This is a genomic window from Vibrio caribbeanicus ATCC BAA-2122 (assembly GCF_000165125.1).
GTDB classification, from domain to species: Bacteria; Pseudomonadota; Gammaproteobacteria; order Enterobacterales; family Vibrionaceae; genus Vibrio; species Vibrio caribbeanicus.
On the sequence record NZ_AEIU01000059.1, the window covers coordinates 1 to 57671 of the forward strand.

Annotated in this window: 55 protein-coding genes and 1 other RNA gene (1 of these 56 running past the window's edge); 21 read left to right on the forward strand and 35 right to left on the reverse strand. The window is 38.6% G+C overall.

The window, feature by feature from the left end:
* Nucleotides 1-376 precede the first annotated feature (376 nt).
* The gene (locus RH40_RS05700) at nucleotides 377-1021 is read left to right on the forward strand and encodes a protease inhibitor BamI-like protein (protein WP_009600452.1); all 645 of its coding nucleotides are present in this window, start codon (nucleotides 377-379) and stop codon (nucleotides 1019-1021) included.
* A gap of 42 nt (nucleotides 1022-1063) precedes the next feature.
* Nucleotides 1064-2344, forward strand: coding sequence for a zinc-dependent metalloprotease family protein (locus RH40_RS05705; RefSeq protein WP_009600453.1), 1281 nt, complete (start codon nucleotides 1064-1066; stop codon nucleotides 2342-2344).
* 94 nt (nucleotides 2345-2438) lie between these two features.
* On the opposite strand, the gene RH40_RS05710 is transcribed toward RH40_RS05705, so the two are convergent.
* From RH40_RS05710 to RH40_RS05725, 4 genes are all read right to left on the reverse strand, one after another.
* Nucleotides 2439-3170 (reverse strand): siderophore ferric iron reductase, encoded by a 732-nt coding sequence (locus RH40_RS05710; RefSeq protein ID WP_009600454.1) that lies wholly within the window; start codon nucleotides 3168-3170, stop codon nucleotides 2439-2441.
* 175 nt (nucleotides 3171-3345) lie between these two features.
* A complete protein-coding gene (locus RH40_RS05715) occupies nucleotides 3346-4242 on the reverse strand; it encodes a VirK/YbjX family protein (protein WP_158091820.1) in 897 nt (298 codons plus the stop codon).
* A gap of 666 nt (nucleotides 4243-4908) precedes the next feature.
* Entirely contained in the window at nucleotides 4909-6237 is a 1329-nt protein-coding gene (locus tag RH40_RS05720) for a pyridoxal phosphate-dependent decarboxylase family protein (protein WP_009600456.1), read from the reverse strand.
* A complete protein-coding gene (locus tag RH40_RS05725) occupies nucleotides 6224-6916 on the reverse strand; it encodes a hypothetical protein (RefSeq protein WP_081454978.1) in 693 nt (230 codons plus the stop codon). The genes RH40_RS05720 and RH40_RS05725 overlap by 14 nt, the downstream gene beginning before the upstream one ends.
* 511 nt (nucleotides 6917-7427) lie before the next feature.
* Between RH40_RS05725 and RH40_RS05730 the strand changes: the two genes are divergently transcribed.
* On the forward strand, nucleotides 7428-8546 hold the full coding sequence (locus RH40_RS05730) for a DNA glycosylase AlkZ-like family protein (protein ID WP_009600458.1): 1119 nt from the start codon (nucleotides 7428-7430) through the stop codon (nucleotides 8544-8546).
* A 139-nt stretch (nucleotides 8547-8685) separates the two neighbouring features.
* On the opposite strand, the gene RH40_RS05735 is transcribed toward RH40_RS05730, so the two are convergent.
* The 5 genes from RH40_RS05735 to RH40_RS05755 all read right to left on the reverse strand — a co-directional run bounded on the left by RH40_RS05735 (nucleotide 8686) and on the right by RH40_RS05755 (nucleotide 13794).
* Nucleotides 8686-9096: a cytidine deaminase gene (locus tag RH40_RS05735; RefSeq protein WP_009600459.1), complete on the reverse strand. Its 411-nt coding sequence runs from the start codon at nucleotides 9094-9096 to the stop codon at nucleotides 8686-8688.
* A gap of 201 nt (nucleotides 9097-9297) precedes the next feature.
* Nucleotides 9298-9927 (reverse strand): PepSY-associated TM helix domain-containing protein, encoded by a 630-nt coding sequence (locus RH40_RS05740; RefSeq protein WP_039954320.1) that lies wholly within the window; start codon nucleotides 9925-9927, stop codon nucleotides 9298-9300.
* 36 nt (nucleotides 9928-9963) lie between these two features.
* Complete coding sequence (locus RH40_RS05745) at nucleotides 9964-12006, reverse strand: TonB-dependent receptor (protein ID WP_009600461.1); 2043 nt, start codon at nucleotides 12004-12006, stop codon at nucleotides 9964-9966.
* Nucleotides 12007-12515: 509 nt separating this feature from the next.
* On the reverse strand, nucleotides 12516-13205 hold the full coding sequence (locus tag RH40_RS05750) for a transporter substrate-binding domain-containing protein (RefSeq protein ID WP_009600462.1): 690 nt from the start codon (nucleotides 13203-13205) through the stop codon (nucleotides 12516-12518).
* Between the two features lie 154 nt (nucleotides 13206-13359).
* Nucleotides 13360-13794 (reverse strand): MarR family winged helix-turn-helix transcriptional regulator, encoded by a 435-nt coding sequence (locus tag RH40_RS05755; RefSeq protein WP_241209868.1) that lies wholly within the window; start codon nucleotides 13792-13794, stop codon nucleotides 13360-13362.
* Nucleotides 13795-13911: 117 nt separating this feature from the next.
* Between RH40_RS05755 and RH40_RS05760 the strand changes: the two genes are divergently transcribed.
* The 8 genes from RH40_RS05760 to RH40_RS05795 all read left to right on the forward strand — a co-directional run bounded on the left by RH40_RS05760 (nucleotide 13912) and on the right by RH40_RS05795 (nucleotide 24334).
* Entirely contained in the window at nucleotides 13912-14865 is a 954-nt protein-coding gene (locus RH40_RS05760; RefSeq protein WP_009600465.1) for a catalase family protein, read from the forward strand.
* Nucleotides 14866-15432: 567 nt separating this feature from the next.
* Entirely contained in the window at nucleotides 15433-17625 is a 2193-nt protein-coding gene (locus RH40_RS05765; RefSeq protein ID WP_009600467.1) for an RNase A-like domain-containing protein, read from the forward strand.
* Nucleotides 17622-17933: a contact-dependent growth inhibition system immunity protein gene (locus RH40_RS05770; RefSeq protein WP_009600469.1), complete on the forward strand. Its 312-nt coding sequence runs from the start codon at nucleotides 17622-17624 to the stop codon at nucleotides 17931-17933. Before RH40_RS05765 ends, RH40_RS05770 begins: the two co-directional genes overlap by 4 nt.
* 612 nt (nucleotides 17934-18545) lie before the next feature.
* Nucleotides 18546-19010, forward strand: a complete 465-nt coding sequence (locus RH40_RS05775) for a hypothetical protein (protein ID WP_009600470.1) — start codon at nucleotides 18546-18548, stop codon at nucleotides 19008-19010.
* A gap of 363 nt (nucleotides 19011-19373) precedes the next feature.
* Nucleotides 19374-20168 (forward strand): TauD/TfdA family dioxygenase, encoded by a 795-nt coding sequence (locus RH40_RS05780; RefSeq protein ID WP_009600471.1) that lies wholly within the window; start codon nucleotides 19374-19376, stop codon nucleotides 20166-20168.
* A 24-nt stretch (nucleotides 20169-20192) separates the two neighbouring features.
* Entirely contained in the window at nucleotides 20193-21416 is a 1224-nt protein-coding gene (locus RH40_RS05785; protein ID WP_009600472.1) for a hypothetical protein, read from the forward strand.
* Between the two features lie 121 nt (nucleotides 21417-21537).
* Complete coding sequence (locus tag RH40_RS05790) at nucleotides 21538-22731, forward strand: phenylacetate--CoA ligase family protein (RefSeq protein ID WP_009600473.1); 1194 nt, start codon at nucleotides 21538-21540, stop codon at nucleotides 22729-22731.
* A 139-nt stretch (nucleotides 22732-22870) separates the two neighbouring features.
* A complete protein-coding gene (locus tag RH40_RS05795) occupies nucleotides 22871-24334 on the forward strand; it encodes a phosphatase PAP2 family protein (RefSeq protein ID WP_009600474.1) in 1464 nt (487 codons plus the stop codon).
* Nucleotides 24335-24460: 126 nt separating this feature from the next.
* Here RH40_RS05795 and RH40_RS05800 read toward each other — a convergent pair whose 3' ends face one another.
* From RH40_RS05800 to RH40_RS05820, 5 genes are all read right to left on the reverse strand, one after another.
* Nucleotides 24461-25015 carry a sugar O-acetyltransferase gene (locus RH40_RS05800; RefSeq protein WP_009600475.1) on the reverse strand — a complete coding sequence of 185 codons (555 nt, stop codon included), beginning with the start codon at nucleotides 25013-25015 and terminating at the stop codon, nucleotides 24461-24463.
* Nucleotides 25016-25220: 205 nt separating this feature from the next.
* Complete coding sequence (locus tag RH40_RS05805; protein WP_009600476.1) at nucleotides 25221-25442, reverse strand: hypothetical protein; 222 nt, start codon at nucleotides 25440-25442, stop codon at nucleotides 25221-25223.
* A 207-nt stretch (nucleotides 25443-25649) separates the two neighbouring features.
* Nucleotides 25650-26555, reverse strand: coding sequence for a hypothetical protein (locus RH40_RS05810; RefSeq protein WP_009600478.1), 906 nt, complete (start codon nucleotides 26553-26555; stop codon nucleotides 25650-25652).
* 698 nt (nucleotides 26556-27253) lie between these two features.
* Nucleotides 27254-28282 (reverse strand): SEL1-like repeat protein, encoded by a 1029-nt coding sequence (locus RH40_RS05815; protein ID WP_009600479.1) that lies wholly within the window; start codon nucleotides 28280-28282, stop codon nucleotides 27254-27256.
* A 199-nt stretch (nucleotides 28283-28481) separates the two neighbouring features.
* Entirely contained in the window at nucleotides 28482-29885 is a 1404-nt protein-coding gene (locus RH40_RS05820) for an SPFH domain-containing protein (RefSeq protein ID WP_039954321.1), read from the reverse strand.
* 249 nt (nucleotides 29886-30134) lie between these two features.
* On the opposite strand from RH40_RS05820, the gene RH40_RS05825 reads away from it, so the two are divergent.
* Nucleotides 30135-30491, forward strand: a complete 357-nt coding sequence (locus RH40_RS05825) for a hypothetical protein (protein WP_009600483.1) — start codon at nucleotides 30135-30137, stop codon at nucleotides 30489-30491.
* A gap of 212 nt (nucleotides 30492-30703) precedes the next feature.
* Here RH40_RS05825 and RH40_RS05830 read toward each other — a convergent pair whose 3' ends face one another.
* The 8 genes from RH40_RS05830 to RH40_RS05865 all read right to left on the reverse strand — a co-directional run bounded on the left by RH40_RS05830 (nucleotide 30704) and on the right by RH40_RS05865 (nucleotide 37575).
* A complete protein-coding gene (locus RH40_RS05830) occupies nucleotides 30704-32263 on the reverse strand; it encodes a M85 family metallopeptidase (RefSeq protein ID WP_139056856.1) in 1560 nt (519 codons plus the stop codon).
* 275 nt (nucleotides 32264-32538) lie between these two features.
* Nucleotides 32539-33201, reverse strand: coding sequence for an HAD family hydrolase (locus RH40_RS05835; RefSeq protein WP_009600487.1), 663 nt, complete (start codon nucleotides 33199-33201; stop codon nucleotides 32539-32541).
* Nucleotides 33202-33399: 198 nt separating this feature from the next.
* Entirely contained in the window at nucleotides 33400-33615 is a 216-nt protein-coding gene (locus tag RH40_RS05840) for a DUF6434 domain-containing protein (protein WP_009600488.1), read from the reverse strand.
* Nucleotides 33616-33779: 164 nt separating this feature from the next.
* Nucleotides 33780-34238 (reverse strand): hypothetical protein, encoded by a 459-nt coding sequence (locus RH40_RS05845; RefSeq protein WP_009600490.1) that lies wholly within the window; start codon nucleotides 34236-34238, stop codon nucleotides 33780-33782.
* A gap of 360 nt (nucleotides 34239-34598) precedes the next feature.
* A complete protein-coding gene (locus RH40_RS05850; protein WP_009600491.1) occupies nucleotides 34599-35063 on the reverse strand; it encodes a GNAT family N-acetyltransferase in 465 nt (154 codons plus the stop codon).
* Nucleotides 35064-35203: 140 nt separating this feature from the next.
* Nucleotides 35204-35665, reverse strand: a complete 462-nt coding sequence (locus RH40_RS05855) for an SAM-dependent methyltransferase (RefSeq protein WP_009600492.1) — start codon at nucleotides 35663-35665, stop codon at nucleotides 35204-35206.
* A gap of 312 nt (nucleotides 35666-35977) precedes the next feature.
* Nucleotides 35978-37198 carry an MFS transporter gene (locus RH40_RS05860; RefSeq protein WP_009600493.1) on the reverse strand — a complete coding sequence of 407 codons (1221 nt, stop codon included), beginning with the start codon at nucleotides 37196-37198 and terminating at the stop codon, nucleotides 35978-35980.
* 182 nt (nucleotides 37199-37380) lie between these two features.
* Nucleotides 37381-37575 (reverse strand): hypothetical protein, encoded by a 195-nt coding sequence (locus RH40_RS05865; protein ID WP_009600494.1) that lies wholly within the window; start codon nucleotides 37573-37575, stop codon nucleotides 37381-37383.
* 613 nt (nucleotides 37576-38188) lie between these two features.
* On the opposite strand from RH40_RS05865, the gene RH40_RS05870 reads away from it, so the two are divergent.
* On the forward strand, nucleotides 38189-38524 hold the full coding sequence (locus RH40_RS05870) for a hypothetical protein (RefSeq protein WP_009600495.1): 336 nt from the start codon (nucleotides 38189-38191) through the stop codon (nucleotides 38522-38524).
* A gap of 639 nt (nucleotides 38525-39163) precedes the next feature.
* Here the strand turns inward: RH40_RS05870 and RH40_RS05875 are convergent.
* The 8 genes from RH40_RS05875 to RH40_RS05910 all read right to left on the reverse strand — a co-directional run bounded on the left by RH40_RS05875 (nucleotide 39164) and on the right by RH40_RS05910 (nucleotide 46039).
* On the reverse strand, nucleotides 39164-39526 hold the full coding sequence (locus RH40_RS05875; protein WP_009600496.1) for a hypothetical protein: 363 nt from the start codon (nucleotides 39524-39526) through the stop codon (nucleotides 39164-39166).
* Nucleotides 39527-39750: 224 nt separating this feature from the next.
* Nucleotides 39751-40344, reverse strand: a complete 594-nt coding sequence (locus RH40_RS05880; protein ID WP_009600497.1) for a hypothetical protein — start codon at nucleotides 40342-40344, stop codon at nucleotides 39751-39753.
* A gap of 13 nt (nucleotides 40345-40357) precedes the next feature.
* A complete protein-coding gene (locus RH40_RS05885) occupies nucleotides 40358-41638 on the reverse strand; it encodes an HlyD family secretion protein (RefSeq protein ID WP_009600498.1) in 1281 nt (426 codons plus the stop codon).
* Nucleotides 41631-43067 carry a 6TM ABC transporter family protein gene (locus tag RH40_RS05890; RefSeq protein WP_009600499.1) on the reverse strand — a complete coding sequence of 479 codons (1437 nt, stop codon included), beginning with the start codon at nucleotides 43065-43067 and terminating at the stop codon, nucleotides 41631-41633. The genes RH40_RS05885 and RH40_RS05890 overlap by 8 nt, the downstream gene beginning before the upstream one ends.
* A 118-nt stretch (nucleotides 43068-43185) precedes the next feature.
* The gene (locus RH40_RS05895; RefSeq protein WP_009600500.1) at nucleotides 43186-43557 is read right to left on the reverse strand and encodes a hypothetical protein; all 372 of its coding nucleotides are present in this window, start codon (nucleotides 43555-43557) and stop codon (nucleotides 43186-43188) included.
* A gap of 520 nt (nucleotides 43558-44077) precedes the next feature.
* Complete coding sequence (locus tag RH40_RS05900) at nucleotides 44078-44587, reverse strand: GNAT family N-acetyltransferase (RefSeq protein ID WP_039954357.1); 510 nt, start codon at nucleotides 44585-44587, stop codon at nucleotides 44078-44080.
* Nucleotides 44588-45068: 481 nt separating this feature from the next.
* Nucleotides 45069-45165, reverse strand: an RNA gene (gene ffs / locus RH40_RS20290) — signal recognition particle sRNA small type.
* 133 nt (nucleotides 45166-45298) lie between these two features.
* On the reverse strand, nucleotides 45299-46039 hold the full coding sequence (locus tag RH40_RS05910; protein WP_009600503.1) for a VP0952 family biofilm-associated protein: 741 nt from the start codon (nucleotides 46037-46039) through the stop codon (nucleotides 45299-45301).
* A 44-nt stretch (nucleotides 46040-46083) separates the two neighbouring features.
* On the opposite strand from RH40_RS05910, the gene RH40_RS05915 reads away from it, so the two are divergent.
* Entirely contained in the window at nucleotides 46084-46386 is a 303-nt protein-coding gene (locus RH40_RS05915; protein ID WP_009600504.1) for an MGMT family protein, read from the forward strand.
* A 155-nt stretch (nucleotides 46387-46541) separates the two neighbouring features.
* Nucleotides 46542-47399: an acyl-CoA thioesterase II gene (gene tesB, locus RH40_RS05920; RefSeq protein WP_009600505.1), complete on the forward strand. Its 858-nt coding sequence runs from the start codon at nucleotides 46542-46544 to the stop codon at nucleotides 47397-47399.
* Here the strand turns inward: tesB and RH40_RS05925 are convergent, their stop codons facing one another.
* On the reverse strand, nucleotides 47400-48404 hold the full coding sequence (locus RH40_RS05925; RefSeq protein ID WP_009600506.1) for a YHYH protein: 1005 nt from the start codon (nucleotides 48402-48404) through the stop codon (nucleotides 47400-47402).
* 61 nt (nucleotides 48405-48465) lie between these two features.
* Nucleotides 48466-48933, reverse strand: coding sequence for an Lrp/AsnC family transcriptional regulator (locus tag RH40_RS05930; protein ID WP_009600507.1), 468 nt, complete (start codon nucleotides 48931-48933; stop codon nucleotides 48466-48468).
* A gap of 123 nt (nucleotides 48934-49056) precedes the next feature.
* Between RH40_RS05930 and RH40_RS05935 the strand changes: the two genes are divergently transcribed.
* A complete protein-coding gene (locus tag RH40_RS05935) occupies nucleotides 49057-50124 on the forward strand; it encodes a PLP-dependent cysteine synthase family protein (protein ID WP_009600508.1) in 1068 nt (355 codons plus the stop codon).
* A 76-nt stretch (nucleotides 50125-50200) separates the two neighbouring features.
* Here RH40_RS05935 and RH40_RS05940 read toward each other — a convergent pair whose 3' ends face one another.
* Nucleotides 50201-50518 (reverse strand): DUF1244 domain-containing protein, encoded by a 318-nt coding sequence (locus tag RH40_RS05940; protein WP_009600509.1) that lies wholly within the window; start codon nucleotides 50516-50518, stop codon nucleotides 50201-50203.
* Between the two features lie 114 nt (nucleotides 50519-50632).
* Nucleotides 50633-51511: a Tim44 domain-containing protein gene (locus RH40_RS05945; RefSeq protein ID WP_039954327.1), complete on the reverse strand. Its 879-nt coding sequence runs from the start codon at nucleotides 51509-51511 to the stop codon at nucleotides 50633-50635.
* 196 nt (nucleotides 51512-51707) lie between these two features.
* Here RH40_RS05945 and RH40_RS05950 point away from each other — a divergent pair, with 196 nt between their 5' ends.
* Nucleotides 51708-52298 (forward strand): TetR/AcrR family transcriptional regulator, encoded by a 591-nt coding sequence (locus RH40_RS05950; RefSeq protein ID WP_009600511.1) that lies wholly within the window; start codon nucleotides 51708-51710, stop codon nucleotides 52296-52298.
* A gap of 31 nt (nucleotides 52299-52329) precedes the next feature.
* Nucleotides 52330-54201 (forward strand): MFS transporter, encoded by a 1872-nt coding sequence (locus tag RH40_RS05955; protein WP_009600512.1) that lies wholly within the window; start codon nucleotides 52330-52332, stop codon nucleotides 54199-54201.
* Nucleotides 54202-54273: 72 nt separating this feature from the next.
* Here RH40_RS05955 and RH40_RS05960 read toward each other — a convergent pair whose 3' ends face one another.
* Nucleotides 54274-55647 (reverse strand): YjiH family protein, encoded by a 1374-nt coding sequence (locus RH40_RS05960; RefSeq protein WP_009600513.1) that lies wholly within the window; start codon nucleotides 55645-55647, stop codon nucleotides 54274-54276.
* 257 nt (nucleotides 55648-55904) lie between these two features.
* Between RH40_RS05960 and RH40_RS05965 the strand changes: the two genes are divergently transcribed.
* The 3 genes from RH40_RS05965 to RH40_RS05975 all read left to right on the forward strand — a co-directional run.
* The gene (locus tag RH40_RS05965; RefSeq protein ID WP_039954329.1) at nucleotides 55905-56534 is read left to right on the forward strand and encodes a PepSY-associated TM helix domain-containing protein; all 630 of its coding nucleotides are present in this window, start codon (nucleotides 55905-55907) and stop codon (nucleotides 56532-56534) included.
* Nucleotides 56535-56598: 64 nt separating this feature from the next.
* Complete coding sequence (locus RH40_RS05970; RefSeq protein ID WP_139056863.1) at nucleotides 56599-57099, forward strand: DUF2271 domain-containing protein; 501 nt, start codon at nucleotides 56599-56601, stop codon at nucleotides 57097-57099.
* 19 nt (nucleotides 57100-57118) lie between these two features.
* A protein-coding gene (locus tag RH40_RS05975) for a DUF4198 domain-containing protein (RefSeq protein WP_009600516.1) crosses the window boundary here: on the forward strand, nucleotides 57119-57671 show its 5' portion. It continues 278 nt past the right edge of the window; the window shows 553 of its 831 coding nt (coding positions 1-553); the start codon lies at nucleotides 57119-57121; its stop codon lies beyond the right edge, outside the window.

A 57671-nucleotide genomic window follows, 5' to 3' on the forward strand; every position in this document is an offset into this window, starting at 1 on the left:
ATTAATTTTTATTAATAAATGTTTCGATAAAAAAATACTGGCTAACTTACTTCAATAAACATCGAATAGAATGCAAATCCCATCTAACTTCTTAATAAAGAGAACGACTAATATTATTTTTGATACATAATTTTAGTGTTTTTACAAGCCCAATAGAAAAGTCAGTATTAATACTATTGTTAGAAAAAAGCATCTTTTATAGACTTCGCTTTCTCAAGTTGGACCCAATATCATTCTTACTTTTAAGAACTTTAAATTTAATGTTCTTACTGTAAGTACCGTTCTTCTTGATCGAATTACTCTCTTTGTCAAAAGAAGCAAAGAAAAGTAAATATATTTAATCGACGTTTTATATTATTAGTTCAGGAGATGATCCATGAATTCTAAGCAGATATTAATCTCGCTAGGAGTAGGTGTACCTATTCTACTAGCCATATTCTTTTATCAGCCGAAAAATAAAGGAGAAAGTAAAGATGGTGTGAAAAAAAATATACACGGTGAGGTAAATCAACATAAAACTAATGACTCTTTACCAGAACAGTTGTCTCAAACAAGTCAATATCCTGACTTTTCCGATGTAATCGTGGAAGAAGAACGAGTCGTCACAAGTCCTAAAAACAAGGACCCAAGATACGTAGAAGATAACTGGATAGAAATTAATTCCACACCTGTCCTTGATGAAATAAGGCCAAAGAGTGAGGCAATAGAATCAATAAAGGCAATAGAATTTTCCAATATCAATGAATTTAGAGCACTAAATCAGGGAGATAAGGCATCATTAACTCTACCCGATAATTCAAATATCGAAATAGAAGTTGAGTCTAACGAATTCCAAAATGAAGGCAATCGTACATGGTCTGGCAGTTTTTTAATTGAAGACCATTCCTTCCCCGTTACTTTCACTTTTGGAAAAGAAGCTATATTCGGCTTTATCGGTCACCCCAACGGACAAATTAAAGTCGAAGGGACCGGGAAATCTGCATGGATATATGAAGTACCCCACTCGCACAGACCCCACTAAACCATTAAAAAATTCACAAAACTAAATAAATCAGGAATCAAAATGAAAAATCATACACTTGTCGCAGTCGCTATTGCCACTGCACTATCACCCTTTGCATTGGCAGAAACCTCTATTGATATATTAGGTGTTTATACTACTGAGACCGCCAACAAGATGGACCATACTGCGGCTATACAGCATCGCTTTAATGTTGGTAATCAGATTCTTAAAAGAAGTCAGGTCGACGTTAAGATTAATCTTATCGGTTTAAAAGAATATAACTATGATTCAAAACCTGGTCGAAAAAAAAGCCAAGATCAAGCCATAGATGCAATTACGCCCTCCAAAAAGCAGTCCCCTATATTCGCTGATATAGAGCGAGTAAGAGAAGAAAAAGGGGCGGATATGGTTGCACTATTTCGCTATCTTGATACCAATAATTCGCCCGATTATGACAGAGGCTCGATAAGCTGCGGTATTGCTTGGATAATACCTGCTCTCAATTGGCGATCAAGATGGCATGCTGGAGCGGCTAAGAGTGGCATGTACAGCCACAGCTATATTAACGAATGCGGTGACAATACGTTCATCCATGAGCTAGGCCATAACTTTGGGCTTAACCATGCTCGCGAACAATATAAACATCTACCTAAGCTGCCGCATGAAAAGGGAAGAACCGATAAGGATGCTTACGGATACGGAGTTCAAGGCAAATTTGCAACGACCATGGCCTATGGATACGTGTTTGGTATAAGAGGCAATTCATATACTTTTTCTAACCCAAACACACAATGTGGTGGTCAAGCTTGTGGTGTTGGAGGCGAAGCCAACGCTGCTCGCGTTATTCGGGTTAGTGCGCCGCACATTGCTAACATTTACCCTAGCAAATCTGACCCCGTAATACCAACCGTTACTGAGACGCCCAACAACCCCGCGACTCCTACTCATCCTGAGACACCTACTCAGCCTGAAACGCCCAATGATCCAAAAGAGTCAGGTAAAACATTCAGCTTTGGTACAAATATAAAAATACCGGATGAAGCCGAACTCGAACTGCCCGTGTCCGTCTCTCACGACAAACAATTTAAACAGGCGGTTGTTAAAATTAATATCGATCACGGACACGTCGGTGACCTTTCGATCAAATTAATCGATCCGGACGGAAATAACTTTACGATTAAGAAGACGAATCGTCATGATCGTAAAAAATACTATATTATGACTTACACACTCAAATTCGCTCGACCAATTAACGTTGATGGGCAATGGAAACTCGCGATCAATGACCGATATACTGAAGATGAGGGTGTATTAAATAGTGCAACAGTAACATTTGAATAATTGATATCTAAGCAACATATTTCAACCTAAATAACTTTTTCAAATAAGTGTTTAAAGTCATTTAGGGTCTCAGTTAACCACCTTTAAAGGGTGGTTAACGCTTGTTTTCCGGATGTCTCGGACAATCAAGGCAAAGCTCTCGACCATCACATTTATAAACTAAACAACAGCTCGTTCTAACTAATGTCAGATCTCCGCTCTCTTCATTGACACTTAAACCATTTAGATGCTTTTCTGATAGGTTACACGCTGACAGCCATAAACTCGCTTGTTCAATTAGATAAGCATTGGGCATCTGCGGAGCAAAATTACTCAGTTTAACTAAACAACCTAAAATACCATCAGCAAATAAATGATTGGTGAAACCGGGACGAATCCTCGTCCACTGGCTCATTTCCTCACGGAAGAATGCGAATAACTGTTGCAACTGTTTGCCTGCCTTTTCGATAAGCTCCGCTTCAGAAGCGTGGATATGATCAGTAGAATCGAAAGAGTACCCAGCGACAAATTGCGACTGGATCTCTTGCCGTATATGAGCAACGTTAGGTAAACCATGGAGCGCATAGATAGAAATAAAAGAGACATAGACAGGCTGCCAACAAAGCAAATCCCAAGTTCGAGTTAACCAGTAAGCTGATCCTGCCTCTGGATGAGCACGCTCTATGCTTTTATAGAGTTGCTGAATATTTTGACTGCATGGATAGTCAATATGCAGAAAATACTCATTTGAAAATTCTTCAGGCATCGGAGCAATTGAGCCCGATAGATAAGGGGTGACTTGCTTAGAATAGTCAAAAAGGTGCTCAAAAAACGGATCAGTACTCATAGCTCGTGATAGTTATCAATTGGATTCTCTGCCTAGAATAAAGACAGCCATTTATAAATGCAATTGATTCACATTCCCGTAATCACAAAAGTGCCAGAGAAGCTACGGCTATATGTTGTTTGCTCTAACCACTATTAATGCACCGATTAAACGAGGAATAAGTAGTCCCGAAGTATTAGGCCGCGAGAGAAGCCTTGATTTTTTCTTCGTACTTTTCTAGCAATTCATATCGCTTGTTATACATCTTTCTCTTAGTTCGATTAAGGCTACTAAGATCTCTGCGCTTACTCTCCAAAGGAAGTTTAAATTGGTATCTATTTTGTCGAATACCGCTCATCTCGGTACAAAAGGCATCATAGTCAAACATGACCTTTTTGCGTTGCTTACGACTTCTGAAGTCAGATGCGCTGTAGACGTGCCCTTTATTTGACACACAGTAGGCATTCGCTAAACCATAGTGACGAGCAAACATCATCAAAAGCTCGACGATAAGAGCTTTAGGACGTATTCCATGCTGCGCTTTTGTTAGAGATTTTATGACTTCCGAACGATTATCAACGGAGCTTTTCGCCCCTTGAATACAGCCAATAAATAAGTCATCGTTTTCGGTAATGCAAAATGTTGTCGAATACACACTCTGTAGGTTTTGATTTGTGATACTGATAGCCAAAGAACCTTCACGCCACTCACCAGAGCAAAGACGCACATCGTAATGCTCGCCGTGATTTCCCTCAATTGAAAATAGCTTATAACCTTCCTCTGAGTAGGCATACTTGCTCTTTTCACCTAGCTGCTTTGACATAAAATTTAGGTGATAAGAGAGGTTTTTAACACGAGCCGCTTTATCCCAATTCACGCATACATAATGATGGGTTGGCTGATCGTACATTTTTGGCCTTAGGTCAAAAAGAGCACGAATATCTTCATCTTCTTGAAGCGATTGCATCTCTTTGGCAATACTGGGAGCCATCATATAGCGAAAACAGAATCTGCAATGATCTCGGTAAACAGTGAACTTATTTTGGGTACCGTTTATCTGTTGTGAAATCTTATATAATGTCTTGAGTCTCACAGTATCCTCAAACTTCATGTGGAATTTGACGTAATTTTATTGACATAAATAAAATTATTCTGTCTTGATTTGTAAGCAAACCCGACAAAACTACACAAAGCACTATTGCTAAAATTGGCCACTTCTAGCAATCATTACCGGCAACGTCATGTTAAAGATCTAACTATATGAACTTTGTGGAATTTAGTTATATACCTTCGTAACCTTCTGCCACAATATCAAAACGTAGCGGGTGAATTCTAAACTTGAGTAGACAAAGAGTGACATAAATGAGTTATATCTGTATCACTCGAAATACAGAAACCATATCGCGGTTGCAGGTTAAAATTTAAGGCACAAAAAAATAGCTCACATCTCATGAACGTTTTAAGTTGCAGCAGGCAACGTTCTGAATCCAGCATGTTGAAGTCACTTAGCTATAAAGTTATTAACATTAAGTGAACGGCAGGTTCAGTCAGACCCCGAGGAAACGATGAATGTTAATGGTATAATGCTGAGTTGCTAGAAAGTTACAGTATCGAAGTGTCTGAATAGCTTTACCAACGGATAGCATTTCACCCAGTCGATTTTACTCGTCAAACAACTAAGACATAACCAAAAGTTCTGCAGTGCTGTTTTCCTCGAGATCATCTTACACTGAAGTTAAAAACTTAAAGCACATGAGCTTTATTGATCTATTTCAATCGTTTCGATCTCAGCTAATGTTGTTTCAAGAGTAAGATATAACTGAGCAATAATATCGACATGTTCACTTTTCATAAAAGTACACCTTATGAAAGAGTTGTCAAAGTAGGTGTTTTTATACGTCCCAGATGCCAAGGCCAGAAAGTATCCTTTGGTTTTCATTGCTTCAAAAAGACAAAGCGTTTTCTTCTTAATCTCAACGTTATTAGATATTTTAAATACAACAATGTCTAAATCATAGTGATCCGATATACATTCAAAAAATTCACTGCGATGGACCATTTGGGCAAATTTATCAGCCGCCAGCTTCGAATTTTTAAGTTTTGACGAAAAAACGCCCTCCTTTTCTAATGTATAAAATTGCATCGTAGCCCAAAGAGCCGCTGCTGAAGCTCCCGACCTCGAACACTCAAGGGTTTCTTTTCCTAAACTTATGCCCGTTTTGTCGAAGTAAGTATAAGGTGATTCATGCTGGTACTTATCGCTTATATTCTTATAGGCAGGATTAATTAAAATAGAGCCACAACCAAATGGCTGTAAGCCTTTCTTATGAGGGTCAATGACAATACTATCCGATTTAGCTAAAGATAAAAAAGATCGCATAACAGAAGGAGAGAGACTGTCCTCAATCAATTTAAAGTAGCCTCCGTAAGCCGCATCTGTATGAAGGATAAAGTTGTATTTTACTTTTAAACTGACTATCTCATCCAGTGGATCAACGGCTCCTAATAGTGTTGTTCCAAGGGTGGCAACAACAACCGCTTTTTCTCTACCAATGAGCACTTCTTCCAAACAATTTATTCGCATTTTTCCATTTTTGTCGGTCGGCACATGGATACATTCCATCCCTAATATTGAGCTGTTTCTTTTATGGGAATAATGTCCTTGTGTACTGACAATAACCGCAGTTGCTCCCGACTCTCTTGCTAGCCACAGTGACTCCAAGTTTGCGATAGTTCCACTAGAAGTTAGATGACCTTTTGTATTTTTCCACCCAATCATACTTCCCATTTTATTGATACACTCAACTTCCATATTAGTGGTGGCTCTTCCTCCTTCATAGCTGTGATTGTTGGGGTTTATTTGTGAAGCCATTAGATAACCAACCAACGATAAGTCAGATGCATAACTCGACATATGCCCGACATAATGAGGATGAAAGTAAGGGTCATTATCTTGTAGCCTTTCAATAAGACTTTCAATAATAACTTGAATATCTTCTTCTCTATCAAATTTCGGTAAATAGCCAAAGTTTTCTTTATTTTTTGATATAAGTTTTACTAGAATGGAAATTGTTTTATCGCACAGCACAAGTAATCTCCTTATTAAAAATACTAATCATTTTCTTATATGAATCAAAATAAAATAAGTTTTCTGGATTACCTTCAAGAGATATTTTCTCATCCCTTATTTTACTCATAGAGAATTCAAAAATATTAATTTTACCTTTTTTAAAGTCTTTACTGAATTTGTCTGAACTAATTGCACCGCCACCAAAAACACATAATCTCTCTTTGTTTTTTAAAACACCAAATTCAATTACATAAAACCATAATCTCATGAGCTCAGACTGAATATAATCATTTTGAGTTACATAAACCTCAGAAAACCTTCTTATAGCATTAACAAAATCGTCATCGATCAACATAGGAACATGCCCTAAAAAATCATGAAAAAAATCAGGCTTATCACTATGATTTATTGCGCTTCTATTTCTTATGTGCTGATAGTGAGGAAAAAATCCACCAGATAACATCAAGAACCAACTATCAGCTTTTTGAGGAACAGTAAATCCTATCTCTATCTTTAACTTTTTCAATACGTTATTGAAATCATAAAAAGAAAAATCAGAATTAAAATACCCTAATTCTTTCATGTTATTAACGACGCAAGAATCTATAATATCTATATTGGATTTTATGATTTCCATATATCTATTCCATAGCGGAAAGATGTAATCGTTAAAATATTCTTCACTTAGTTTATTCATTTATATCCTTGGCATGAAGTTAAACATTATTTTCGTAATTAGATGAAAATAATTTAGTAAACTCGTATACTAACCTATAGAAACCCCTCTATGTATCTCATAAGCTTACCAATTTCTTGATTAACCTTATGGAAAGCCTATATAAAAACTACAGGTAATATTTATATCAATAAAAAATAAAATTTATGTGATGTTAAATGGGCGAAGTTTGAGAATGTTTGTGTGGTATTTAAAGTTAATTGATAGTGACGAGCTTCTGGTATGGAACGGCTACTCAGACGTCAACCTGAGCTACAAAATTAGGGTAAATAGAGAGTACAGGTTATATATTCCAAATGGTTTTGGGCTATTTCTGTGATTAATTCGATAATTCAATAGAAAAAATTAAACGATAAAGAACTATTAAATTACTATCCTTATCCTTAAAAATTAACATTCTTCGATTGAAATTTTAAGTTAACAGTGATTGCTGAAAATACTTATCACCCCGATTAACTCAAGGAATACGATTTTGTCTTTAAAAAAACTGTCAATAAGTGACGCCAGAACCCTCGCCGTATGTTCGCAAGGATTTTATAATAAGGACAACACATTGGAGAGTATTTTAACAAAATTAGGTTGTATACAAATAGATTCAATATCTGCGGTTCGTCGTTCTCATGAATTAGTCTTGTTATCTCGGGGTCTACCGCTGAATGAGAGTACTACATTTCTTACGGCCAACTCCCCGGTAAAAACTTTTGAGTATCCGGCTCACGCTATGGCGGCATTACCAATAGAAAAATGGCCATACTTCGGATTCAGAAGGCGTAAAATTCAAACCATAGGTTGGAGGGGGCCTAAAGTCGATCATGCGGCTGTTATTACAACCAGAAAAAAGCTGCGTGAATTAGGAGAGCTCAGTACATCAACGCTCGGGCCAGTGGATGGACATGGCTGGGAAAGAACATCAAAGAATAAGGTTGCTCTGGAATGGCTTTTATGGACGGGCGAGGCGGTTTGTACCTATCGAAATCGCTGGAAAAGACGTTATCATGATGTAGATCTAGCCTTACCTAAAGAGATTCGAGATCAGAATGTCAATGATCTCGATTGTATTCATTTCTTACTTGAAGACGCACTTACTCACCTTGGCGTAGCGACAGCGTCTGATATCGCAGATTACTATCGTCTACCCGTCAAAGACGTTTCAGAATACCTGCTTAAGTTTAATTTTGAAAAGTGTCTTGTCGAAGGCTGGGACGAGCCATGCTGGATTGCGCAGGGTGCGGATGATGCGATTTATAATTTATCGGATCACGCTATTCCATTATCTCCCTTCGATTCTCTTGTGTGGTTTAGGCCTAGATTAAAACGGCTATTTAATTGTGACTTTGTTTTGGAGGCTTACAAAAAGCCTGATAAGCGTGAATTCGGATATTTCGGCATGCCGATATTGCAGGGAAAGAATATTGTTGGTCGAGTTGCGCCTCGTAAAGTTAAAGATAAAATCATCGTCGAAGCTATAGAATCATCAGAAAATACAGCTCATGAAGAACTCCACCACTCGATACTCAAAACCTTATCGAATTGGACCAATACCAAGTTTAATACTTTGACAGGTGATGAACTTATAAATGAAGAAGGTTGACCACACAGGCTGAACACCTAAGAGTTTTTTACTAAGGTTGTTATTTCTGCATTAGTTAGCTTTGATGATTTTACCCAGTATTGTACTTTTATGGCGTCAAGTGAGATATTAAAAACTCTATTGACGCCAAGTTCACCTGTTATAACGCTTGCCCATTTACGAGTGACCAGTGATGAGGCATCAATTCACGAACAGTCTTGAAAACGAGCGTGTTATCTGCCGTTGTTATTGCAGCTTTTACATCTCCCCCCCAATGTACCAAGCGCTCTTGACACACTCCACAAGGAGATAAAATTAAAAAATCACCATGTTCATTCTCGCGACAAATACACAAGGAATGGGTTATTCGTTCATTAATTTTGTGAGCTTCTAAGTAAGCACCGACTTCCATGCAAAGTGACAAAGCATCATTTATTGTATCAGGTGCCACACTTGTTAAGATTTTCCCTGATTCCGTTCTCACCGCAGCAGCTCCGCCCCAACCCGAGGGATAGCGAGTTTTTATCAATTCTACTGCCGCTTGGTAAAGCTCACTTTCTATTTTTTCCATAACTATCCATATTCTATTTTATTTGGTAATTTAAGTCTAAATATCAGTTATTATTACACCGATAATTCATACATTGTAAAATGCGTAATTATCCATCCTTGTGATTAAAAATCGAAAAATAGTAACCAAATATCCATATAATACCAATTTTCTTTAAAATTAATCATCTTTGGACAATATATTAAACCCGATATACTTTGACTACAGAAGATTAAAAAGCACAGTACCTATCATGGCAACACCACCTACTGCGAAAAGCACAGTACCAGTTTTTTTCGTGCCATGTAACTTTGTCCACATAAATAGCCCAGTGAACGAAAATAAAATAAGACCTATTGCTGCCAAATCACCAAAAAACTGCCAGCTTATACCTGTTCCCATCCCTCTGTGAAGTCTATTCATAAAGGCTCCGAAATTAGGGTCTTGTTTGTTAACTCGCACCACCAATGTGTCAGGAACATAAGAAATACCAAGACTGCCTTTAAGACCGACTTTTCGTAAACTCCACATCTCGGGTATAACGATTGAGTCATTCTTGGTGGGCAGCGATATCGACGCTTTTACCGTCACTTTCTTATCCTCAAACCAACCGGGATATGCCCTATCAGAAAAAGCCTTAAAATCACCGATACTATGAAAGGAATTCTCAAGATGAAAAATCTCGTTAGTCATCTCCGTGATTGGACCGGGTATTTTAAGTGTTGAGCGATGTTGAAGCCATAGACCAGTAACACCATAAAGAAGCATAAGAGGGATCAATCCAATGCCTGTCCATGCATGTATTCGGCGCAACCATTTGTTGTTATGTAGAGGAAATCTGCGTTTTCTCATAAAAAGTGGCCAGCTTTCGCTGGCCAACCCATTTCATTAAAATTTGTAGCTAGTAGTGAGATAAAACTCACGCGGAGCACCCGGCATTATCTGACCGATACCCGTTGCACTAACGTAATACTCTTTGTCTAATAAGTTCTCGATGCTTAACTGAGCAATCCAGTCATTCCACTCATAACCAACACGAGCATCGAAGCGAGCATAGCCAGGTAATCTAAGTGTATTCTTGCGATCAGCAAACCTCTCTCCAACCGCAACGAAACCAGTTTCACCAAACCAACCAGAGTCTTGCTTATATCCAACATAAAATTGGCCATTTAAGTGAGAAGTATTCGATGGACGATTACCTTGTAGGTTATCTTCAGCTTTCACCAATTCCGCATCTTGGTATGCGACACCACCTCGAACCGTGATTTCTTCGGTAATAAAGCCCTTAAACGAGAGTTCGATACCGTCAGTTCTTTGCAGACCTGTAAGGATAGTTTTATCTGGATCGAGCGGATCTTTTGTTCTTTTGTTATACATTTCTAAACGATATACCGACAAGGTAGTTGCCAGAGAGCCATCGAACCAATCACTTTTTACCCCTGTTTCATACAAACGAGTGTACTCGGGGTCTAACTGGTTGCTATCTCTGCCTGGGCTAATACCGATAAGACCGCCACCAACTGGCGAAAACGTTTTACTGTATGAAAGATAAGCCGCATGTTCCTTAACTGGAGACCACACTAAACCAAGGCGGGGGCTCCAACTCGAATTGGAAACGGTTTCCTCTAGGTGATTCGTATTTACGTGTGTTTTGACTTTAAAGTCATCATACCTTACACCTGCAAGAGCAATCCAATCGCCCATCGTCACTTGATCTTGAAGATAGAAGCCATAACTCTCCACTTTATGTTCTTTATCGCTCGCAGTTTTCATTGGACCATTATGACTCGGAAGGACATCTGGCCGGTAAACATTACCTACTGGTACTGGGTCAACGTTTTTATATAACTTTGGAATACGTTCCTGCCACGACTGTTCCCAGCCAAGTAGTAAATTATGTTCAGCAGCACCCGTTTCAAACTGATGTTCTAATTCAAAATTGTTTGAAAAATTATTTGCTTTTAAATCTTGCTGCCAACGACCGCGAATGAGATCCCCATTCGGCTTAGTACGATACACATAGGTGTTATCGAATTTGCTTCTTAGGTTGGTATAACTGAAAAGATGGCGAAATTGTAAGTCAGGATTAATGTCCCATGTCAGTCTAGAACGAGCTGATTGGGCAATATCATTTATGTAATCACGATCGGTATTGCTATATACTGTATCAATAGGAACACCAATAAAAGAGCCATTTACGCTTGGAATGCCTCTATCGGGAACGCGTTCTGATTCGTGGCGCTCATACTGAACAAGCCATGTCACATCATCATTCACATTCCAATTAATGGAAGGTGCCACCATATTACGTTTACTATCGACATTCTTGCGGAAGCTGCCTGCGTCTTCATAAGCCATGTTTAGGCGCACCTGAACATCCTCATTAACCTCGCCATTAAGATCTGCATCAGCACGATAAAAATTGTTACTGCCGATTCTTGTTGTCAATTTAGAGTCCAAACCTGCTTCAGGCTTTTTCGTCACTCGGTTAATGATACCGCCAGAACTTCCTCTGCCATATAAAACCGCAGCAGGCCCCTTAAGGATCTCGACGTTTTCAATGTTGCCAAGATCTCTGGTGTACTGCATGTCATCTCTAAACCCGTCTAAATAAAAATCATTAGACGCTTTAAAGCCCCGGATATTTAAACCATCAAAGCGTGTATCACCACTTGCATTGATGCCAGGAATTCCAACTAGTGCGTTACTTAATGTGCTATTGCCAAAAGCAGTAATGTCTTCGACAGGCAGACTTTCAATGGTCTGAGGAACGAGCTTTGCGGGTGTTGAAGTCTTGGTCGCTGTCGTCACTTGGGCGTGTTGAGTCTTATTATCGACAACCGTCATTTTGTCCTGTTCTTCAGCGATAACTGGTGCACAGGCAGTAATAATAGACAAAGAAAGTAAATTGTATTTGAGATTGTTTTTCATAATTTATAAAAATGATATGCGGAAATGCAATTGAGAATCGAAAACATTATCATTTAGAAGAAATAAATTAAAGATAGAATTGTTAATAATAGTGAGAAAACCATTATTAAAGACTATAAATTGAGCAACAAAGGTAAGGTTATGTTGATCATTGAAATGATTGAACGTTTTTTGAACAGAAAAATGGAGCTAATTACAACAGAAAAAAAGAGACACATCTTTAGCATGAATACCGAGCTCTTTTTGCTGTGTCTTCGGTTGAAGCCTTCATTGAATCGCTAGAAGCAACCATGGCGTACACGAAACACAGCCTCGAGTTACAAACATACAAATAAAAAAGAGTTACGAAATTCGGTCTTAATAACATTGTCGAATTGGACCGACGCAAAATTTAACGGTTTACGAGATAGTCTGCTTACCCATGAATAGGGTTAACTGAAAAGATTAAATGTCTTGGATAAGTTACGTATCTAGGTTCGTAATGGAGTGACGTATTCTCATTGACGCCTTTACTGCTCTTTTGTCAGTTTAGACTGCAGGAAATTTCTAGCAGAATCTTCTATTTTTCCCAGTAGGTGTGATTTTGAAATGTGAAGGTAATGATACAAATGAAACCTCGCAATTCTAGGGCTTGCCTTTTCTATATTGGGAAACATATTTTTTATATAAAGATAATAACCTTCAGGAGCAAACCAAACAGTAGCTCGTCCTTTGGTTAACATTAGGGCAGCTTGTTTGGGAGTTTGAACAAGATAGAGCTCTTTATAATGTTTCAATAATTTTATGTATCGAGTTCCCTGAAACGCAACAACTGTCTGGTCTTTTAAATCATCTAGATGATTATATTTCAACCCATCGATAGAGTAGAGATAAAGATCAATACTAACCAAAGGCACATCTACTTTCACAAGTTGTGGCTCTTTTTCCAGCATCCCCACTCTCATATCAAGAGCATCATATTCTCCAACCATAACCGATTGAATTGCCCTTTCACTTGGAAGGTAAGTAAATTCCGCTTTGACTCCAGATCCCGCATAGATAGCTTGTAGGTCTCGTTCTACTTGTATACCGTATTTGGTCGTTTCATCTTGATTTTTATAGATATTGCCTATTGCGACCTTTACTGATTCATCTGAAGCAAGCGTTTGTGGTGAACTGATAGAAATCAGTAAAAAAACAAATTTCAGCCATTGCTGCATAGCAACCTCACTTCAAGCACCATACCATTTGTCACTATTATACTTTATTAGTGAGTCAATAAGAAACAAACCTAGGGTTTGAACCAAACTTGAGGCAGAGAGTGGGACATAGAATAGCAAAGGGCAAAGGGCAAAGGGCAAAGGGCAAAGAAATTTACTTGGCGATCTTTTTACAAAGAGAAATCAAAACATCGGCCTCTTTAGCAGTGAGCCCAGTTAGAGAAAATACATTTTCTGTTACGTAACAACTACCCTGTAACGCTTCCAAGCCTGCCTCAGTCAATACAACGACCTTTTGGCGCTCATTGCCTGCAACGGTGCTACGAGTAACAAATCCTTTCTCATCAAGACTTCGCAGCAACGGTGTCATTGTCGCTTTACCAAGACCAACTCTTGATGCAAGTTGAGTAATAGAGACATTATCTTCATTTGCCAACGACATTAAGGTGATGTACTGGCTATAAGTGAGTTCATGCTCTGCTAGCCTCGGACGATATAAGTTGTCAATTGTGTTTGAAGCACTATGTAAAGCAAAACAAAGTTGCTCATCAAGCATCAACATTTCTTGGCTTTTTGTGGTTTTTTTCACTGATTGAACCATCGTCATATCGGTTGAAAGTAGAATCATTCTACCATCAGATTGTTGACCATCAAAATGTTTCGATGTAAATTGTTCGATAACGAACAATTAGAAGAGGAACTATCGATGATAAAATTAAGCCTTGCTGTTGCTACGTCATTACTGGTTGCTATGCCAGGTATGGCAAATGAAACTTTTTCACCACAGAGAAACTTAGCAGCGTTTGAGAAACTGTTTGGGGTGACCGAAGGTAAGCGCCGAAATCACACTAAGGGGTTTTGTATTACCGGTGAATTTATCCCACAAGATCCTAAAGTAAAGACGTATAGTAGTAGCGCTATCTTTACCGAACCATCAACATTTATTGGCCGAGTATCCCACAAAGGAGGAAAAGCAAACCCACCTGATAATGTGCCAGGACACTATGGGTTGGCAGTTGAAATTACAGCGGAAAAAAAAGAGAGACACATCTTTAGCATGAACACCGAGCACTTTTTCCCTGTGTCTTCGGTTGAAGCCTTCATTGAATTGCTAGAAGCAAAAGCAAACGGCAAAGAAGCAACCCTGGCATACGCGAAAAACAGCCCTGAGTTACAAGCATACAAAGCATATCATTCAAAGCTTGATAACTCTCTTCACCCTTATGAAGGGGCGACATACAATAGTATCAATACATTTTATCTAACTGATGAGAAAGGTAACCAAACTCCAGTCCGTTGGTCTTTTGTCCCGTCTGGAGAGCGAGGTATCACACTCAATCCAAGTGAAAATTTCTTTTTGCAGAATATGCAAAACAACCTTTCAAAAGGTGAAGTGACTTGGGACATGGTGATCACCTTCGCAGCGGGGGGAGATGACATACTTAACCCACATATTAAGTGGAGCGAAGAGAATAAAAAACTGGTAGCAGCAAAACTAAGAGTGACAGCTGCGTTTCCAGAGGACAAAGGAAACTGCGATACGATGAATTTTGACCCACTTGTTTTGAGTAAAGGTTTTAAAGCCTCTGAAGACCCCATGCTCCAAGCCCGTTCGTCTATCTACGCACTCGGATTTGGGAGACGACTTTCAGAAAAATAGCATTCATCGCTGCTCTTAAAAACGAGATAATCTTTTTTCATTAGCTAAAAGACCCTAACATGGACTTGGACAATCATTCTGGGTGCGCCTTTCAAAGGCGTGTCCCAGTATTATTAATTTACCCCATACCTACAACACATATCATCAAAAGATGATTTTCCGTCTACATGTCTCTATAGTCATCTTTAGATATTTCTATAGTGTTTTCTTTTCCTACTAGCTACCCAGAAATATAGAAAAATAGTACTTTTCTTCTTTCATAAATACCTCCCATCCCTTTGCAAAAATTTGATTTCCGAAATATCTATTAACTAAATTAAAGTTAATTAAAATATATTAATGGCAAGTTTAATAAAAAACTTATTGTTTAAAATTACTTCAAAATAAAAATTCAAAAATCTCATAGTTAACTATATAACTATTATGAGAAAATCCGTATGATTTCAAAATAAAAACCAACGTAAAATATAGAGCATTAATGCTTGATGAAATTAATGATCCCAGTTCTCAGAATCGATCTTTTTAAACAGACGCCATTAAATGGCTAGTACGAGGAAAGCTATATTCATGAAAATAAATAAAAAATTTTCGCAAAAAAAAATAAAACCACCGTTACAAACACTATTTGATAAAGTAAGAACTATGCTCATCACTACAGCAATGATAGTGATTGCTTTTTATACAAATATTACACAATCGCATGAAAATAATTCTGTCGATATTATAGACCAACCTTCATACAGCTCAGGTAGTAGTGAACTCCTTGATAATATCCCCGTCCCTCATAATTTCGCTACGTTACAATCAATTCCCTCGTATACTGTTACCCCAACACATTATACCAACTGGGCAAACTGGTTAGATTCAGGAAATTGGGGATGGCGTAATAACGGGATCTATGAATCGGTATATAACTGGGCCTATTTCGATCAGCGCGAATCCATTGCTCGAAGTTTCACGACGGGACGAGAAGGAAGTAAAACTTATTTAGCCATTCCTACAACCACTTCTGTAAATGGTCTTAATGGCTATGGATATGTATTTACGTTGGTTTATGATTGTTCAGGCCATCAATGTGGGGAGCCTATTTTTGCAATCAGTATCTCCGATAGTGGTGAAGTAGATTCATTCTCTTATGACCGTGCGTTTAACCGCTGGAACGTTGCCAAAAATTCAGACTACAAAATATTTGTTAATGAAGGCATCGAGGGAGAAAGAGCAGAATTAACAGTCAAACATGTTTATAACAGTCTCGAATATTTAAACAGTCGAGATAATGTTGTAGACATAAATTCCATAGTTCTATCAAGGCCTCCTTTTAGCCAACTTGGTATGAATTCTTCTATGGTAATTTATGATACTGAAACTGCGCGTTTAGATTTTTCTAGAATACGTCCTTCAGAATATAAAGAACCGTATTACGGTAATCAAATTTTTCGTAGCCATCAATGGGGAAGAGAAAGCTCGGGGTCATATGAATACGCGATAAAACATCTATCAGGAAATATTACTCAAGGTATTCCTGAGCACTTTCTTGCAATTGCGCCATTAAAAGATGGCAGCTCGGCCGTCGTTAAAGTCAGATTTGACCGCCAAAATTCCCATGAACTTTTTTTGGAGGTAGAAAGCCTACTTACAGGTGCCATAGAACAACACTATAAGTATCAGAGTGATGATGCAGCAAGGTTTTTATATGAAAATATCAGTGACGTCACTTTAGAAAAGCTGCGAAGTGAAATTCTCCCAAATAACTACTTAGATTCACCAAGCTTCTATGGATTAGATCTTCAACCCAGTACCATTCAAGTTGGAAATCTATCGATAATGATCCAAGCCTATGAAGAGGCTCAAACCAACGCGAAGTTAAAGGGCAACTACTACGGGGCTCAAAAAGTTCAAGAGACAATAAATGAACTTAAAGATACTCGATACAGCCTCCGCTTATCTGAAGTACAAAATGAGGCGATTTCATTTGCCATAGGCGTCATAGGCGATGCGATTTCTGCAGCACTTGCAAAACCAAGGGTGATCTCTGGTGAAACTGTCATTCCGATTGATAGCTCAGATCATGCCTATAACCATGGGCCTAAATTTCATCAATTCAGATCTGGTAGTCCCCTACCTGAGTTTGGTGGTTTACCTGAAGCGCAAGATTTAGAACACAATCCAATTATTAACAGGCAAGGTAGAAAAGTTGCTATTGGCTTTGTTGATGGAAAATATCAGCTTATTACCCGAAAATCTGATCACACAATCGTTATTTATGATCCTCGTTCAATAGAAGGAGGTTATGTAAATGTCGTGAAGTCAGGCCCTAACTCATTTATGAGGATAGGTCTAAAAGGGGGTGGCGGCTCTAATGGTCAAGAGCCACATGTCGTGCCGGGCGGTGGCTTACAAAAGCACGAAGACCACCAAGGACATTTAATTGCAAGGCATGTGAAAAAAACACTATCAGAATTACGGGGACGTTTGAATAACCAACCTTATCTAACAGCAGCATCAACGTTCACAGATTTAAACATTGCAGAGAAGTCTGTCGCCAAAGCAATCAGTAGCAAGAGTAGATCTATTAATGACTTTTTGAGAAGAAAGGAATATCGGCATATCGTATATTATGACTACGGCTCACCAGTTGGTATGGTAGTTAAACGTGGCTCTCTCACACCTGTTTACACAACAAAGCTTCAAGTTGTCTTAGAGTATTGTGTAAATTCACCAGTAGGTTATCGTATCGTTACGGGGTATCCAACATTATGATATTAAATTTTAACTGTATTCGCTATTTCATATCGGGATATTTTCATCAAGATTGGGATATCTATGGCTCAACAGATAAAGATGTGATTGCCTATTTCGTCAACAAAGAGCCTCTTGATCAGGTGAACACATTGATTTCTGAACTAGAAAACCTACTAGAACTAGACATGGATAACGAAACGGCAGATATAATATTAAAAGAATCTGGTTGTGGATATTATTTCCAAGCCGATGGATTGAATGCAATGGATTGGTTTTCACGAATTGAAGGACTACTTAAGACTGAGCGAACGCGGCGATCTGTATAGCGTGATCAAGCCTTTGTAAGTTAGAGACGCTTCCTCATAAAGCACCAACATGTAATCGAACATACACAGTTGGTGAAGTGGAGCGTCGATTTTACAAAAGCTGTGCAATTTTTCTCACTTGATGGCAGTTAATCCGTTTTAGCTACCCCAAGCATATTTATAGCTGATGACATCAGCTATAAATTATCGAATAACGCTATCCCCTTTTGATTCTCTTGTGTGGTTTAGAGATAAAAAGAGGATAAGTTACCTTTCCCAAAGGTGTGTGTCCCAAAAAGAAAGAGAGAAGAAAGGCACACCCAATTTGGTGCCTATTCTTTATTTCTCCATGTTCATAAATTGATTTTAAATAACTAAATTTATATAAATAAAAAACCTTAACAGTATTTATTATTAGTAATATATAAATAAAATTAGATATATAAACAAACGGGTTTTATGATGACAAAAACTGACAATTAAAATTATTGTTTACTTTCATGATGTTATATCAAAATCTGATTTTTAAAATGTATATATTACAAAACTAAAGACAAAGTGCATTGTTATATAGAGTGATAATATCCATAATAAAATTTGATATTAAAACTAAAAATGGAGAAAATAAAAATTATGAAATTAAAAATATTAATGGTGATTTCATTGATCATGCTTTCTTATTCTGCGTCATCTAGAGAAGTAGAAGCGAGAATTTATTGTGGTAACAGTGAAGGAACTGATTGGGACTGGCTACATACTGATGAGTTTAACCCTAGTAGTGAAAATATTGTGACGGTTCGTGGCGATTTTAAATTTTTCCAAACCATGACCTACGATAACTACGAAACACCTCATTATATTTATAAGGGAGCACTCGTTCTCGAAAACCCCTCCGACTATTATCTTTATCAATCGGCATGTCAGACATATGGCTTTCATAACTCTGTCAACGGTGATAGCTGGCACAATTGGAATGTTCATGCCGAGATTTCTGATTATTCTCGAGGTTGGATGGGCATTGCCACGAGAGATCCAGATATTATGTTAAGCCCAGGCTATTACTCAAGCTATAGAGGCAATCCTGAGCCAACCAATTAATTGTTATTCATACGATACTCCTGAATAAGCGCTATGTAAGTAGGCATCAAGTATCAATTCTAAATAAATATATTATTCTGAGGTAGTCAATTCGAGTACCTCAGTTATACCGTCGAATTATATGATAGGATTTACATCACAATATTAGTATCATTTATTACATTTAATTTTCATCAAACTTTATTAAATTCAAAAAAATTAAATAATGCATTTGAATTATAATAAAATTTATAATATATGATAGCTATAGTCTCCAAATAAAACTGTTTAATTACTTATTTTATTATTAACATTAGTCTACACAACTTTAATTTATAACCTTGTAATTTTAAACATAATTGAACCATGTAATGAAGTATCGCTATGCCCAAAATAGAATTGAAAGAAAAGGAATACTATCGTAGCTTAAAGCTACCTAAAATTTGCTTTCAAAAACTGGATAATAAAAACTTTGATATACCGGTTGATTTATATAGCTTCATATTAAAAAAGGTTGGATTTCTAGTTATAGATATCAACTTTGATAATAATGAATCTATTTTGGAGAACATCGTCGCCAAGCTTGGAAGGGCTCACACTCATAGTAATGATGAAGACGCGATCTGGCACATCAAGCAAGGAGGATCTACTGGAGATGACATACTAGCACGTTCACACAGACTCGATGAATTTGTTTTACACACAGACTGCTCCTATGAACCAGAAACTCCAAATTTCTTCGCACTGCAATGTATTCATTCAGATAAGCTAGGAGGTGGAAAAAATCTATTTGTTGATGCATCCACCCTTATCCAGCATCTCAGCCATTCCTCACTGAAAACACTGCAGTCAGAACTCGTTGAGATAAGAGTTCCTCCAGAATTTAAAAGAGGAGTCGAGACGATCCATGCGTATATCATTGATGCCAATTTCAATATCAGATATCGCAGAGAATTAATTGTTGAACCTTCTTTAAGTGAGAGATTAAAAGTTGCACTTAATGAGTTCGAACATTTATGCCATTCCCCTCTGTTAAATCGATGGTTTGAACTAAATGATAATCAGATACTCATCTTAGATAACCGAAGATATTTACATGCAAGAACCAAAATTCATGACAGAAAAAGACACTTACTCAGAATAAGGTTCTTCATGGATAACCACAATCCAATGTCATAAGTAATCAACAGAAGAGTATCTGATATGGAACACCTAGTCCCTGACTATGATAAAGCCAGCTCTAATTCTGATAAGCAAGACCGATTTATTTTTAGCTTGTCGAATAAAATGAGTTTAGAATGGTATGGTAAAAATTTTAGCCCCTTTCCACTGTTAATTACAGAAAGCGTAAAAGCACAAATAAAAAAAACACATGATATATTGATCAAAGCCATAAAAAGTATTGTGGAGGACTACCTTTTAGATGAAACAATCCAAAGTATTCTCCCTTTAACCAATCAGCAAAAAAAACTTATTGCATTAGCTGGAAATAAACCATATCAAATTTTTTCAATCCGTCCTGACTTCTTGATTTCAGAAAATAGTGACATGAAAATTTGTGAGATTAATGCGAGATTTACACTTAATGGTTTTATTTCCTCCCATCATTTTTATCAGCAAATAATGGAAGATCATAATAACACGCTGAATTTTGAAGATGAGTTGTCAGCAGTAATCGATAATTACCTATCAGGATTTGATTTGACTAAACCACTGTTTTTATTGAGAGATAAAGAACAAGGGTATGATCTCAATACGCTCAAAGATTATCTGCTCAACAAGAACATTCCAGTCATTGATATAAAACCAAGTGATTTGGCCTTAAAAGAGAACCATTTAATAGGAAAAGACACCGCTTGTGAGCAGATCATTATGGAGTTACATCAGTCAGAGCTAGAAGAAATAGAGCAAGATATTATTGAACATATACTATTAAATGTTAATTACGTAAATGACATTAGGACGATTATGATTGCACATGACAAAAGGCTACTTGTGTGTTTGTCTAGCAAAATGATCATGTCACGTTACTTGAGTGATACAGAATTATGGTATTTACACCAGCATATCATTCCAACCTATCTTATTGATGACATCAAAGATGAAATCATTGAAAATAAAAATCAATGGGTGCTAAAAAAATGCTTGAGTGGAAAAGGTGAAGGCATGTTTATTGGTTTGGAGTCTGAAGCTTCTGATATGGCACATATTATATCAGAATTGAGCGGCTCATATATTGCGCAGCCTTATCTCAAACAAAAAAAGATAGCGATATTTTTTAATGGAAAATATCAAACTTGTCGTGCTGTCGGTATGATTTTAAGTCTTAATGAATTCTATCAAGGCACTGGATACTTCCGCACTTCACCAGAACGAATCATCGCTCTTTCAAAAGGAGGATGCGCCGTTGCAACATGCTTTAAATGACTTACATCCAATATAAATAGGATTGTTGCGGCCATATATTTTTTTCTTGATCGGGGTGATCGACTTCAAGCAACTTTTTATCATTTCTATGAGACCATTTATTCACAAGGAGACTGTGATATTGTTAATTGACAACCTAAATAATAATCTCTTTTTCAGAGCCTTAGTCGGAGAAAACGTCACTCACTTATGCGATTGCCCAGTACTAACAAAAAGCGATTATGCCTCAGCGATTAATCAGCTAAGAACGCAATTCAAACCGACTGATGAGTTTTGGCAATCTGTGTATTGGTCACCCACAGGAGGGTCTACTGATATTGACTCTAAAAGTTTCTTTTTCCCTTGGGACAATAAAGAGGTAAACCAGCAGCGTAAGTTGATGGCCAAAGCATTGTCACTACCTTTTTTAGGGCCATTTAGTCACAACCATACCATGGCAAACTTATTCCCAGGTACGCATATGTACCGTTCATTAGAGCTTTTTAATCAATTGGCAACAGATGCTAATATAACGAGTCTGCCGATCAGTTCCAGTTGTACCAACCAAGAGACCGATGAATTTATTGAACACTTCAGTCCTGATATCATCGCTGGTGCCCCAATCACTCTGGCCGATTACGCGATGTATTGTCTCAATAATGACTTAGTAAGACCTAAATCCGCAGTGCTTTATGCCTCCAACCCATTATTCCCGGTTCAGGAGCAAGCAATTATCAAGGCTTTTAATAAACCGACTATTTATTCTGTTTATGGCTCGGCAGAAACGGGCCCTTGGGCCTTTCATAATTCGAAGGTCTTATCTAAAAATCAATTTATCATTGTCGAGGACATTGCTGATGTTGAAATCATCGAGCCGGATACAAATGGCTATGGCGCTATTGTTGTGACTATAAAGCTAAGACAGCGCTTTCCTGTGGTGAGGTATGCGATAGGAGATATTGGCAAGCTGTCGACCGTCGATTTCGAAAACCATCAGTATCGCTTACTTGAAGTCACAGGAAGGAATGAGCAGTGGCTATCATACGCCGATCTTAATATAGAACTTAAGATCCTATCTGAATTATTGGAACATTATTTAGATTGGCAAATTATTCAATATTTTGAAAAAGAAGACACAATCGAAATTCTTGAAGTTCGATTACTGGCAAGCCCTTCAAACTATGATTTGTCCTCGCTAACTCGACAGCTTGAAACCTTACTTTTGATTCATGAGTTTAAGGGCGCTTTAAAACTCAAAGTGACCTGTGTCAGCCTTGACCAATTGATAAAATCTACATTAAGCCAAAAAGTCATTAAAGTTGTAGATAAGCGTTAGTGCCTTTCCCTACTGGAGAAGTGCAGGACATACACTAAAAGACTCCAGAAGATGCAACGGTCCTCCTTTTTCTTTTCGATAGACATTCCCCCAACATTGATGATAATGCGTTTAAAACTAACTTAAATTGGGGGCTATTTTGCGATACGCATTAGCTACATTCTCGACAGTTATAAGCCTAGTCAGCTTGTTTGTTTGTGCACAGGAACAACTACCGCTACAGAAAGTTAAAGCATACCAACCCAAGGGCGCAACCTGCGTTATTCACAATGATCAGGACCAAATAATTTTAGTCCAAGACTACCTGACGCGAAAACTCTCTTTACCAGGAGGAGGTATTGAAAGTCATGAGGCACTAGACGCGGCAGCAAAACGTGAAACCCGGGAAGAAACGGGTATAGATGTTGATGTTGGTAAGCAACTTGCCATCGATGATAATCGAGTTGTATTTGCATGTAAGCCCAATAAAAGTGTTGGCTATATGAGCCCTGCTTTTCACAATCATTTTGGCGCTGCAATTATTCCTGCCCTAAATGCTGAGCACTTTGGCAAAGAAATTCGTCAAGTCTACCTCACCTCATTAACTGCTGAAGTTCTCGATAACTACCGCTACCCAAGTGATGCCAAAACTCTACAATCCTGGATAAAGGAAAGTCATCCTAGCGCTTTTCACTTGCTCGAAGATTTGGCGGATAGCGCAGACGAACTACAGATAAAGCAATTACCTATTATGGCCTCTTTCCAACATTGGGTTAGCTCTGTGCCTATCATCAATAATATTCTGTTCTTTGGCAATGGCTTAGGTGAGGGTGTATTTGCGGTGGGGTTATTGGCGATATTCGTACTATTATTACCTTTGCGCTATGGATTGACGCTCGCTTTTGCTCTGCTTGCCACCGCTTTCTCAGTCAACCTCTTAAAGATGGGCTTTTCCATCCCAAGGCCCTTTTATTTCCTTCCAAGTTTGCAACAAGCGCAAGCCAGTGGCTTTAGCTTTCCTAGTGGTCATACAACCCAAGCAGCGGCTATTGTAGGTCTGCTACTCGGCTGGGTCACAAAGCGCGGTGAACAACATGGATATATCGGACCAGTCACAGCGATAGTAGGCTGGTTGGTGCTGTCACTCTTAACGGGTGCAGCAAGGGTTTGGTTAGGTGTTCATTACCCAACCGATATTGCTGCCGGAATCAGTTTAGGCGGCTTAATTGCTCTCGTGTCGCTGACGTTATATCGTCGAAAATACGCCAAACAAAAACGTTTCATTGAATCAAAACGTTTATGGCTATTGTTGTTAATAATCTACTTCATTGCTGCTTTGCAATTGTTGCAGCCCCTTTATGTCTACTCGTGGTTTGCTGCTCTTGGCTTATTTTTCTCATTATTTTTCAATATCACTCCAGAAAAGGGGGTGAATATTAGTCCTTGGCAACAAGTGATTACTTGCCTAATCGGTGCGGGGATCATTATTGGGCTGAGTCTGTTTTTGATCACCCCAGCATCATCCAGTGTCCTGATATTAGCTGTGAAAGCGCTAGCCGTTTTCAGTGGAATGCTATGGATATTGATAGGAGCGCCCTATCTGATGAGACGCTTTAAAAATTAATTTCGGATAAAGGCTATCAGAACTTTTCATTTGAAGCCTTTTAATTGTACTTTCAAATTAAGGGCTTTTATTGAAGCCCTGTTAAGCTTTCATGAAAAATTTAAACTGCTTACCTGCATTCACTGTTTATCGCAGATTGATACGCCGGATTAATTTGGCAGGCGTGCCTCCATAAAGGCTATCAGATGGTACATCAGAGTTAACAACCGAGTTGGCTGCAATAACTGAGCGAGCGCCAATCGTGACACCTTGATTGATAACTGTGTTACCGCCAATCCAAACATCATCTTCAATAGTGATCGGTTTGCACAAGGTTTCCCAATTGCGACGTTCTCGATAATCAAGAGAATGACTGGCGGTATAGAATTGGGCATTCGGCCCAATAAGGACATTGCTTCCTATTGCAATTCTTGCCCCATCTAACATATTAACGTTCATATTGATAAATGTACTTTTGCCAATAAAGATATTTTTACCAAACTCACAGTAGAAAGGAGATCGAACAACAGCAGTATCTGGTATCTGACCCATTAATTGAGACAGTAACTTATCACGCTGATCAGCATCAAAAGTTTGGTTTAGGATATTCAGCAAAGTAAACGCATTTTCTCGGACATTATCGACACTTTTATCTCCGCCATCAAAATTATCGCCTGCCAGCATTTTTTCAAATTCTGTCATCATCTTTCCTAACTATGCCTTATAAGCATTTATTTTTCTTCGCTGAATCTACAGGATAAGGTCAAGCTCGACAGTGATATAAAGCAATAATTTAGAGTTTTGTTTGTCTAAATGAACTTTTGACAGATTAATAATTCAGGACACACACAGTAAAAGAGCTAGAGCGTGTATCTTGAGTATTTGAACTGTTCAATTGCTAAAGCGCCTACCCTATCATTCCAAACGAAAACACTAAGCTATGAAGTGAAGAGACATATTCTGGGTTAACATAACTTGTAATAAAACTTATGGCATTTGCCTTCTCATCAGTAGGAAACACCAAAAGCTGGTCATTGTTCGGATGGTATCCTTTATCCGCAATACTGACATTGCCCCTACAGCTTGGGTCAAATGGAAATACCTTACAATCGAGTATGTTTGCATTCATAGTAAACTCCCTTCAATATTTATCACGTGCAATACCGAGAAACGTGGAACGAAGCGGTCTATATCTATTGACCGCCAAAATGCACCTAAACAGATATCTAAAATAATTTAATGTTTCTTTTATCCTTAATATCTTTGTGAAAGATATTCGGTGCCTATACTTTTTATTTTTAGTAAGCCCACTTCGAAGGTGAGCTATTTAGTATTTTTATCGATTAAAGAATATATCACTCATATATTCTTTTCCTGTGGATGGTTCAGTAAATAAGAAGCGGTAATCACTCCAAATTGACATAGTCATTATATTAATCCATGAAATAGGACTAAATATCCTTTCAGCAACATCATCAACATCAGGTATCACCTTTAACTCTCTGGCTTCTCCGAATTGGTCTTGACACATATCATAGTATTTGTCGTAGGTATCTTTAGTAATGATGTAACGAAAATTTCCCTTACCAGCAGGACCACCAAACACGTAATCTGCAATTCCATCATAAAAGAACCCTTCATAACGGGCATCTGTTATGACATATTTTCCAGTTGTGGGATCGATTAAATACTGCCCATTTGGTGAATTTGAATGGGCACAAAGCACATAAGTGTAAAAACTTTTGTTTTTATGAAGTGTTGTAATAGTGGACAGTTCTTTTCTATTATTATTTCCTTCTGGATCCCAAGCAACAACCTTTTCATTTTCGATATAAGAGAAGTATGTTGTCTTGTTGTCGAGTTTTTCAGGCTGTGAAAAATACTCAGCACCAGCATTGTTTGCACAGAGATCATCGTGCTCTTTAATACTTTGAATAACTTGGTCAGATTCCCCGACAGGAATAAAGGTGTATCGGTATTGGGTGACGATACCATTTTCTTCAATAAAATCACGGCTGTAATATCCTGTCATTTCACTATTAGACGGTTGACTATCACCAGATTCATTTGCACAAAGAAGATTATAAGTTCTGACTTTATTGTCATAACAACCTTTACTCCTCGCGTTTTCGGTACATTCCTTGATAGATAATCTATCTGTTAACTCATTAATATTATTATGCGGCGCTGCGTGTACATATAAAGGGAAAGCAATAAAAATAGTTAAACTACAGTATTTCATATTTCACCAAACATTTATTTTTAATGTTATTTAAATTTAAATCTATCAATTAAATTAGTATTAGCAGTTTATTAATTGTTACGTTAATAATTTCAAAACTACTCAATAACTAATAAAATCTTATATTTTAGATTAAAAACTGGACTATCATTTTTATATAATCAGGATCAGAATTAATCCTAAATAAAAAATACAATTATATTTTCAACAAATCAATATGGCTTTTTACACAAAAATAAATTACTTAGATATCAATATAAACATTTTCATGAGATTTATGTGTCTTATTTACTTATATTTTTACTTTTAAATTAAATTTAACCAATACTTTTATTTAAATTGAAGGTACTATAAATTTTTATATTTAAATTCTAAAGGACATTAATATAATAGCTTGATGGTAATTTAAAATAAAAATAAAAAATTTAGCTGTAAAATGCTAATACGCAGATTTAAATGACTAAAGCACTCAATTAACAGAAGGTAAAAAGAAATTTACCAGATAACGATGGCTGAGAAGCTCACCAGAAAAGTACGTCTATACTGTTCCATCTATGCTGAGTGGCTCATCTCTTTTCAGATCTTGGTTTAAGTCAGGATAGAGCTAGAATAAGTCTTTTCGATAATTCGAGATGTACTTGAAAATAAGAAATACCTAAGAAGTAAAGAGGCAGAGCGCCTGTCCTTTGTGCTTGATACTACTGACTCATGTTAATAATGCGATCAATAGAGCTTTGAGCAACCTTATGTCCCTGTGCTGCCGCCTTGCGATACCAGTACAAGGCTTGTTTATCATCTTGGGGAACCCCTTTTCCTTCCTCGTACAAAACGCCAATATTGTTTTGAGATGATGCATCTCCCCGCTCGGCAGCCTTACGATACCAATACAAGGCTTTTGCGTAATTTTGAGGAACACTTCTACCTTGATAGTACATCACACCTAGGTTGCCCTGAGCGCTGACACCACCTTGCTCAGCTCCTTTTTTAAACCAATACGCCGCTTTTGTGTCGTCTTGGGGAACTCCCAGACCCGCATAGTACATATGACCTATATTACTTTGACCTACAACATCCCCTCCCTCAGCAGATTTTCTATACCAATATGCTGCTTCCGTATCGTTTTTAGAGACCCCCTTACCCAAGGCATACATATACCCTAAGTTATTTTGGCCGCTTGCATATCCTTGCTCAGCGGCTTTTCTAAACCAATAAAAGGCTTGTGTATCAAACTGAGGAACACCTTTACCAAAAAGATACATAAATCCGAGCTTATCTTGGCTTTTTGCATACCCTTGCTCGGCAGCTTTTCTGTACCAGTACACTGACTGTGTGTAATCTTGAGCTACACCCTCGCCCTCTTCATACATGATACCGAGGTTGTTTTGACTTTTTACATGCCCCTGTTCAGCTGCTTTTCTGTACCATTTCGCCGCTTCTATAAAATTTTTATCAACGCCTCTCCCTTTGGCTATCATAAATCCCAAGTGAAACTGAGCATCTGCATTTCCCTGTTCAGCGGCTTTACGATACCAATATATTGCTTGCTTATAATCTTGAACAACGCCATCTCCTCGTTCATACATAACACCCAACTTCAATTGGTCTATCGGCTCACCTTGTCTGGCCTGATCCAAATATACATTTGTTTTTGCACCTGTCCCCTCACTGCGTTGGTCTTCACATCCAACCAAACCAAAAAAAGCCAATAACAAAATAAATATTCGCATTTCTATCTCTTATATCTGTAATAATTGACTGCGTAGTGGGTGGTTTTCGCAAAGCCGGTAATACATGGTGGCGAAATTGCTTTAATGATTGCCGGTAGAAAATAATCATAGAGAACCGCAACACAAAAAAGAGGCTGATATGCATTATCAGCCTTTATATTGTATTGGAATCAGCTCAGTACTTTTAGCCGATACGGTCTTATTTCTCTACCGCTTTTTTGGTTTGGTCCATCAAGCCCAATGCACCAAACCCGGTAATCACATCAAGATTGGTTTTCAGACCTGCTGCTTCACCACCGCCAATGTAGTTTTGTGGCATCTGCACTTGGAAGTTTTGTAAATTGTTGTAGAGTGAATTCGCCACATCACGGTTCAACTCTGCCAAATACACTTCTCGGTTTGCGCCCAGTGCTGCATATTTTGCTTTCAACACTTCGGCTTCTGCACGACCTTTTGAACGAATTGCTTTCGCTTCAAATTCTGCAGATAAAGCATTGGCTTTTTGAATCGCTAAGTTAGCTTCCGCTACTGCTAGCTCCTTTTCTTTTTCTACCTCAGCCAGCCGCTTGGTTTTCTCTACTTCAACGATTTCACGCTCTGCAATCTGACGAGCAACTTCAACCTCTTTTTGCTGTGCGATGATCGCAAGCTCTTTTTTTCGCTGAGCATCTTGCACTTCACGAGTGCGCTGGATTTCTTTACGCAATTGCTCTGTCTCTGCTTGCGCCTTTGAGGTCTCTTGCTCCTGAATGGCACGGATGCGATCCGCAACCAAACGTTTCTTGTCTGCCAGTAGCTGATTAAGCTGATTCTCAGGCAGCGGATCACCGATAGTTACCTGTGTCACTTGAATGCCATATTGTTGCAATGGGTTATTCTGGCGGATTGGGTGGCCTGTTTTATCTTCTACAGGCACCGTCTTCCATACTAGTTGGTTAGTACGATGCAGTTGGTTTGAGTTTGACTGATTCACACCTACAGGAGCAAGATCTAGCTCTTCGACTTCGACCTGACGACGCTCGGTTAGGTATATCCCTTCACGAAGCTGATCGCCCAATTTTGATTTGAACTGATTTAAACCACCTTGGAAAAACTCTTCACCCGTATATTGGGTTGCAGTAATTACGGTCACGTTACGTGCGTTTTTAACCAGCAATGCATCAATCAAGTTGGTATTATTGCGAAACTCACGGTGCATCTTCTTTATCGCTGCAGGGTCATTGCTCAGCTTGAAACGGAAGGTGACTGGTATCTCACCAATATAGGTATCAGCAAAACGAACCTGCACCGCGTCGAGACGCTGATAAAAGTCTTCGCCTTTATTGTTACCGAATGACACCGTAATCAATTGGTCATACTTGGTAATTTTGGACAGGAATGGCATCCGCATATGGATACCAGGTTCAGTGAATACATCGAGCTCACCAGTAAGGTTGTTTTGATGCACATAGCTATAGCCAGCATCGGTCATCAAAACTGAGCTATTAATCGTTAAACCGATTGCCAGCAGCGGGAGGCCAAATATGGCGGCTTTCAATCCTTTACGTAATAACTGACGTCTTTCTTCCACTTTTAATTCCTGTCCTAAGTATCTGTTGTAAATTTAAAAGATTATTATATCTACAATTCATGACTCAAAAACTAAGTGAAATAACTTATTTTCTAGGTATTTAGTTTGAATAGACAGGTGTTTCGTCTTTACAAAATAACTTGCTGCGAACCCTTTATCTACACAACTATTATCTAATTGGAAAAGGTAAGATTCTTGAAAGTAACTCAGATGTAAAAATAGTTATTCTTATGTAGCTAAGTAAGATATGTTTCAGCTTCATATTTGAAATATAGAGTTGTTATGAACATCAATAAAATAAAAAAATCATTATTTTTAGGCTTAATGATGTCTTTGTCTGCCCCTACTTTTGCTTCTGAAATAAAGCCTATAAGTGCACTGATAGGGATTAAAGATGCACCGGTTATCGGTTCTCAATATCGTATTGATGCGACATCTTATGGAGCCGCACCCGTCACACTTTTTTGTGAGCTAGAGAGTAAATTTAGAGCGTTTTCAGCATGTGAACTCGATGCCAATATACGTCGTCTATATTTAGACATGACAAAAGATAATTTTAGTGGTCGTAATGTTTCAGGAAGGATCATTGAGTTCACAGGGATAAAGTATGGACAGTTATTTTTCAAACTAGTGGATTAAACTCTGTAACCTGTTTTACGCCCAAATAGAATAGTTCAAATAACCTAGGACAGGCACCATATCTAATTATTTTAAGAAATAAAGGTAGCAGAAATAATTCTGACTACCTTTTAACTCAGATCATATTTAAGTATGCCGCTTTAAGGTTTGGTAAAAAGTGTTTTTTACTTCCGTGGCAGTAACCACTGATGTTCTTAAAGCTTACGCACTTATTAATGGGTACTGAATTTTGGCGCGTTGGAATCCAACGATAATGTCGACGAGCCTTGGAATCGACGATCATCCCAGTCGTCTTTAGATTCATATTCCCATTTTCCATTATTATATACAAAAGACCATCCGGAGCCGAATCCGCCAGTCAAAACATCAGTGATAACGAGTGCAACAGGTCTTCCATTCATGTCAAAAAACATTTGACCAGCGTACTTTATGGTATGCCAATTAGTACCCGATAACTTGGTAAAATTATCGCTCTTCGTACTTTCTTTAACATCTTGACCTACGACACCAATAGAAAATGAACCATCATTAAAAGTTAAGCCATATGGACTATAAATATCATTCCCCTCGGCTTCATCCAGACCGTATCCATAGATACCGAACCCAAACAGGTTCTTCCATCCAGAATCTTTATACCAATGTTTCCAAGATTCCCAATTCTTACTGTAAAAACCCCCATTATTTTTAGCTCTCAAAAAGGCTAATTTTGCTACGAGCAAGTTTAGGTTTTTCAGATCTCTTTGAATCAGCAATTGCCCCCCTTCAAATGTAATTGAAGAGCTCACTGGCTCGACTCGTCCTGCTGCATCTAGGCTACACTCACCTAAGTTACTGGCACTAGCACCAGTAAAGAAAGCCGCACCCATGCTGAAATCATCATCATCAAAATCAGGGAGTTTGGGTAATTCGATGATACCTGATGAGCAGAAAGAAGTGAGTAAGCTAAAGCTAGCTGAAGCTTTCAAACCTCTGGAAATAGTAGCAATTCTTTCCAGCAGCGCTACTGTTTCAGAGGGATGTCTATCGATAGTTTGAAGCAGCGCCCGAAAACCACGTTCTGCTATAGCTCGGGTTCTCTCAGGGTCTGCATATCCTTTAAAGGTTGGTATTGGCCAATTAAGTTCATTCGCGATTCTTTGAGCTAAAATTTCAGTGGGGCCGTGTCTATCTAATTCATCAGTATCCTGAGAAGCCGTAATTTGATGAATGACTTCATGAATTAACGATTCTTGCCACCAAAAGTATTCACTGGTATTGATATGAGGGGCAGCACCAACATTTACGATCGGAGTACCGTTATTATCTTCTTTGGCTTCATGATTTGCGAATATAGGCACCTGATCAGCGTCAGAATCTTCGATATCATCGATGTCAACATCATCTACATCAGAAAAATCTCCTTCTCGCTCCTCGTTAATTTCATACAAATTGGTAAATAGAATGTTACCCACATTATCTATATCGTTATTTAAACCAAACGAGACAGCATGTTGGAATGTTGGAGAATTAAATAGTGCATCTATCAATGTATATTCGATTGCTGCTGCAGTATGACGATCGACTATACTCCCGTAACTAGAAACAACAGATCTCGATATTGCTGAGGAAAGTGCGACCATCTGAGCGTACGTCAGCTGCTGGTTTGCTCCTCTATTTACAACATAGTCTGCATACTCGTCACTATCTCTATCAGGTGCACCATTATTCGCCAGGACAAACTTTGTGTTCATCGCAAGAAAAAGTGAAATAACTAATACTTTCTTAATCATCATTCGCCTCTATTATTATATAAAAATTCCAAATGACATTAATTATCATTAACATGTAAAGGAAGAAGATGATTGTGTATTCGTGAGTATCATTCTATTTATAGTAAATTTAAAATTAAAATTTCATTCATATAACAATCTATAGAACTTATGTTATTTTCACTATAATTATATAATTCAGGACACATATATAATTCAGGACACACACCAAAAGAACTATCAAAGAGGTCACATTATTGTTTTTATAGATAAATAAATCAGTTTAAGAGCCGAAGATTTCAAGTTTTAGTTAGGCGAAGTATTTCGCTTCGTATACTGTTTCTATCGACAATATAGTTAGCCTCGCTATTATTACTTATATTGTCTGATACTAACATTGAGGAAATACCAAAGGCGTTGGCTCCTTGAATATCGGCGACCTCACTATCACCTACCATTAGTGCTGTAGAAGCGGAACTGTTTAAACTATCGAGAGTATACTGAAAAGCTACTTTACTTGGCTTTCTATAACCAACTTGTGGGGACCAGACAATACTATCAAAATATTTGGATAAGCCATGCTTTTCCAAAGAACGTTGGAATACCCAAGTTTCACCAGTCATATTTGACAATAGCGCCAACTTGACATTTTGATTACGCAAAGATTCTAGTAATGGAAGTGAATAACTATATAAACGTCCGCTGTTAATGAAATGATTTAAGTGTTTTAGTCCCAGATCTACATCAAATTTTTGAGAGTACTTATTAAATGCGGACTCCCAAACAGTTAGCCAATCAGGTTGCAGAGTATTATTCTGGGTATATAAGTTTTGAATGTCTTGCTCTATAGATTTACCAATCTGGTGAGCATACTCTGAGTCGTATACGGCTTCCAATGAATCTACTAGACTACCCATTTTATAGAGTGTATCTCCATAGTCAAAAATTACTGTATCATACATACCTACCTCCAAGCTGAACATTAAACTGTACTCAGGACACCTTATATCAAAACGTTTTCTGTCCAAATTTAATTTGGTCCCAAAGCACCCATAACTACAATCTAAAATATATAATTCAGGACACACAACAAAAGAACTTCAAAAACCTACAGCGCGCAGGCTATTCACAATATTCTAGTAAATGTATATTAATACCAATTACTTTGATTTCTGTCGTTTAGCCCATTCTTCTGAGGCATCACCCATTGTCAAACCTGTGGCATTATTAATCCAATTCATAAAATCACGATCAAACTTAAAATTTTCGCCAAATTTAGATTTGAAATATCTTCGAACATTTTGAGTCGTTTTATAACTATCTGTAATTATTGTGCTGTCATTAATATGATTTTTATGCCAATCAACATTATCCATGGTTTTGAAACCCACTTTTACATAACATTTTTAATAACAGGAAGTCTCGTTTTTCTGCCTATCCGACTTTAGAGCAAACTATCATAAGTCACTAAAAAGTAAAGAAGAAAAAACTTGGGACATACACCAAAAGAACTTAAACGCCTTGTTATGTGCAATTTGGACTACAAATCCAAAAATGCATTCGAACTCAGATTTATGCGGTCAATTTTGTATTCTGAGTCTTCTTTAGAAAGGACAAACGTAAACAAACCCGCGCCATTTTCAAATTTTGCTTCAACTGTAAATATTGCTATTTCTTTACTTTCACCACTAATAGCAACAGAAGATTTAGTCCTAACAAAGACTGGGGAGTCGAAGGATTTTAAACCACCTATTTTAGATAGATACTCTATTACTTTTTGACCTTCTTCACCATTAAACGCTGCACGCCCTTCAATACTAAATAGATGTTCAAACTGCGATATTTTCCATGTTGATATTAAAGGCACGCTTTCTTCAATAAATGGAGTCGCTTCAGCAGTGACCTCACTTTTTTGAGAGATAGCCCAAAACAGTAGCCCCCCAATGAAAACAACAGTTAGAGCAAATAGTATCGCTAAAACTTTAAAAAACTTTTTCATAAAACCTCTTCATTACACATAACAGCTATACTAGACAGAATTATTCTGTCTAGTAGTATATTAATAACGGAAACGATACATCTTTTTTACTGAAACTTACAATGATTTAAGATCTACAGTTCTGTGCCTACGTCACTTAATACAGATTTTTTCTGTATAACATGGGTTGATATGTCAAATATGTACCAGAATGCTGCACAAATAAGCGTTGGACAATTTGCCAACAAGCTGTTTCCAAAATAGTACTCATGATAGTTTCATGCCCTCTAAACACACTTAATTGGACAAAAGTGAGTTAGAGCCGAAGCTCTAACTAGTTCCGTGAACATTAGAGAAAGTATCTTGAGCCTTAAACGTTTGTTATGTCCGTACTCTCGACATGATGACGATGTCTATTAGATCATCTTCAACAAGCACAGCCTTGCGTTTTGTACCCTCAACTTTAAAACCAAAGGATTTATAAAGTGCCAACGCAGCAACGTTGTTTGCATGCACCTCTAACTCTAAACGCGTCAAGTTTAGCTGCTCATCACAATACGACAGCAAGTATTCCATTAAGAAACGACCCACTCCCTTCCCTCGAGAAGTTTTGGCGACCGCAATACCAAAAGATGCAGAGTGCTTTAACTTCGGCTTAAGCGTTGAGTTAATAGCCAAATGACCCAAGAGTTCTCCATCGCTTTCAATCGCGACAAAATTAAGCTGGCTGTCATTAAACATTGAGTCAAACTCTTCCCTTTTGATCTCAGGCAAGTAACGATTGTTGTTCACAACCTCTTTATCGGTGTAAATATCATACAAAGCAGGCAAGTCAACTGAACTCATTTTTCTTATTTTCATAGAGCCTCAAAAACCCGAAAGGACATAACGCCACATTAAGCGGCTAAAAATTAGGGGCTAAAATCGAGCGCAGTGAGTGAGCCCACTGTTTTTAGTCCGACTTGAATGCCTTGTTAGCACTCTGACTACCAGTAATTTGACATGATTTCTTTTGACCACTCGGGCTGATCTACGGTTGTTCTTGGTAAGAATTCACCCATTACTGGCTTAATGTCTACCACTGGCGTACCGTCTATTGCATCCAATCCTCTAACTTGTAGTACATTCCCACAAACAGCAATAACTTCACAAATTGTAGAACCTAAACGGTTCGGTCGGTTTTTACCTCTTTGGGCAAAAATACCAACTTTCGGCCAATCAGTGTTATTCCTTGGATGCCTTGCACCCGTGATGATCTTTGACTTATCAACTTTGTTTAAATAAAAAGTCACTTCAACATGAGAAAAATCAGACAGTCCGATAAGAGCTTCCGCCCCGAACGCAGCATCAATAACTATAGAGGTGCTTTCTTTATCCCAATTATCGTCAATCATCTCACTTCTGGTTGATTCAACTTTTCCTATAGAAACAAGCCTAATTTCTTCCATGATTATTTTTCTCCTCTGGGCGCTAACAGCTATATTAGACGGAATAATTCTGTACTTAAATATAGAAATATTCTGTCTAGTATCTCAACGACGTAAATTATGCATCTATTTTAACTAAAATAACACTAGTTTAAGCTCTAAAGTTCTGTACCTGCATAACTAAATACAGATTTTTTCTGTATAGCGTGAATTGATCGGCAAAAAATTGTTGCTCCCCTTTTGGGGTGTGTCCTGAATTATTTAATTAGACCTAGCCGTTTGAGTTTTACAAAACGATTTGATCAGCAACGCCATCATGTATATATTGAAAATTTAGCTCAAGTTACTTATTGATAAATACTTGCACCTTACTCGCTTCAACCTTACCGAAAAAGCTATCAATAATATTGATATAATAATTTCAAAAAAGCCCGTAATTATGAACATACTATTTAAAAAATTTTCACTTGAGTCAAGTTGGTAAATATTAATAAGCATTGCACATAAAACTATAGATATAGGATAGAATCCTTGAGCAATTAACCTCCTATAGCCAAACAAACTACCTCGACTAGATCTTTCGGTTTTATCAACCCATACGATTTGATTGGCCATATTTCCGATAGGTATTAATGCTGCTCTTAATGCAAGGAAAATACTAAACAAAAAAATATCATATGCGAACCCAATTGCAATCCTTCCAAATAAGGCACAAATTATTGTACTAATACCGATAAGCAAGAGTGGATCAATATTAATTTTTCTTATAGAGAATAATGTTCCAATCAATGCACCAACAGCCATAAATGAGTTGTAGATTGACAATGTATAGCTAAAATTCCCAAACATTAAAAAAGCATAAGAGACTAGAAAAGCTGATGAAACACCATTTACAAGATTAAATAAACAAAAAAAACACAACGAACCCCTTAACTCAGGCGTTTGGTTTACGATTTTTCTACATAAGTTTAAACTTATATCTTCAAATATATTATCCTTTACTATTTTTACTTCTTTCAATGAAAATGAAATCATGAAAATCAAGAAAGATATAACAATCATTGGTAATATAATATTATCAACTTTTACGTAAGAATATATAACTCCTGATAATATTGGTCCTAGTATTGATACACCTTTATTAAGGAAATCTTGAATCCCATATGCTACTCTAAGATTTTCCTTAGGGACCTGTTCTGGTATGATAGTTATTATAGCCATGTCATTAAATGAGGATACAATTGATCTAATAGCTAAAAATAAAAATATAGTTATTATCTCATAACCGTAGTTATCAACATAAAAGTATAAGATAAGATATATTGAAAAATATAATAAAGCACAAATTTTTATAGTTTTCACCTTGCCATAAAAATCAACAGCCCGCCCGGAAAAGAAGCTTAGATAAATATTTGGAGCAATTGAAAAAAATACTGACAGGGCCATTAATGAAGCGCTATTCGTTGATTCAAATATTTTAATACTAAAGTAGAAGCTTATCATGACATTTAGAAGTGCAAGAATAGATTCACCAAGGAAAAATAAATATAACATTTATGCAACTCTTGTTATTGTAATTTAACTATAATTCGGGACACACACCAAAGGTGGACAACACATTTTTGGACAGAAACGCGTTAGTGTTTAAAGGTGTGTGTCCTTAATTATTCAAACACAATTATTACTACAAACCAAAAATATCACGCGTTGGCGGTCGGCTTGAAGCGTTTGTTAGCTTATTGCTGAGTACTTACCCAATGAAAGCTCGGATAGCCTGGGTAACATCCAGCTAAACCAAATACAACACTTTTATTTGTTGCTTCTGCCGAAAGCAAAATCGACAGTGCTGCCTTGCCATAAGTATTTGACTCACCGTCCCAACGAAGTGAACCATCATTATGGGCACACTTGCTAGTAATAGGCTTATCCAAATATACGAAGCATACATTAATTAATATGGCAGCCTACCTTTGTAACTTTTGCTGTTAATGCACTAGCGCTAGTACTAATCATTAAAACTACTAACGCTGAAATTTTCAGCAACTTACTCATTTTATATCTCCATTGTTCATTACAAGCTAACAGCTATATTAGACAGAATAATTCTGTACTTAAATATAGAAATATTCTGTCTAGTATCTCAACGACGTAAACTATGCATCTATTTTAACTAAAATAACACTAGTTTAAGCTCTAAAGTTCTATACCTGCATCACTAAATACAGATTTTTTCTGTATAGCGTGAATTGATCAGCAAAAACTTGTTGCTCCCCTTTTGGTGTGTGTTCTTAATTATTGGTGTGTGTCCTTAATTATTACATTTCAACTTATCCTCCAATGTTGATGACTAAATATAATATTTTACTCGTGCTCATGCGCGTTTATCTCATTAGTTTAGTGAAAGCACGCACACTTATTTATTTGTATTAATAATAACTCAGGACACACACCAAAAGAACTAATAAATAATTGAACCAATGAATGATAAATGTCATAATTCAAAGTCATAAATTATAAATGATTTTCTGAATTATAGGAATAAGCATGAAGGCTAGGTTGTTTTTATCGTTATGGGGCATTTTATTTTCACACAATTTAGTTGCTAGCGAAAGTAATGGTAAAGTAATAGATTATTGGATTCATAATACACACGACAGTTTTGCATTTAGCGTTGAGAGCCAGACAGGAAGACCTAGTTGTGCCACATTTGGAAATCCTTCTGGAAGGTATGTTGTAGACACACGTACACAAGCAGGAAAGCTAATTGTTTCTGCAGTTATGGCAGCTAAAGCAAGCGGTGCAAACATACAAGTCGGGGGTAAAGGTAAGTGCGATTACTATTCAGATTCGGAAGATCTTCAGTTTCTCAGAGCTTATTGATTGTTCAATAGACCAGCTAGTTATATAATTTGGCGGCACACACAGCTTTAAAAATAATGTCAAACCTCTCCTCTCAGTTTGAAGTTTCTATTGAGAGGTTATGTTGCTTCAAAGATATCGTCGCCGATTTTGATTGAAATAAGCTGTTTGCGTGCTGTTGTCATAAACATATCTCCTCAATGGATTATGAGAGGTTAGCGATAATCTAAATGTACGGTTGGAATCTATTTTTAAAGGTGTGTGTCCTGATTTGTTTCTTAGTGAGGTAAACGCACGCCCTCTGAATTGAGTAAAGTAGTTAATCTAAGCGATTTTGGGGCAAAGGCGAGTCAGGCAAGACTGACTGACTCCAAGGTAGACATAAATGAATCAGTCACTTTGCTCATTTAGTAATAGATTAATTATGTCAGGTATCGTAAAACTGTGCCGAAATTAATTCAGGACACACACCGAAGATACTTTGGATTCATTTAATCTCAACTTTTGTTTTATCTTTACTCAGCGTTAATTCAGGACTTCGTAAGCTTATGAACTCCAATTTTATGGAATGGTGTTTAGAATGCTTATTTGGACGTTTTACTCTTGGTTTTTTGGTGTGTGTCCTTAATTATTACTGACAGTAGAAAAACTGAATCAATCTTAACTAAACATCTTTCCTATAAGCATTAATCCAAAACAAAGGACATAACTCCATATCCCCAAAGCATTAACCCACATAAATAACTGGAATTTCTTTGAGTCCGTCGTTGAACGACGACGAATAAAAGGATACTTAACCCAGTAGTCAAAACAGCGACTACCTATTTGCCAAGATAATTGATATTTAGGACGCATATAGCCTTTATCGTCGTAGTACTTGCTTAGGTCTTTAGCTAGCTGCTGATCCATAAATATAATATGCTTAAGGCTTCCGAGAGAAACAATTGAAGCCATAACCACACCTGGCACAGCCAAAACGGTAGCAAAGTACAAAAGAAAAAATGCTATATCCTTAATGCTCATTGAGAACTCCAAGCATACATCTCATCAACAAACCATTTACTAGCAGTAGATCCTGCCACACCACCAACTAAATCTCCTGCTATAGCGCCACCAATAGCAGTTCTTTTGGTGTATGTCCTGAATTATTTCTTTCAAGATAAAAAGTGCCACAGTAAAATCAAATTATGCTGAAACTAGTAAATAATAATAAAATGGAATAGTTCGAACGGCTTAATACAATAGCTCTACTCGAAAACAAAGCCCTTGATAACCTTAGAGTAAGATATCTTTCTCACATCCCCATCTAACTCGACAAAATACTTTCCTTTTTCACCTTTATAGGCATCGTACCATTTGTTATCTATATTAACCTGATGTCTTATTAATTTATCAACTTTAGTTTTTCTTAGATCTAATCTTCCATCCATGGCCGCGTCGATAACTTTTATATTCTTCTCGTCAACATCTCTACTATAACTAATATAATTGAGTTCTGGCTGTTTATTGACCTGCTTTCTGGCTACTAAATCAACCGATAAGTTATTGATCTTAGAAACAACAACCACGCTCTTTTTATCAGCTGCAATAGTATATGGGATATTCCCATCATGTGTAACCAATATAGATTCAGGATCTTTTAAAGAAGGTATATTTATTATAAAACCCCCTACGGAACATTCAATTGTTTTCCCTTCACTATCGAAATAGCTAGCATTACCATTATTTAGTTCATATTCAGGTATTGTTTTTTTTTCACAATAAATAGAATTAATACCCTCAGCTTTCAAATAGCTTGAAAATGCTAAACCAAAGATTGCTACATATAAAATATTATTCACTTTTAACCTCATATCAATTATGAACGAAAGGCTCGTTCATTGCACTATCCAGATGTAAAACCACAGAGCCAAAAATATATTCATATAGTTTTCTAGTACCAACATCGAAGTGAACTGAAACAGGAGAGTTTACCTGAAACACACCTTCTGGCAAGTTTTTACTCAGATTATTTTCTGTTATTGATATCACAACTTCATAATGTTCTTTCTTAAAATAAAAAGATTTAACTTTTCCAACTAAGTGTCCATATTTTACTTTAGGGAAGTTTATGAGGCTGATAATTGCCTCTTGACCAGCGGATAACCAAGCAGACTCTTTTAATGGCACCTCGGCAATTATAATAGCTTCATCAGAGTTATTGGGCTGAAGGGAGAGCATATAATCACCCAAAGTCACATTAGTACCCAAACCAAACTCGCTTAGATTTGTAACTGTCCCATCTATACCGGAAAATACCTTACTCTTTTTTAATTCATCCCTAAGTTGCAATAACTCAACTCTTAACTGGTTCGTTTTATCTTCTAATGTATGTTGTTGTGCTTCTAATTCTCGTTCTTTAATATTTAAATACAATGAAAGCTCAGTGTCTATGATTTTCTGTTGTGAAATTAAAATATTCGACTCACTAACCATCTTTTTCAAGTCTAAGTCTCTTGACTTAAGGCTAATAGTATTACTGTTTTTATCATAACTACTTATAATTTTATACTCATGAGCTGCATCTTGAATAGATACATTTTTAGAGATTTCATCATTAATAAGTTCGATTTCTTTTAGGAATGAATTAGATACTTTTATTCTCTCATAGAGTTCATCTTTCAATGCAATATGATTATTTATCTTTTCTCTTATTTCATTAATGCATTTATTATTGCCCCCGCGATATGTGTTATCTTTTATAAAATTAGAACACGTTTTTATTCTTTCGACTCTCTCCATATTTGTTTTTATCTGGCTTTCTAATATTTTTATTCTTTCACTCTTTTCACTAACATCAACAGAATATAGTAACTTACCCTTAGCTACCTTCGAACCAATACTTAAATCGTAGTAATTTATTTTTCCTGCTGTAGAAGAATTTATTGTGTACACACTATTATTATAAGTAATAATACCTCTACCTAATATATTAGTATCTATCTCAAAATTAAGAATAAATACGAAGCATGATAATAACAACAACAAATAAATACTAAATTTTTTAAGAATATTTTTTTTCTGACTATAGATTAAATCTTCCAACATAATATTCATATCTAGTACGATTGCTATATTCTTGTATTTATTATTCATTAATAATTCTCAATTCAGAATTAGGGGATAATTCTCCCTTTAAGATTAGAAAATTATCTAGAATTTTTTTTTCTAAAAAAAAACCAGAAGACTGTATAATTAGTACATCCCCCTTAGCTAACAAAAATCGTGATAACTCCAAACACTTTTCATATGAATAGTTAGACTTTGACTCTCCCAATATCTTTAAAGCAATATTCTTACATTCAACTTCATTGTAAAAACCTAATGATGCCTCTAGTGAAATAATAGTGTAGATCTCTATTTTTTCTGGCTTAATAGTAAGTATAGATGTAGTTGTATCTACTGTATCCTCAACTTCAATAGGTTTTATTCGTTTAGCATCTTCAGTCAAATGTAGTAATTTCACAATTGAATCTGGTAGTGTGGTAATAGGTTTAGATAAGGATTGAAATAAAAATAGTGTTCCAATTGTTATTTCACCTTTCATCATAAGAAATAGCGCGAACAGAGTAGAAAAGGATTGACTCAAAACTTTAAATACCTCTAGGTTATTTTTGTTTTTGCCTAATTTTACAGCATCTGAGTACCCGTTTCTCATCACTCCAAAAAAGTTAAGGTAATAATATCTAGCTATCTCTGGTTTTTTTGAAAAATCATTAAAGTCATTATTGGCAACTATCTTATTAGTGGCAACAAAGGCCGAGTTTTTAATTCTATGCTTGGTAGATTTCCAAAAAAAGTACTTAATATAAAAGCTTATTATCGTAGTTATAGTTAAAAGAAAAACTAATCTAAAATCGATTATAAACACTAACACAACTATAGATAGGATGCATATAAACAGTTCGTTATATATCAAGACCTTATTCAAATACTTATAAGTACAATAATGCTCTATGCTATTAATCTTATGATTGACACTAGAGAAATTACCTTTGGATATATTGCTATCCCTTGTTTTCTCAGTAATTTTTTCAAGAAAGTTTGTTCTAACATATATATCTCTAATCGATTTAAATCGACTTATGATAAATAAAAACAACAAGAATCCAACTCCAGATACAATTAGTGTCTGAGTTCTACCATAAGCCATTACTTTATCTATAGCATATTGAAAATATAACCCTGATACTAAAGGTTCTAGGAAAACCAAAGTATTCAAAATCGAAATAATCAAGATGAACCTTATTTTACTTTCTCTCTTGGATTTTTCTAAGTTTGACTTTATTACAAAATGACTATTTTCTTGGTTTCTAGTGTTAATTGAAACTATCTTATCCTGTTCAATCATTTCTGTTTTTTTGGGGCGCCTGATATCGTAACCTACAAAACTAAGTACCTCAGCGAGAGTAAATTTATTGTATTGACGAATGAATGGTAATGACTTGATGCCATCATTATCACCATCAATGGTAGAGACGATAGCCTCAACTGACTCTTTATTTATCGATGAGTCGCGTTTCATATTCAAGTCCTAAAATCCGGAACCGAGCTTGATTAAGCTATAATAGCCTTTCATATGGCAACCCTAAAAAGGCCTAGCTTAACTGCGAGGCCTTCTTTACATTAATAACCCATTTTATCTAATAAAGGTCGATGCCTAATGCTTCTGCTTCAGCCTGCCTCTCTAGTACTACCTCCCCCAAGGCACCGATTTGGCTACCTAGATTTGTACTCATTACGGCTTCTGCCATATGATCACCAACTGTTGCTCCTCCACCGACTTCACTGAAAGAGTTGTAAGTATTTGCGGCATCCACAACATCTTTAGCAACACCTAGAGCCCCTTTTACCGGGTTGATTGGTCCTGTCCCTGTCGAGATAACTGAAATAGCATTGTTAAAGCCGCTGGAAATTGCTTCGAAAGCTGGATTATTGTCGCTCCAAGTCGGGCCTTCCTCAAGGCATGGATCGTAGCCATCATCATGGTTCATACAGTCTTTTGGGTTGTACACAAAAATTTTCCTTATAAAAATCAGATTGATAGGTGATGAACTCTGATAACACCAAAACGCATCATGTATACATCTCTTAATTCGGCTGCTGATATTAGTGTAAAAAAAATGATATGCAACAAAATGATTAAGTTAAATGAATACATGTGATACAGATCATTTTTTCAGTGATTATTTAGAGGGATTATTATGATCAGACTGATGGTAAAATTTGGAAGCATATACTTTAGCTCTGGCTTAACGTACTGAAGGGACTTTCAGATTATGGCATTAATGCTGTACTAATCAGCTTTGATTAAAAAAACTCAGGACACACACCAATATAACCAAAAGGGGGGAGCAACACGTTTCTGGACAGAAACGTGCTAGTACATTTTCTATATTAAAAAATCATTAATAAGTGCGGCTATGGCAAATAGTAAAAATGAAGTGCAGGACACACAATTTACTTATATAGAAGCTCGGGTTTGTCCAACACTTGGGATTTAACGTTGGCTACGCAACGCTTAATCCTTATCTGTTATGTTTCAGTTGTTACGTTGGCCATTAATATTTCATCATATGACTTCCCGTTGATTCTCAGAGCGTCAACCTCAGTACCATATTTGTGAAAGCCTAACTTCTTGTATAGCGAAATAGCCGCGTCGTTTTCAGAAGCTACCGTGAGTTGAATCTGTAAGATATCAGTATTTTGGAAGGCAATGTGAACAAGCTTACTTAACATGTCATTTGCAATATGTTTGCCACGATACTCTTTTTTTACAAAAAGCCCCCAGAGGTAGGACTTGTGCTTAATTTTCTCTTTGAGACCTTGAGCAAAACCTGCAACACCAATTAATACATCACCATCATATGCCCCCATAATAAAGGCACTTTGAGTAGCGGTTACTCGACCAATCCATTGTTCGTCACTTAACTTAGATTCATCTTCGAAGCTATTCTCAAACGATTCTGGAGACTGGACTAGGCTTAATAGTCTCAACTCTTTGTACTGCTCCCAGTCACTTGCTTCTAGTTTTCGATACTCCACATTTCCCCCTGAAACATAACGCTTTTTATAGACTGATTTTTTCTGTAATTGTAAGTACCCAATCATAACGCTAATGATACTCTCACTCAATCTAATGCCCGTATTGCCTAGCGACTAGGATGAGACCTTCAGAAATTGCCAAAAGTTTCCGTATAACTCCGGCGGCTTCTGAACAATAGGATTTTCAACCTACATACGCCCAAAATAAGCTTGGTCTGACCCTCTTTCATCGGATTAGATTTGATAGGTAAAACGCACGCCCCTAAAATGTATAGAGCATTTGATCTAACAAGAAATGGGGCAAAAACAATACATAACACACCCCAAAAAACCAAAACTAACACGTCCAAAAAAAGCATTATAAACACCATTCCATAAAATTGGCGTTCATAAGCTTACGAAATCCAAATAACCCAAAAACCCAAATTACAGACAACAAAAAAGCCTGTGACACAGAGTATCACAGGCTTTGAATGGGCGGAGACCCCAGCCACATCCCGGCACACAAGTCACTCGCTGCGGCTGCTTCCTTCCGGACCTGACCGAGTTCACGAGCTATTGTTGCGGGAGGACCAGGGCCTCCATAGATTCTTTTTTCTTAGCCTCGCTAAGAAGTGGGGAGATTATCAGGCATACGCAGCGCCATTGCAAGAACAAAACACGCCTTTTGAACCTGACTGCTTAGTGATTAGCCAACTTAATGATAATTCATCAAACATCTTGGTTTTCTTCGACACATTGAATGATGTAGTCAGTCATCCATGCCGTGCACAATAGACAAATCCACACCACAAAAATCGGCTTTGGTACTTCTACATCGGGCGACACCACTAACGCGGCAAAAGCTATGGTCGGTAACGTCCAGCATAACAGCGAATCCCATGAAAATGTCTTCGACTGAGATAAGCTCTCTAATATGGCAACTAGGCCAACCATGCACAAAGCGACAATCGCGCCATTGACTGAGCCCATCAACCACACCGGAATTAAGAGCAACAATACCCACCACCTATGCTGAGTCGAGGTTTTCCAATGCGAGGTACACCACCAAATGATACCAATTGAGACGGCTTGAACTATGGTCATCATTGGCTCACCAATCAGTTTGCCTCCCGCTTGAGCAAGCATAAGTCCAGCAAGCAAGGTGCATACGATAAAACCCGAGGCCATTAGAATACCAAAGGTGCTGTGTTTAGAAAAAGACACCATCAATAAAGGAAATAAAATCCACAAACCAACGGAAAGTGCGACTGGCTGATGAGGAAGTGTGAGACTAAAGCAAAACATCGCGACTGCAAGTACTACCCCAGCTAGACCAAATTTTGGTAACACCCATAAGGCCGGGATCAACAAGGCTAATACAGGAATATCTCCTTGGCTAAAACTGATAAGCAGTGCACAAACTGCAACCAATAATGTTGTCAGCATAAATTGCAATGTGGAAAATACCATCGCCTCTCCTCATCCATTGGAAATTTCACAGGTACACTTCCATTATGGACCAATTTTTACTGCAAATCTTTGCCACCATTAACCAAATACCACACGGTAAAGTCTCGACCTACGGTGATATTGCCAAATTCTCCGGTTATCCCGGCTATGCTCGCCATGTGGGTAAAGCATTAGGCAAGCTGCCCAAAGACAGCACACTACCCTGGTTTCGTGTGATTAATAGTCAAGGTAAGATCTCACTCAAAGGGCCTGATTTTATTAGACAAAGTCAAGCACTTATCGCTGAAGGCATTGCCGTTTCTCCAGAGGGCAAAGTTGCTCTTAAGCAGTTTCGTTGGCAGCCCTAAGTTATTCGTGCCTTAACCAACACAACCGTATGATTCCTCGATGACAATTTTGCAAAATTAGTTCCAATTTGTCGCACTCACACGATAATGATGTTTAAACTATCATTAAAAGAAAAATAAACTGTGACTCTTGCGGTTATAGGAGGCGGACAAATATGAGCAAACCACTAAGCGATCTGTTGGATTTACTACAACTTGAAAAACTAGAACAAGGGTTATTTCGAGGTCAAAGTGAAAACCTTGGACTACCTCAAGTCTATGGTGGTCAGGTAATCGGCCAAGCTCTGTCAGCCGCTCATTACACTGTTGAACCAGATCGCGCTGTCCATTCCTTTCACAGCTATTTTCTCTACCCTGGTCAGCTCGATAAGCCAATTATTTATGATGTGGAGAACTTACGCGATGGTCGCAGTTTTAGCACCCGAAGAGTGAAAGCGATCCAAAATGGTCGCCCAATTTTTTATCTTACTGCATCTTATCACGGCGAAGCGCCCGGCTTTGAACATCAGAACGCCATGCCTCAAGTCCCAGGTCCTGAAAATTTGGCCTCAGAGACTGAACTCGCCGCAGACATCGCAGACCTGCTACCCGAACAGCTAAAACACATCATCTGCAGCGAGAAACCGATTGAAACACGCCCTGTGGTGGTGGTGAACCCGATGCAACCTGAAAAGGTTGAGCCTAAGCAATATTTATGGATAAAGGCCAATGGGGCTATGCCCGACAACCATCTTATTCACCAATACCTCTTGGGTTACGCGTCAGACTGGGGCTTTCTTATCACAGCTCTTCATCCCCACGGTGTATCACTGATGACGCCCAAATTCCAAGTCGCTACCATCGACCATTCAATATGGTATCACAGACCGTTTAAAATGGACGACTGGCTGCTTTACGCGATTGAAAGTCCAACCGCTAATAACAGCCGAGGTTTGGTGCGCGGTGAGATTTTTGATCGTCAAGGCAATCTAGTTGCCAGTGCTATCCAAGAGGGCGTTATGCGCTTTAAATAACTAGGGCTCATGCGAGTGTGACCTAGCTGCGCTCATACGACCAAAGCTAGAATTGGGAGTACCTTTAAAACAGTTCATAACCCATGGAAAAGTGTCCGTTATATAATATCCGTATTGTCCGTTTAGTGTCATACCGTTACACTCATCCAAATCACCCAGAGCGACCGTATATTGCCAGTCGCCTCTAAACTGTCCATCGTAATTAGTGCTGACAACATTACCGCCAACCGTGGGCGCTGTATACGCACCATCATCAAGCCTAGGACCCACTTTCAGCTCATAGCTTGATGTCGCTTTTCTAACCACTCCTGTCGTACCATCGGTAAAACAACTACCATAAATAGGGAATCCATCAGCGGCAAATCCGATCACAGGAGAAGCTTGTTTGCCCACACAGTCTTGATTAAACATTGCCATAGGATTGCCATGATAGTGATATGCTCCGGACGGCTGTACATGAGCATTATGCTTATCAGTACCAAAACTATTAAGAGGAGACATAGGGTCATAGCGCCATGGGTTGTTAATTTGGGATTGGCCGCAACCAGTCTTTTCATTTCCGACGCCATAACAGGCTGCAGCGAGTAAATCTAATTTAACACCATTAAGCAAGATGGCTTCTGACATTTCTATACTTAACGCTGTTGAACTCCCCTGAATGGCCGGTGATGCACTGAAAGAATAATTTACACCCTGTTCCTGAACTACATTTGCAAAGGCCGCTGTATTATCATTGAAATCATGATTAGGAATGCTATTGGATTGTATGACACATTGATCACCACTAGAGGATATGGTGATTTGGCCAGTAAAGAGAAGAGAGCGCTTTATATCATTAACCGAGGAGAAAAAACTGCCAATATACTGCTGGCAATCCCCGGAAAGATTCTCGAAAAAACGGTTGGTAATGTCCTCACCAGATAGTGTTTTATCTTCATCGTCATTACCACATCCCACCAAAAATACCGAAAGCGCCAAATAAGTATAAATATCAGACTTAATCATAATTAAACCCACCATTATGTGACAGCTTAATAATAGTATGAATTTGGTCTGATCATTAACCCTATTCAATCGGTAACGCTGTAGTGTACTTAAGCGGTTCCATCGCAAAGGTTGAGGTAACATTTGATATCCCTTCAACCGAATTGACTAATTTTTTATAAAAAGTATCAAAGCACTGCATATCTTTCACCAGCACCTTCATCATATAATCATATTCCCCCGCCATACGATAAAACTCCATCACTTCGGGAAAATCGGAGGCCGTTGAGACAAATTGACTGTACCATTCGTGAGAGTGGTCGCTGGTTTTAACCAACACAAAAGCAGTAAACGACAAATCCAGTTTCTCTGGATTGAGCAAGGCGACGCGCTTTTGGATAACGCCCGCACTTTCAAGCTTTTTTAAACGCTTCCAACATGGCGTGGTTGTGAGATTGACAGCCTCAGCCAAATCACTCAAAGATAAAGTGGCATCACCTTGCAATAAGTTGAGTATCTTTCGGTCTATTTTGTCAATTTCAGTATCCATATTGCCTCATGTGAAGAAAATTTTTTTCTAAATAAAGCAAATTAGAGCAAATTTAGCAAAGAATTTCTCCCTTTATCTCGCTAAATTAACGCTATAGTGGTTATATTGATAAGGAAGACAACAATGCATACAGATCACCAATGGATAAACAGTGCGATCGACAAAATTGAAGCCGATTTTCAGCGCAGTGCGGATACGCACCTCATCTACCTCGATTTACCGTCAATCGCTGGCGTCGATATCTACCTGAAAGATGAAAGTACTCACCCAACAGGCTCGCTAAAACACCGCTTAGCACGATCCTTGTTTCTGTATGCGATTTGTAATGGTTGGGTTGGCCCAAAAACCCCAATTATTGAGTCTTCATCTGGCAGTACCGCCGTCTCTGAAGCCTATTTTGCACGATTACTCGGCTTACCCTTTATCGCCGTAATCCCCAAAAGCACCGCGCAAAAAAAAATTGAGCAAATTGAGTTTTATGGTGGGAAAACTCACCTAGTGGAACGCTCTGACCAAATCTATGACGAGTCGAAACGCTTAGCTAATGAGCTTAATGGTCACTACATGGATCAATTTACCTATGCCGAGAGAGCGACAGACTGGCGTGGCAACAACAATATTGCCAATTCAATCTTTAGCCAAATGGAAAGAGAAGTTCACCCAATCCCCACATGGATAGTGATGAGCGCAGGCACAGGAGGAACGTCTGCTACGATTGGCCGATTTATTCGCTACCAAAAGCACAACACCAAATTGTGTGTAGTTGACCCTGAAAACTCGGTCTTTCATGAGTATTACAAAACCGGTAATGCCGACCTTATCGGAGAAAGCGGCAGTAAAATTGAAGGGATTGGACGCCCGCGTGTTGAACCAAGCTTTGTTCCCGGTGTTATCGATTCTATGGTGACCATACCAGACACCACTTCGGTGGCGACCGCACATTGGTTAGAGCATATTCTCGGGCGCAAGGTTGGCCCATCGACCGGTACTAACCTGTTTGGTGCACTGCAGCTTGCCGTTGAAATGAAAAAGCGTAACCAAACAGGATCGATCGTTACACTACTTTGTGACAGCGGCGAGCGCTACTTGGACTCCTACCATAACCTCGAGTGGGTGAAAGAGAATATTGGCGATCTTGACACCGATCTTAAAAAGCTCAGTCAGTTCGAAAAAACGGGCAAGTTGGATTAACGTCTTCACTCTGACAATGATTAATTTTCTCTACCAACTAGGCCCCTTTAACGGGGCCTTTTTATCTATGCAATAGTTAACCTTTTTGCTTGGCTTCAAAGGCGGCAAGCTGCTCAGGTGTAGCTTTAGGCTGGTGGTTTTGTTTCCACTCATCATAAGTCATGCCGTAGACTCGCTCACGGGCATCGTCCAAATTTAATTCAACGTTTTGCGCATCGGCTTCTGCTGCGTACCATTTACTAAAACAGTTGCGACAAAATCCAGCTAGTATCATCAGATCAATATTCTGTACATCTTTGTTGTCATCAAGGTGAGCTAATAGCCTGCGAAATACTGCAGCATCGAGTTTATCTTGCTGTTCCTGAGGTAAATCTTTGTACTTAAATTCAGCCATTCTTTTGATCTTTTGGTTATTAAATGTTGCGCGATTATACCAAGAGTTAGCGTTTGCCCCAATAAAAAAGCCCGAGCACAAGGCTCGGGCTTTCGAAGCAAAGTTGGACAATTGTTAGTTTTGGATGCCGACAATTAGCCAAGGTGCATTCGGCGTAGTTAAATCACGTTCTAAGTGCCAAATGTCAGTGATATCTTCTTCGATACCTTCAACCGTATCGCGGTAGCGGCCACTAAACTGCAGGCTAAGCTGCGCTTTGCTCGCATCGTAATCCGCACGAACAATCTCAGCATCGACGAACATAACATCAGTGTGCTGTTCACCGCTCAATTTGGCACGTTCTGTTTTGAGATCATCGAACAAACTTTGCGATACATACTCTTCTATCGTGTCTAATTGATTGTGGTTCCAAGCACCTTGTAGCAAACGGTAGTGCTCGCGTGAGCCATTAACGAAGGCGGCATTGTCAAACCCTGGTGGGTAATTATGCGGAACATCTGACTGAGCACTGAAACCAAAGCCACCTGTCTGGTTAGTGGTGGGCTGTTGCTGTTCCTTAAATTGGTTAACATTTGGCTGCTCAAATTTCGATGCTGAGCCACCAAAGGCAGGCTGTTGGCGATGCTGATTAAGACTACCCTGCTTAGCACCAAGCATTGCACGAACTAGCTTGAAGATGACGAAGGCGATAATACCCATGATCAGGATGTCCATAAACTGAACACCTTCAAATGCACCACCGAAGAAGGCAGCAAGTAGTCCACCAGCGAGTAAACCTCCAAGGAGGCCGCCCATCAGACCTTTCTTACTGGAGTTTTTGGCGGTTTGGTCTTTACCTATCGTGTTGGTATTTTGTTGCTGCTGCTTGGGAGCAGGTGCCGTTTTAAAGCTCTTACCGAACGATTTACCGCCACCAAATTTCTTGGCTTCTGCTACTGGCGTCACCGCCACAGAGACCATAATTAGGGCTACTAGGGAAAATAATCGTTTCATAGCATTCCTCGATAAATTTCAGTTCATTATATGAACCTATAATAGTTTACGTTATACTAACGTTTCCGAGATCATAATGAAACCGAAACCTAACCGTGACATGTATCAGAATATTGCAATTAGTTCTGAGTTATGTTGACGCTAGCCCCTTTAGCTCATTAAGATAATGAACATTGTTCGCATTTAACAAAATATTATGGCCAGAAGAAACGACCACACTCGCGAAGAACTTGTTGCACTTACGCTAGAAACGGTCAAAGAATTTTTGAAAGACAACTCTTATCACGAGTTGAGCTTGCGAAAGATTGCAACACTGATCGGCTATGTGCCAAGTACCCTAGTGAATGTATTTGGTAACTACAATCTCCTCCTCCTCCACGCTGTTGCACAAACCCTTGATGAATTAGCGCTCGAAGCTAAAAGTGTCATGAGTGAAAGTGCTGACAAATCCACCGCACTTTATGAGCTAGCATACTGTTACCATGACTTTGCACAAAAACACCCTTATCGCTGGCAACTGATCTTTGAACATAAAATGAACGGTGATGATCTGCCTGAATGGCAATCCGATCGTATCGATACCATGACGGGAATGCTGGAACATCTTTTACAAGCTCTCGCTCCAAAACGCCAACCAGCAGAAATCGTTCAAGCAAGTCGCGTTCTTTGGGCTGGCGTGCACGGAATAACGCTGCTCAGTGTCGACGATAAGTTTTTCGCGGCCGAGCCCATTGATGGTAAACAACTCATAGAAAATCTCTTATCCAACTATCTCAAAAATTGGTAATAAATGAACGTAGGAATACTGGGAACCATGGATGCGTACTGAGTCAACTTTTCTTTTGCGGCAGAAACGTTTTCTACCCTATTTCCTCACCCAGTTTTTTGGTGCATTCAACGACAACATATTTAAAAACGTCCTTTTATTGTTGGTTGCATTCTCGAGCGCGGGACAATTGCCGATTTCAAGCGATCTTTTTATCAACTTAGCGGCAGGGCTGTTTATTCTTCCTTTTTTTCTGTTCTCTGCATCGGCCGGTGTATTAGCAGATAAGTACGAAAAATCAGCCTACATTCGCAAAGTGAAACTGTTAGAGATTGTCATCATGACCATGGGGGCGATCGGCTTTGTCACTCAAAGCTATATCGCCCTTTTAATTTTGCTCTTTTTGATGGGCACTCAATCGGCATTTTTTGGACCGGTAAAGTTTGCCATTCTCCCCCAACAGCTAAAACCTAATGAGCTGGTGTCAGGAAACGCTTTGGTAGAAGCCGGCACCTTTCTTGCGATTCTGCTTGGTACTCTTGGGGCTGGGCTTATTACCGCACGAGAAAATGCCCAAGAACTGGCTGCATTTTGTGTGGTTATTTTTGCTTTACTAGGATACCTTGCTAGCCGCTTCATCCCTAACGCTGCGGCGAGTGCACCAGAACTTGAATTCAAGTGGCAACCTCTTCAGCAGACCAAAGCAACTCTGGCAATGGCAAGAGCAGATAAAAATATTTTTCGTTCTATGCTATCCATCAGCTGGTTCTGGTTTCTCGGCGCAGTTTATCTCACTCAGTTTCCAAATTTCACCAAGCTACACCTCAAAGGTGAAGAGACCGCCGTCGCTTTATTACTGGCGCTATTTTCCATCGGTATTGCGTTAGGATCGTTTTGCTGTGAGAGGCTATCGAAAGGACGTATTGAAGTCGGCATTGTTCCCATAGGTAGCTTGGGCCTAACCGTTTTCGGTCTACTTATGGCACTGGCCATTCCAGACAATTTACCTCATTTTAGCGGCTTTAGTGAGTTTGCCTTATACCAACCTTTATGGCCTATGTTTGCCTACGTAACATTGGCGGGCGCTTCAGGTGGTTTGTATATTGTCCCCCTCTACGCCTCGATGCAACAACGAGCGATCAAAAAGCAACGCTCACGAATTATTGCAGCCTTAAATATTTATAACGCACTCTTTATGGTCGGCAGCGCCATACTCGGGATCATCACTTTGACGGTGATTGGAATGAGTATTCCTGAGCTGTTCCTATTGCTGGCGATACTCAATTGCGTTATTGCGACTTATTTAATTGCGAGCGACCCTATTGTTGTTGTGCGCTTTCTTACTTGGGTATTGACTCATTCTATGTATCGGGTAACGCATAAAAATCTGCATCATTTGCCTGAAAAAGGTGGGGCGCTATTAGTGTGTAATCACGTTAGCTACATGGATGCGCTGCTGCTCAGTGCCATTTGCCCAAGGCTAATTCGATTTGTTATGGAAGAAGAATATGCCAACCTTCCGCCTTTACGCCGATTTCTAAAACGAGCAAGCGTTATTCCTATCTCCGCCAATAACCGCCGCTCAATAGTAAAAGCATTTAATGATGTCGAGCAAGCCTTGTCAGAAGGACACCTTGTCTGTATTTTTCCTGAAGGTCGTTTAACCTCTGATGGCGAAATCGCGCCCTTTATGCGAGGCATGGATATCATTCTAAAACGTAGTCCGGTCAAAGTAGTGCCTATTGCACTTAAAGGTATGTGGGGCAGCTATTTTAGCCGTCACAAAGGAGCGGCTTGTCAGGGTCTTCCCTCGCGCTTTTGGTCCAAAATTGAAATTGAAGTGGGCGAGCCTATCAGCCCTGAAAAAGTGACTTCTGAGGAAACCGCTAAAGCCGTGGCGCAATTACGTGGCTCATGGCGCTAACTACCTCTATATCTAACGAATTAGAAAACCCGATAAACAAACATTTATCGGGTTTTTGAGTGGTCGATTTTGTTAAAAAATCGCGTGTGCAACACCAACGATGATGGGTAACGTAACCAGAGTACGTAACAGGAAGATCATCACAAGCTCTAGGAAATTAATTGGCACCTTACTGCTTAAAATAACCGACCCTGTCTCCGACATAAAAATCAGTTGAGTCACAGAGAGTGCTGCAACAACAAACTTAGTGAGATCTGTATTCACGGACGATGCAGCAATGATCGAAGGTACATACATATCAGTAAAACCCACCAGCATTGTTTCTGCAGCCGCGGCGGCTTCTGGTACATGAAGCAGTTCAAGAAGCGGTACAAATGGCGCACCAAGTATTGAAAATAGCGGTGTCGCTTCAGCAACAACCAAACCAAGCGTTCCAATAGCCATCACGACGGGGAGGACACCCAAGACCATATCCAATGCATTGTGGACTCCTTCTTTGACCACCGAACCTAAGCTTTTCACTTGGTCTGCACGTTTAAGCGCAAGTTCCATTCCATAGCCTAATGATGATTTACCCACAGGGACAAGCTCATCATTTTTATCAGGGGCAGTCCCATCGATGTATAGATTTTTTTTGTAAGATAAGGGCGGTAAAAACTGAATCACTACAGCAGCGATAACACCCGAACCACAAATCGCAGCGTAGAATGGCACAAAGTAATTTGCCAAGCCTACCTGAGTTAATACCACCAAAGAGAAAGAAATACCGACAGGTGAAAACATGGTGGCGACAACAGCAGCTTCTCTCGCGGTGTATTTTTTATCTTCGTATTGTTTACTGGTTAATATCACACCGACAGTCCCATCACCCAACCACGAAGACATACAATCAATCGCTGCCCTGCCCGGTAATCTAAATACCGGTCGCATAAACGTGCTCAGTAGTGTGCCCAGTAATTCGAGCAGGCCAAAGTTAAGTAATAACGGTAGCAATAAACCAGCGAGAAAAAATGTCACTAACAGCGAGGGCAATAAATCGTTTAAAACCAAGCCTCCAGTATTCGCGTTCCAAATGATTTCTGGCCCGATTTTATGCATTGCTAATAAGGTAAAAAGTGCACCTAGAATGCGTATAACTAACCAAGATGGAGACAGAATAAAAAGTCTTGTGAGCAAATAAGATTCAGTAATAAAACGGGGTTTAACAAGACTGGCTATCAAAGATGCGAAAGCTGAAAAACAGATAATTCCTGTGACAGTAGGTAATATCGCTTCACCCAATAAAGCCTTCACACTTTTAGCTACGAGCGCTAATGGGAAGGTGAAATTACCATCGTAAGTTAGTGGTGCTAGGAAAAAAAATAAACCTAACAAAGAAGGGATCGCAAACATCAAAAGATTGCGCTTGGTACTATGGCTCTCTGGTATGAGAAGTGTATCACTCATCTGACTACTCCCTAGATGACTAAAACTTCATATTTTATGAATAAGTTTTCAATTTTTGTGATTATATATACTCCTAAAGCCAAAACAAGCAAAAATTGCCAGTTTGTCGTGATTTCAAATTTCCCTTGGTCGTTACGAGTACAAAAAGAGGAGTGAAATCGTTAATGACGAACATAAAAGGTAAATAATGTAAACTAAATGACAATGCGAATTGTTATCAATTACAATGCCGAAAAATAATTTCCGCTGGCTTTTTTATGTTTCTTAAGAGCAAAAGTGTTCAACACTGGGCACGATGCTTACATGTTTATATTTCGATGGCATTGCTTTTTGTTGTCCTATTTTTCTCGCTAACTGGTATTACCCTCAATCGCACTGAACTGTTCGAGCGCAGCGAGCCAATGCGGACACAGCAAACATTACAAGTTCCCGCTAAGTTATTGGCTAACAAGACTTCCCCTTATCAGCCAGACGCTGATGCTTTGTACCTTTTTTTAGAGCAACAGACCTCGCTACGAGGTACCCCCTCACCACTCGATATTTATACCGAAATAGAAGATGAAGCTCTGTTGGTTGGTGAGATCACTTTTGACTATAAAAGCCCCGGATACAACGCCACTGTCTTTATCGATATGGTGACACAACATGCCGAGATTGAGATCACTGATTACGGAGTGATCGCACTGTTGAATGATTTGCACAAAGGGCGCAATAGCGGTGAAGTTTGGAAGTGGTTTATCGATATCACCGCCTTACTAATGGTGTTTTTCGTTTTGACTGGTGTCTGTTTGCTATTACCGAAAAAGAAAACCTTGAGAACCGCTCTTAAATGGACAGCATTCGGTTCGCTACTTTGCCTTCTTATCTATTTCACTGCGGTACCCTAAGCCGCTATCGAGAGAGTTATTTATGTTAAAAAAATCCTGTTTCACTGCCAGTAAAGGCGTGGTTATGACGTCTGTATTTTTGGCGACTTTCTTCACTAGCAGCGCTTTTTCAGCGCTTTTACCTCAACAAGCAAAATTCGATTTTGTTTTTGAGTTACCCAAAATCGAAACCACCATGTACGCCAGACCCTATGTGGCGATCTGGATAGAAGACAGTCAACGAAAGCCGGTAAAAACGATTCAACTGTGGGTTGGTAAAGATGAGTGGTTAAAAGATTTAAGAAGTTGGTGGCGAAAAGTTGGACGCTATGACCGTGAGCTTGTCGATGCTGTCACATCCGCCACTCGCTCGGCAGGCCAGTACAGGTTCTCATGGGATGGCACTGATGATAGCAACCAGCGTTTGGAACAGGGAGAGTACACACTCTACATCGAAGCGGTTCGTGAACATGGTGGCCGTAATCAACTACGTCAAAAAATGACCCTCACCAACCAAGAGGCTCATTACCAACTCAAGCCCACCGAAGAGATTGGAAACGTCACTCTGCATTATCAAGTAAAGTAAATTTAAGGATTTAAGAAAGATGAACACCAAGTTAAAACGATTGGCACTATCGGGCGTAATGGCTATTGGCCTTGTATCATCGACAGCTGCTTTGGCTCATCCACGATGGGTCCTGCCTTCACATTTTACCGTATCAAAGGAAGGCGGCGACTGGTTAACATTTGACGTAACCGCTTCTCACGGTACGTTTGTTTTTGATAAGCCTGCTGGTAGCGATCGCGCTTTTGTCATCATGCCTGATGGCCGTTCCGAGCGCCCCAACTTCGTGGTTAAAGGAAAACGTCGTTCTATGTTTGACTTTTACTTCGGAGAGGAAGGTACTCATAAAGTCGCGATCAATAACGAACCAACGTATTACACCCAATACAAAGTGGGTCGCCGTGATACCGTCAAATGGCTAAAAGCCAATAAAGTTGAACGGGACGCGCTGCTCACCGAAGGATCACGCGATATCGTGACTCAACTTAGCTACACTCGCGCCGAAAGTTATATCACTGTTGGCAAGCCTACCGAAAAAGCCTTGGAGATTGAGGGGAAGTTACTTGAAATGAAGCCGCTCACTCACCCTTCTG

Bases quoted from the DNA above. Each gene is read 5' to 3' on its own strand.
- RH40_RS05825 (WP_009600483.1), top strand. From the start codon at position 30,135: ATGAACATCAATAAAATAAAAAAATCATTATTTTTAGGCTTAATGATG.
- RH40_RS05845 (WP_009600490.1), bottom strand. From the start codon at position 34,238: ATGAAAAAGTTTTTTAAAGTTTTAGCGATACTATTTGCTCTAACTGTT.
- RH40_RS05840 (WP_009600488.1), bottom strand. From the start codon at position 33,615: ATGGATAATGTTGATTGGCATAAAAATCATATTAATGACAGCACAATA.
- RH40_RS05945 (WP_039954327.1), bottom strand. From the start codon at position 51,511: ATGAAACGATTATTTTCCCTAGTAGCCCTAATTATGGTCTCTGTGGCG.
- RH40_RS05835 (WP_009600487.1), bottom strand. From the start codon at position 33,201: ATGTATGATACAGTAATTTTTGACTATGGAGATACACTCTATAAAATG.
- RH40_RS05785 (WP_009600472.1), top strand. From the start codon at position 20,193: ATGGAACACCTAGTCCCTGACTATGATAAAGCCAGCTCTAATTCTGAT.
- RH40_RS05935 (WP_009600508.1), top strand. From the start codon at position 49,057: ATGCATACAGATCACCAATGGATAAACAGTGCGATCGACAAAATTGAA.
- RH40_RS05930 (WP_009600507.1), bottom strand. From the start codon at position 48,933: ATGGATACTGAAATTGACAAAATAGACCGAAAGATACTCAACTTATTG.
- RH40_RS05855 (WP_009600492.1), bottom strand. From the start codon at position 35,665: ATGGAAGAAATTAGGCTTGTTTCTATAGGAAAAGTTGAATCAACCAGA.
- RH40_RS05760 (WP_009600465.1), top strand. From the start codon at position 13,912: ATGATAAAATTAAGCCTTGCTGTTGCTACGTCATTACTGGTTGCTATG.
- RH40_RS05890 (WP_009600499.1), bottom strand. From the start codon at position 43,067: ATGAAACGCGACTCATCGATAAATAAAGAGTCAGTTGAGGCTATCGTC.
- RH40_RS05770 (WP_009600469.1), top strand. From the start codon at position 17,622: ATGATATTAAATTTTAACTGTATTCGCTATTTCATATCGGGATATTTT.
- RH40_RS05965 (WP_039954329.1), top strand. From the start codon at position 55,905: ATGTTTCTTAAGAGCAAAAGTGTTCAACACTGGGCACGATGCTTACAT.
- RH40_RS05740 (WP_039954320.1), bottom strand. From the start codon at position 9,927: ATGAGAAAACGCAGATTTCCTCTACATAACAACAAATGGTTGCGCCGA.
- RH40_RS05910 (WP_009600503.1), bottom strand. From the start codon at position 46,039: ATGGTATTTTCCACATTGCAATTTATGCTGACAACATTATTGGTTGCA.
- RH40_RS05850 (WP_009600491.1), bottom strand. From the start codon at position 35,063: ATGAGTTCAGTTGACTTGCCTGCTTTGTATGATATTTACACCGATAAA.
- RH40_RS05830 (WP_139056856.1), bottom strand. From the start codon at position 32,263: ATGATGATTAAGAAAGTATTAGTTATTTCACTTTTTCTTGCGATGAAC.
- RH40_RS05950 (WP_009600511.1), top strand. From the start codon at position 51,708: ATGGCCAGAAGAAACGACCACACTCGCGAAGAACTTGTTGCACTTACG.
- RH40_RS05870 (WP_009600495.1), top strand. From the start codon at position 38,189: ATGAAGGCTAGGTTGTTTTTATCGTTATGGGGCATTTTATTTTCACAC.
- RH40_RS05875 (WP_009600496.1), bottom strand. From the start codon at position 39,526: ATGAGCATTAAGGATATAGCATTTTTTCTTTTGTACTTTGCTACCGTT.
- RH40_RS05860 (WP_009600493.1), bottom strand. From the start codon at position 37,198: ATGTTATATTTATTTTTCCTTGGTGAATCTATTCTTGCACTTCTAAAT.
- RH40_RS05815 (WP_009600479.1), bottom strand. From the start codon at position 28,282: ATGCGAATATTTATTTTGTTATTGGCTTTTTTTGGTTTGGTTGGATGT.
- RH40_RS05805 (WP_009600476.1), bottom strand. From the start codon at position 25,442: ATGAATGCAAACATACTCGATTGTAAGGTATTTCCATTTGACCCAAGC.
- RH40_RS05765 (WP_009600467.1), top strand. From the start codon at position 15,433: ATGAAAATAAATAAAAAATTTTCGCAAAAAAAAATAAAACCACCGTTA.
- RH40_RS05885 (WP_009600498.1), bottom strand. From the start codon at position 41,638: ATGAATAATAAATACAAGAATATAGCAATCGTACTAGATATGAATATT.
- tesB (WP_009600505.1), top strand. From the start codon at position 46,542: ATGAGCAAACCACTAAGCGATCTGTTGGATTTACTACAACTTGAAAAA.
- RH40_RS05780 (WP_009600471.1), top strand. From the start codon at position 19,374: ATGCCCAAAATAGAATTGAAAGAAAAGGAATACTATCGTAGCTTAAAG.
- RH40_RS05925 (WP_009600506.1), bottom strand. From the start codon at position 48,404: ATGATTAAGTCTGATATTTATACTTATTTGGCGCTTTCGGTATTTTTG.
- RH40_RS05800 (WP_009600475.1), bottom strand. From the start codon at position 25,015: ATGACAGAATTTGAAAAAATGCTGGCAGGCGATAATTTTGATGGCGGA.
- RH40_RS05915 (WP_009600504.1), top strand. From the start codon at position 46,084: ATGGACCAATTTTTACTGCAAATCTTTGCCACCATTAACCAAATACCA.
- RH40_RS05710 (WP_009600454.1), bottom strand. From the start codon at position 3,170: ATGAGTACTGATCCGTTTTTTGAGCACCTTTTTGACTATTCTAAGCAA.
- RH40_RS05705 (WP_009600453.1), top strand. From the start codon at position 1,064: ATGAAAAATCATACACTTGTCGCAGTCGCTATTGCCACTGCACTATCA.
- RH40_RS05750 (WP_009600462.1), bottom strand. From the start codon at position 13,205: ATGCAGCAATGGCTGAAATTTGTTTTTTTACTGATTTCTATCAGTTCA.
- RH40_RS05810 (WP_009600478.1), bottom strand. From the start codon at position 26,555: ATGAAATACTGTAGTTTAACTATTTTTATTGCTTTCCCTTTATATGTA.
- RH40_RS05735 (WP_009600459.1), bottom strand. From the start codon at position 9,096: ATGGAAAAAATAGAAAGTGAGCTTTACCAAGCGGCAGTAGAATTGATA.
- RH40_RS05745 (WP_009600461.1), bottom strand. From the start codon at position 12,006: ATGAAAAACAATCTCAAATACAATTTACTTTCTTTGTCTATTATTACT.
- RH40_RS05955 (WP_009600512.1), top strand. From the start codon at position 52,330: ATGCGTACTGAGTCAACTTTTCTTTTGCGGCAGAAACGTTTTCTACCC.
- RH40_RS05700 (WP_009600452.1), top strand. From the start codon at position 377: ATGAATTCTAAGCAGATATTAATCTCGCTAGGAGTAGGTGTACCTATT.
- RH40_RS05940 (WP_009600509.1), bottom strand. From the start codon at position 50,518: ATGGCTGAATTTAAGTACAAAGATTTACCTCAGGAACAGCAAGATAAA.
- RH40_RS05775 (WP_009600470.1), top strand. From the start codon at position 18,546: ATGAAATTAAAAATATTAATGGTGATTTCATTGATCATGCTTTCTTAT.
- RH40_RS05970 (WP_139056863.1), top strand. From the start codon at position 56,599: ATGACGTCTGTATTTTTGGCGACTTTCTTCACTAGCAGCGCTTTTTCA.
- RH40_RS05960 (WP_009600513.1), bottom strand. From the start codon at position 55,647: ATGAGTGATACACTTCTCATACCAGAGAGCCATAGTACCAAGCGCAAT.
- RH40_RS05725 (WP_081454978.1), bottom strand. From the start codon at position 6,916: ATGAATAAACTAAGTGAAGAATATTTTAACGATTACATCTTTCCGCTA.